Source organism: Pseudarthrobacter cellobiosi, from assembly GCF_023913755.1.
Taxonomy (GTDB): Bacteria; Actinomycetota; Actinomycetes; order Actinomycetales; family Micrococcaceae; genus Arthrobacter; species Arthrobacter cellobiosi.
Genome location: NZ_JAMXBJ010000030.1, coordinates 1 through 56,538, shown reverse-complemented (window position 1 = coordinate 56,538; position 56,538 = coordinate 1). Strand labels below are relative to the sequence as shown.

Sequence of the window (56,538 nt, the reverse complement as noted above, 5' to 3'; positions counted from 1 at the left end):
AACCGCTGACGCCGCGCGGGCTGGGCACTGTTCCCGAGCTGCTGGTGGTGCTGGGCACCGTCCGCGCCCAGGGCTGGTGCCTGCTGGACCAGGAGCTTGAAATCGGGCTGATGTCCGTTGCCGCTCCCGTGTACGACGGGCCAACCAAAGCGGTGGCCGCGGTTAACGTGTCCCTCCAGGCCCAATCGGTGGCGGCCCAGCCGGACCCGGAAGCGTACCTGGCCGCCGTGGCCCGCGAAATCGTGGCTACCGCGAAGCTCGTCTCGGCGGACCTGACCGCGCGGCGCTAAACGCCCGGTGCTGACCGTGGCAGGCAGTCGCGCGAACGGGCAGCAAATGCCCCCAAAACGCGAATCTGAGGGAATTAGCTGCCAGTTCGCGCAAGGGGTCATAGACTCGAGCCAACTACGTCCGTAAGGGAGTTGGCGGTTTGAAACTGGGCATACCGCGGGAACGTCATGAGGGTGAGCGGCGTGTGGCCGCCACGCCGGAAACGGTCAAGCAGCTGGCGGGGCTTGGCCTGAACGTCCTGATCGAGGCAGGAGCAGGGGCCGCCGCCGGCCACTCAGACCACGATTACGCCGACGCCGGCGCCCGCGTCGTCCAAGACCTGGATCCCGGCGAACTGAACGTCCTGGTCCACGTCCGCCCGCTGGAACCCCCGACGGCGGCAGCCCTAAAGAGGGGCGCCGTCACCGTTGGCCTGGCCTCGCCGTCGTCCGAACTCGCCACCGTGCAGGCGCTCGTCGAGGCCGGCGTCACCGCCTTCGCCCTGGAACTGGTGCCCCGCATCTCGCGCGCCCAGTCCATGGACGCGCTCAGCTCCCAGGCCCTGGTGGCCGGTTACCGCTGCGTGCTGGAAGCCGCCATCCGGCTGCCGCGCTTTTTCCCGCTGTACATGACTGCCGCCGGCACTGTCCCGCCTGCCCGTGTGCTGGTGCTAGGCGCCGGGGTTGCCGGGCTGCAGGCCATCGGCACAGCTAAACGGCTGGGGGCCCGGGTCTCTGCCAACGACATCCGGCCCGCCTCCGCTGACGAGGTCGCGTCGATGGGCGGCACGTTCATCAAACTGGATCTGGAAACGGCGGAGGCTTCGGGTGGCTACGCCCGCGAACTCAGTGCCGACCGCGGCGCCCTCCAGCGTGAACTCCTCGCCCCGCACGTCGCCGTGGCGGATGTCCTGATTACGACGGCGGCCGTCCCGGGCAGGCGCGCACCGCTCCTCGTGAGCCGCCAAATGGTGCAGGGCATGCGCCCCGGCTCCGTCGTCGTCGACCTCGCTGCGGAGTCCGGCGGTAACGTCGAGGGCGCTGTTCCCGGCGAGGACATCCTGGTTCCGACCGCCGACGGGCAGGGCCACGTCACGCTGGTGGGGCTGAAGGACGCACCGTCCGCGATGGCGCAGGATGCGTCCCGCCTGTATGCCAAGAACGTGGCCAACCTGCTCGCCCTGATGGTCCGGGACGGCACCGTTGCCCCCGATTTCGACGACGACGTGATCGCCTGCGCGTGCCTCACGCACGACGGCGCGGTGCGGCACCTGCCCACGGCCGAGGCCCTGGCGGCACTTGTCCCCGCCCTGCCCGACCATGCGCCCCGGGTCCCTATCCAGGACGACAGCATCCAGAACGAGGGGGGAATCTGATGGACGGCATGAGCCTGCTGACGGTCACGGTGCTGGCGGTGTTTGTGGGCTTCGAAGTGGTTTCCAAGGTCTCCAGCACCCTGCATACGCCCCTGATGTCCGGAGCCAACGCCATCCACGGCATCATCCTGGTGGGCGCCATCATCGTGGCTGGCCAGGCCGCGGACCCGTGGATTCTGGCCGTGGCGCTGCTGGCCGTGGTCCTGGCCACCGCAAACCTGGTGGGCGGCTTTGTGGTGACGGACCGGATGCTGCACATGTTCCGTGCCCGCAAGGACGTCGTCCGCCAGGAAGCTCCGGCTAAGGAAGCCAGCGGCAGGGAGGAAGCAAAGTGACCCTCCTCGATCCAGTCTGGACCTCGCTCCTCTACCTCGCCGCGGCAGTGTTCTTTATCTTGGCGCTTCGCGGCCTCAGCTCGCCCCGGACCGCCCGGCGGGGGAACCTGATCGGTGCTTTCGGTGCGCTGCTCGCCGTCGTCACGGTCTTCGTTTCCGCCCGGCTCGACAACATCCCCTGGATCATCGGTGCCATCGCGGTGGGGACCGCCGTGGCCGCGCCGGTGGCCCGGCGGGTGCAGATGACCCAGATGCCGCAGCTCGTGGCCCTCTTCAACGGCGTGGGCGGCGGCGCCGCAGCCCTGGTGGCGCTGCTGGAACTCAGCCACACCGCCGACCCCTGGGTCCGCCTCGCCATCGTGTTCACCCTTCTGGTGGGGGCCGTATCCTTCGCCGGATCCGGGGTCACCTTCGCCAAACTCCAGGAACTCATGACCACCCGGCCCATCGTTTTTCCGGGCCTCCCCTTGGTGATGGCCGCGGTGCTGCTCGCCGCCGTGGGCACCGCCGTCGCTGTCGTCCTGACCGGTTCCCTGGCGCTCGCGGTGCTGCTGATGGTGCTGGGCTTGGCCGCGGGTGCACTGCTGGTGCTGCCGGTGGGCGGCGCGGACGTGCCCATCGTCATCTCGCTGCTGAACGCGTTCACCGGTCTGGCCGTGGCGGCGTCCGGCGTGGTGCTGGGCAACGTGCTGCTGGTGGTGGCCGGCACGCTGGTGGGCGCCTCCGGTACCATCCTCACCCGGGCCATGGCCGCCGCGATGGGCCGCAGCGTGGCCGGCATCCTGTTCGGCGCCTTCAAGGGAGGTTCGACGGCGGGATCCACCGCCGTGAGCGAACGCCCCGTCAGGTCCTCCAGCGCGGAGGACGTGGCGGTGCTCCTGGGCTACGCGCAGCGGGTGATCATCGTGCCCGGCTACGGGCTGGCGGTGGCGCAGGGCCAGCACACCGCAGCCGAGCTGGCCCTGGCCCTCGAAGCCCGCGGCATCGAGGTGGACTTCGCCATCCATCCCGTCGCCGGCCGCATGCCCGGGCACATGAACGTGCTCCTGGCCGAGGCGAACGTGCCGTACGAATCGCTCAAGGAGATGGGCGAGATCAACTCCGAGTTCCGCATGGCCGACGTCGCTTTGGTGGTGGGCGCCAACGACGTGGTGAACCCGGCAGCGAAGACGTCCTCCGGCTCGCCGATCTACGGCATGCCCATCCTGGAAGTGGCCGACGCCCGGCAGGTGATCTTCCTGAAGCGCTCCATGCGGCCAGGATTCGCGGGAATTGAGAACGAGCTCCTGTACGAGCCGCAGACCTCGCTGCTCTTCGGCGATGCCAAGGATTCCCTGGCCAAGGTGCTGGGCGCGGTGAAGGCGCTCTAGCGAAGTACGCTGTCCCCAAGGCCCAATTCCCACGTCAGCGAAGGACACCATGACAGCCAACAGCTCCACTTCCCTCAAGCGCCCGGCCATCATCATCAATCCTGCCAAGCCGGTGGACATCGACGTCCGTGCCCTGGCGGCCAAACACTGCTCGGAGAATGGCTGGGGCGAGCCCATCTGGCTGGAGACCACCAAGGAGGATCCCGGCGTCGGCCAGGCGAAGGAGGCACTCAAGCAAGGGGCCGACGTCGTTATTGCGGCCGGCGGCGACGGCACCGTGCGGTGTGTGGCCGAGGTCCTTTCCGGCGGGGACGTGCCCATGGGATTGCTTCCGTTCGGCACGGGAAACCTCTTCGCCCGGAACCTGGGCATGGATGTCACGGACTTTGACGGCGCCATGGCCGGGGCCCTGGCGGGCACCGAGCGGAAGATCGACGTGGTCCGGGCCGCCCGCAATGATCCGGACAAGGAGCAGGTCTTCCTGGTCATGGCCGGAGTGGGCTACGACGCCACCATCATGGCCGACACCAATGAGGACCTCAAGGACAAGGTGGGCTGGCTGGCCTACGTGGACGCCGGTATCCGGAACCTGCCGGGCAAGCCGGTGAAGGCAACCATCGTCCTCGACGGCAAAACAGTAGTGCACCGCGGGGTCCGCAGCGTGATGGTGGGCAACTGCGGCAAGGTCCAGGGCGGACTGGAGATCTTCCCGGACGCCAAGATGGATGACGGCTTGCTGGACGTGGCCGTGCTGGCACCCAGGGGGAAATTCGGGTGGTTCTCCGTAGTGGCCGGCATGATCGGCAAGGGCCGCGGTAAAGACACGTCCGTGGAGTACTACCAAGGCAAGTCCGTGGAAATCACGCTTGAGCACAATGACGATTACCAGCTCGACGGCGACCACGAAGGCGACGGAAAGCACGTCCTGATGACCATTGAGCCCGGCGCGTTGACCATCCGGATATAACCCAACTAGGTAGCGCTATCTGTCGTTTTGAGGCCCTATAACGACAGATAGCGCTACCTACATTGGCTGGGACCTACATGCGGGGTGCTGGCGCCGGCCGGTGGGCCAGGATTTCGGCGAGCTCGGCGAGCCGGTGCGCGCGGGCTGACTCGGCGGGCGTGAAGGGTTCGCCGGGACGGGCGAAGGTGATGGGTCCGTGCCAGGCGGTGGGGATCTTCAGGCGGGTGCCGGCGTCGTCCGCTTCCAGGGTGGCCTCTGCGGGGGTGAGGATGCGGGCACGAAGCAGCTCGGCGACTGCCAGCGGCAGCTCGTCCGGGGCATCGGCGATCCTGGCCGCTAGGCTCAGCGCCTTCGTCTGACCGTCCGCCATGGCCAGCGCGGTGGTGGGCCAGACCCGCGAACTTGAGCCGCCGCCGTCGTGCAGTGCCTCCAGCAGGTGCCGTTCACTGAGGTTCCCCGGCGCCGAGAGCACAAACTCGTCCAGCACGCCGCCGGCAACAGGGTGAACGTGGATGCTGAGGATATTGGTGTCCAGGCGGGCCAGCGCCCGGGTGATCTTCTGCAGCGAACCCGGGTGGTCCTGCAGTACTGTGCGCGCCCGCCACAACGCCGGTGCGCTGCCCAGCTTCCTGTGGTGCCGGAGCGCCGGCGCGTGCAGCCAGCCGCGGAGCATCCGGGCGGCGGAGGGCTCCGCCACCCAGATCACCAGCACGGTGGCCGTGAGCGTGAGGACCAGCACCTTGGCAAGATACGGCAGGTGCGTTCCCACCACGAGGGCGTGGACCAGCAGTTCGATCGGGAGCATAACGGCCACGTTGGCCAAGGTCAGGCGGGCCTTGGTGGGTTCCGGCATCAGGCCGCAGACTTCACAGCTCAAATCAGCCGCGGCAGGGTTCCTTGCGGTGGGCTTCATGCCTCAAGGATCACAGGGTGGTGTTTCGGCGGCGTTGCCCTGCCGTTCCGATTGTGGGAACAGGCTGCGGGGGCAAACTCACGAGCCCAGGCGGCCGCCGGACTCCTCGAGATAGCAGGAGCCGCAGAGGGACTCGTACCAGACGTCCTGGCCGTCGATGGCCACCTGGTCGCCGTCGAACACTACCTCGTTGCCAACGCGACGGGTGTTGAAGATGGCCTTGCGCCCGCACCGGCAAATGGTCTTGAGCTCTTCCAGCGTGTGGGCGACCTCCATAAGCCGGCGCGATCCCGGGAAGGCGCGGGTCAGGAAGTCTGTCCTGATGCCGTAGGCGAGAACCGGCACGTTGTCCAGGACGGCGATGCGGAACAGGTCATCCACCTGGTCCGGGGTGAGGAACTGGGCCTCGTCCACCAGCAGGCAGGCCACCGGCTTCTGGTCCACGTGCTCCAGCAAAGCATCGGGGTCGTCCCCGGCCGCATGGGCGGCGAAGAGCTCGCGCACGGGGGTGGTGGCGGAGATCAGGAAGTCCACGGACCGGGTCATGCCCAGCCGGGACACGATGTCGGTATCGCCTTTGGTGTCCACGTCGGGCTTGGCGAGAAGGACACGCTGGCCCCGCTCCTCGTAGTTGAAAGCGGCCTGCAGGAGCCCGGTGGACTTTCCTGAGTTCATGGCGCCGTAGCGGAAGTAGAGCTTGGCCAAGAGGGTCCTTTCAATGGGTCCGGCTATCGATCCTATGCCGTTCTCCACAGTGACCCATGGCGGTGGCCCATGGCGCCCGGCCGGGCGGCGTAGGGCGCGTCCCGCCGTCGTCAGTCCTGAATGAGGGTTTCCGTCAGGTGATGCGTGGGAATCCGGTCCCGCTCATAGGTGATTTCGGTGTAGCCGTGGGGCTCGGGCTTGCCGGCCGGGCTGAGGTTCACAAAGACGATCTCTTCGATTGTGAGGATGCTTTGGCGGGTGATCATGTTGCGGACTTCGGCGCGCATGGTCAATGACGTCCGGCCGAAGCGCGTCGCCGTCAGACCCATTTCCACCAGGTCTCCCTGCACTGCGGAGCTCACGAAGTTGATCTCCGAGATGTACTTCGTGACCGCGCGGCCGTTGCCAAGCTGGAGGATGGCGTAGATTGCGGCTTCCTCATCGATCCATTTCAGCAGGCTGCCGCCGAAGAGGGTCCCGTTGGCGTTCAGGTCCTCCGGCCGGATCCATTTGCGGGTGCGGAAGGTGATGTCAGTGGATTCCATATGGCGAGGTTAGCGTGCCGCGGCGCAGGTTACGTGGTGGCAGTTGTTGTGTAACGGACCGCCGCCGGATTTGGCTCAGGCCATGGCAGTGTGGGCGGCGCTGTGCGAGTCAATCGACTTGGCGTAGCAGTACGAGTGCTCCACGCCCACGTAAGCGCCAAAGTTGGGGACGGAATCGAAGCCGGAGTTCTCGTAGAAGTTCCGGCCGTCCGGCTGCGCCGAGCCTGCTTCGGCCTTAATGCGTGTGATGCCCTGCTTGTGCGCCTCGGCTTCGAGGGCCGCCAGGATGGAGCTGGCCACGCCAGAGCCGCGCGTATACGGGAGCACGTAGAGCCGCTTGATTTCGGCCGTGGCGCTGTCCAGGAGCCTGAGTCCGCCGCAGCCCACGGGCTGTCCCGAGCCTTTGTCGTACGCCACCAGGAACACGGCACAGTCAGCGCCCGACGGCGGGGTCCCCGGTTCGTGGTCAGGGGTACCGAAGCGGGCGTCCAGTTCCGCCTGCTGGGCCCTGCGCAGGTCGGCGCCCACGGGGTTGGCCCAGGTGACCTGCCTGATGTTGAGCCGTGGGTTGGTCTGCATCGCGAGCCTCTTTCGCCGGAAGGGTGATGCAGATCAAGCCTACGACCCCACCGTTAACGCCGTGTTTCCTGTGCGTAAGGGGATGGAGAATTTGCCTGCTATCCCTGGGTGCCCGTGGGGTCCTCGGCGGTCGGATCCGCGAGAGCGAGGCCGCCCACCGGGCTCCCGTCCCAGTGGATCAGCTTCCAACCGGCGCCGGGGTCCCCTTCCAGGGCCACGATGCCCGTGTTGGACAGGACGTGGCGGGCCGCGAACTCATGGTCGGCGCCGGCGGCGTGGAGCCCGGTCCAGGTGCGGATGGCCGCGCCATGACTCACCACGGCGGCGACGGCGGAGCTCCCGTTGCTGGCCGCGCGCTCGGCAATCCGGTTGATGGCGGCGTCGTACCGCTCGAAAAACTCGTGGCCGTCCGGGCCGGCAGGCATCCGGCGGTCCAGGTCACCGGCTGCCCACGCGAACACCGTGCCCATGTATCGCATGTGCGATTCGTGGTCGGTCAGCTTCTCCAGTGCCCCTGCTTCGATTTCGTGCAGGCCGTCCAGGACTTCAACCTCGAGTCCTTGGAGCCGGGACAATGGCGCGGCCGTGATCTGTGTCCGCAGTAGCGTTGATGCGTACACTGCGCCTATCTGCTCGTTGGCCAGGGACCGAGCCATGGCCTCGGCCTGGCGTTCTCCCAGCTCGGTCAGCCCCGGCCCCGGGTGGGCGGTGTCCAGCTGGCCGAGTACGTTGCCGGGGGTCTGTCCGTGGCGGATGAGGAGCAGCTTCATGACTCCAGTTTCGCATCCGGCGGCGAGATCCGGCGTCTGCCTGCCGGGACGACGTCGGGCGTTCCTGCCCAGTTGCTGGTGCCCGCTTGTGGCAAGCCACGGCGTGTCGCCCGGAAACGCCCGATCCTGATCGAGCAACTGGGCGGGAACAAACAAGCGCCGGGCCCCCTCAGGAGCCCGGCGCCGCCGTCGTACTTCTTGTGCCCGTGCGGACTTGCTTACTTGAGGTGGTCCACCAGCTGGTCAGCGATGCCCGTGTACTTGCCGGGCGTGAGGGCGAGCAGCCGGGACTCGGCGTCGGGGGAGAGGCCCAGGCTCTGGACGAATTCCTGCATGCGGGCGGCGTCCACACGCTGTCCGCGGGTGAGGTCCTTGAGGCGCTCGTACGGGTTTTCCATGCCTTCGACGCCGGCGATCGCTTCGGCACGCATGACCATCTGGATGGCCTCGCCCAGAACTTCCCAGTTGGTGTCCAGGTCCCCGGCGAGCACGTCTTCGGCAACATCGAGGCGGTCAAGGCCCTTGGCCACGTTGGAGATCGCCAGGAGGGAGTGGCCGAACGCCACACCGATGTTGCGCTGGCTGGAGGAGTCGGTGAGGTCGCGCTGCCAGCGGGAGGTCACAAGCGTGGAGCCCAGCACGTCCAGGAGGCCGGAGGAAATTTCCAGGTTCGCTTCGGCGTTCTCGAACCGGATGGGGTTGACCTTGTGCGGCATGGTGGAGGATCCGGTGGCGCCGGCCACGGGGATCTGGGCGAAGTAGCCGATGGAGATGTAGCTCCACATGTCCGTGCAGACGTTGTGCAGGATCCGGTTGAACCGCGCGACGTCGGCGTAGAGCTCGGCCTGCCAGTCGTGGCTTTCGATCTGGGTGGTCAGCGGGTTCCAGGTCAGGCCCAGGCCCTCGACGAAGGACTTGGCCACCTGCTGCCAGTCAGCGCCGGGGACAGAGGCCACGTGGGCTGCGTACGTGCCGGTGGCGCCGTTGATCTTGCCCAGGTAATCGGTCTTCGCGATCCGGTCCAGCTGGCGGGTCAGGCGGTGCGCACTGACTGCCAGTTCCTTGCCCAGGGTGGTGGGCGTGGCCGGCTGGCCGTGCGTGCGGGACAGCATGGGGACTGCGCGGTTGACCTCGGCCATCTTGCTGATTTGGGCAACGAGGGAGCGTGCGGCGGGCAGCCACACGTCCTCCACAGCACCCTTGACGCCCAGGGCGTAGGAGAGGTTGTTGATGTCCTCGGACGTGCAGCCGAAGTGGACCATGGCGGTCAGGTTCTCGATGCCGATGGCGGGCAGCCGGCGGCCGATGTAGTACTCCACAGCCTTCACGTCATGGACGGTGACGGCTTCGATTTCGGCGAGCTCGGACACCGAGGCGGAGTTGAATTCGGTGACGATCGCGCGGAGCTCTTCCTGCTGTTCCGCGGTGAGCTGGCCGGCGCCGGGAAGGACATTGTTGCCGGTCAGGTGGATGAGCCACTCGACTTCCACGGCCACGCGGTCACGGTTCAGGGCTGCCTCGGACAGGTAGTCAACGAGGGGCGCAACGGCGGACTGGTAACGGCCGTCCAGCGGACCCAGGGCGATCTGGTCCGGTGACGCGGCGAGGGCCAGGCGTCCGGAGGGCGTGCGGGTATCAGCTGTGGCGGCAGTTTCAGGCATGTGCTGATTCTTTCATGAACTCCTCACTGCCGCTTAAGCGGTCCGTCGCATGTGAACAGCGGCGTGACTTGTCCACATAGCCGACGGCGGTGCTTCCGTCGAGTGGGCGGCTTTCCGTAGCGTCGGGGTTCAGGAGTTGGCCTTGGCGGACGAGAAGTTCGGGCGGGTATCCGGGAGGGGGGAACGGGCATGGGCAGTGACGTGACGGCAGCCGACATGGCGGCATGCATGTCCCGAGGTTATGAGGTTCAGCAGTTGGCGGCCCGGGTTGACCTTTGCTTGGGCAGGGTGGAAAAGGTCCTCGGCGGCTTTCGCGAGATCCAGCTTTTGGACTGGCAGTCACCTGCCGGGAGGGCGTACAGGAACTCGGTGGCTCTGCAGGAGGTGGCTCTAGGGAGGGCGAGGGTACGGCTCGAGGATGCGCTGGCTTCGGTGAAACGCCACGCGCAGGCGGTGGGAACGTCCGCCGGCAACCCGGCGGGGCGGTACTGATGGCCGAGGTGACGCCATCCGGCAGCGGCGGCCCTATCCAGCTGACAGGGCCTGCCGTGGACGGGGGCATGGAAATCAGGGGCGGCGTTGACGGCATCAGTTTTCAGTTGGAGGAGCTCGTAGGCGGTGCGGAGAAGCTCGACGCTGCTGCGGGGGAGCTGGCTGCCGTGGAAGTGGAGGTTCGCCGCATCTGGGAAGACCTGTGCCTGTACCAGGATGAAGCGCGTTCCACCGGAACGGCGGCCCTGATTGGCGTCGGAGAGGCGCAGTGGAGCGTCCAGGCCGTCCGTGCGGAGCTGCAGGGAATCAGCAGTCAGGTGCGGGACTGCAAAAGGGACTACGAGGCGGCTGAAGCGTGGGCGGGATTCTCGCGCGGAAGTGGCGGCGGACTGACGAGCCCCGAAACCCTTGGCAGGCTGGCGGTAGACCTCGGCTTGGGTCCGGTTCCCAACAGGGAGGTCACGGAACTCGCCGTGGGACCTATTGCCATGGCTGCCTTGCTGGCAGTCTCCCCGGAGCGCTTTTGGGTAGCGCTCGCGGCAGACCTGACGGCGGGCAGGCATATTGCGGCGGCCGTACCTTTGCTCGCCGGTGTGTCCGGGCGTTCAAACCGAATCCTTCAGCCGCGTTCGGTCACGTTGGAAAAGAAGGAAACGCTGCCCATTGAATTCGACGGTTCTCCGGCTGCGTTGTTGGAACGGGCACGGATCATCGATGAACGCGGTGAAGGCTACATCGAAGTCGTCGAAGTGGATAACGGGGGACAGAAGGCCTACGTGGTGGTCATTCCAGGAACGCAGACGGGAGGTGAAATGGGCGGAGTGAATCCCTTCGATGAAGCCGGCATCGTTGAAGGGCTGGGCCACAGCTCCGCAGAAATCAACGCAGCGGTGTTTCAGGCCCTGCAGGCTGCCCGCGCGGAAAAGGGGGCATCCGTAGTGGCCGTGGGTTACAGCCAAGGTGGAATCCATGCAATGAACATGGCGGCCGACGATCTATTCCTTAACGAGTACGACATGAAATATGTCCTCACCGCCGGGTCTCCCGTTGGTGGCATTGTTCCGGACGCCGACGTCACTGCTCTTCACCTGGAGCACAGGCAGGATTGGGTGCCCGGCACTGACGGTACACCGAACCCGGACGCCCGAAACCGGGTTACGGTGACCCTCAACAGCCCAGTAACCACGCCCGAAGGTGGCGAATTCGGTATTGGGCCGGGCCACAATCTCAACAACTACCAGGGAGCCGCGCGGCTCGTCGCAGCAAGCGACGATCCCTCGCTGATGGCGTCAACCGCGGTTCTTGGCGGCGTCCTGGGGGCAGGCGGCACGGCAACGGCCACCCGCTTCGCGCTGTCCCGTTCGAAGCCTCCCGAGACCGCGATTGCCCCTGGGGCGGTGCCAACGCCCATGGCGCAGGCGCCACCTCAGCCGCCGCAACCCTCAGCGCAACCGTCCTCACCCCAGCCGGTGCGACGTGATAGTCCGGTGCCGTCGCCGCAGCCGACACAGCGCTAAATGATGCTGCTACGCAATCCGGCCGAGCAGATCTGGCTCGCCGGTCAGCGCCTGCCGGCGCCGGTCAGCCGCCCGGCAACCAGCGAAATGAGTGTGATGATGATGGCCGCGAGGACGGCCGTCCAGAAGAACGAATCGATGGTGAAGTTCACCGGTGTGTAACTGCTGAGCCAGGACGTCAGATACAGCATGGCGGCGTTGATGACGATGGTGAACAGTCCCAGCGTGAGGATGGTGATGGGCAAGGACAGGAAGCTGACCAGGGGGCGGACAAACGCGTTCACCACGCCGAAGATCAGCCCGATAAACAGGTACGCGAGAACGACGCCGATGGTCTCCGTGCCCTGCGTGACGCCCGTGGTGGCCACCGCCTCGGTAGTGGCGGAAGTTGAGATATCCAGGCCCGGCAGTATCCAGCTGGCAATCCAGAGGGCCAGCCCGTTGATAAGGACTCGAACAATAAAAGAGCGCATAGGCCCATGCTGTCACACTGCCCCTGGGCCCCGCCTGAGCGCCCACCCGGCCCGTGCCGGTCAGGCGAAGTAGGCTAGTTTGCATGACTTCATCAGAGATCCTGCCTGGCGAAATCCGGCCGCGCCCCGTGGTTGGCCGGCTACCCCGGTACGCCGCAGGAAAGCCTCCCGTCGCCGTGGATGGGCTGGCCAGCTACAAGCTGTCCTCCAACGAGAACCCCCTGTTCCCTCTTCCGGCAGTGCTGGAGGCAATTTCCAACCAGACGGACTTCAACCGCTACCCCGATCCCCTCAGCAGCAAGCTTCGGGCGGCGCTCGCCGAGTTCCTGGCAGTGCCGGCCGAGGACGTGGTCACCGGCGCCGGAAGCCTTGGCGCCCTCAACCAGTTGCTGTCCACGTTCGCCGGCCAGAACGACGACGGCAAAGCGGACGAGGTGATCTATGCGTGGCGGTCCTTCGAGGCGTATCCCATCAGCGTGGGCCTTGTGGGTGCGGAGAGCGTCCGCATTCCGCTGACGGCCGAGGGACGCCACGACTTGGATGCCATGGCTGCAGCCGTAACGGTCCGCACCAAAGTCATCCTGCTCTGCACCCCGAACAACCCCACCGGCCCCATCCTGACCACTGCCGAAACGGAGCGGTTCATCCAGGCGGTCCCGTCCGACGTCGTGGTGGTGATTGATGAGGCGTACCAGGAGTTCGTCCGCGCCAACGATGCCGTGGACGGCATCGCGATGTACCGCAAATACCCGAACGTTGTTGTACTCAGGACGTTCTCCAAGGCGCACGGGCTGGCCGGCCTGCGCGTGGGCTACAGCGTCTCGAACCCTGTGCTGACCCAGTACTTGCGCGTGGCGGCCACACCCTTCGCCGTGTCACAGATCGCTGAAAATGCAGCCATTGTGTCGCTGCAGAATTACCCCCTGGTTGTAGAAAGGGTACAAAGCATCGTGGACGAACGAACCCGCGTAACCTCCGGACTGCGCGAACTCGGCTGGTTCGTACCCGAGGCGCAGGGCAACTTCGTCTGGTTGAACCTGGGCGAAAACAGCTCGGAATTTGCCGAACTGGCGGGCACGCAGGCGCTTTCGGTGCGAGCCTTCGGCGGCGAAGGCGTGCGGGTCAGCATCGGCGAGGCAGAGGCCAACAGCCGGTTCCTCGATCTCTGTGCAAACTATACAAAGGCGCCACGACGTTCCTAGCGCTTAACATGCATCAGGAGCGGCACCTACTGAAGATAAAGTAAGGACCAGTAAGCCAATATATATGCCAACACAGGAATGCATTCCTCTAGCGGCATATATCCCAGCGACATTGCAATGCATCCGCATGCGGCAAGCAAGGAGACGGTATGGGCGCCACACATCTGCCCTCCACCGAGTTCGATGAGACAGCGGCAGACGACCAACTCGAGGCTGAGGCCGAGGCCCAACTGGGCAGTCCCGTCGAGCCTATGGTGCAGCTGCTGGCGCCTGACGGGACCCTGGGGACGGATCCGGTCTTCTCCGCGTATGCGGATCGGCTGGACGGTGAAAAGCTGCGTGGCTTCTACGCTGACATGGCCAAGATCCGCCGCTTTGATGTGGAGGCAACCGCACTCCAACGCCAAGGCCAGCTGGCCCTGTGGGTCCCGCTGACCGGCCAGGAGGCCGCGCAGATCGGCTCCGGGCGGGCCAGCCAGCCGCAGGACTACATCTTCCCCACCTACCGCGAGCACGGCGTGGCGCTGACCCGCAATGTGGACCTCGCGGAGCTCCTACGCCAGTTCCGCGGGGTTTCGAACGGCGGCTGGAACCCGAAGGACACCAACTTCCATCTCTACACCCTGGTCCTCGCCGCGCAGACGCCGCATGCCGTCGGCTACGCAATGGGGATCCAGCGGGACCAGAAGGCGGCCGCCGCAGTCGCCGCTGATGGGGCGCAGGACCGGCCGGCCGAGCCCAAGGCCGCGGTGATGGTCTACTTCGGTGACGGGGCCAGTTCCGAGGGCGATGTCCACGAATCCATGGTGTTCGCCGCCTCCTACAACGCGCCGGTGGTGTTCTTCTGCCAGAACAACCACTGGGCCATCTCCGTTCCCAGCTCGGTGCAGACCCGCATTCCGCTGTCCAACCGCGCCAAGGGTTACGGTTTCCCGGGAATCCGGGTGGACGGCAACGATGCGATCGCCGTCCACGCCGTGACCGAGTGGGCGCTCGAACATGCCCGCGAGGGCAAGGGGCCGGTGCTGATCGAGGCGTTCACCTACCGCGTCGGTGCGCACACCACGGCTGATGACCCCACGAAGTACCGGGAATCCGCCGAGGAAACCATATGGCGGGCCAAGGATCCGCTTGACCGCCTGGAAAAGTACCTCCGTGCCCAGGCGCTGGCCGATGACGCGTTCTTTGACCAGGTCAAGGCCGACGGCGACGAACTCGCCGCCTACGTCCGCAAGACCACCTACGACCTCGAGACCCCGGACATCCGGACCGCCTTCGCCAACACCTATGTCGAGGCCCACCCCCTGGTGGCCGAGGAATTGGCCTGGTTTGAGGAGTACAGCGCAGGCTTCGCCGAAACGCCGGAGCACAACAGCGCTGAACCTGGCAGCCCGGACCCGGATGAAGCAGCGACAGGAGTGGCCCGCTGATGACCACCATGACCATAGCCAAGGCCATTAACGAGGGCCTGCGCGCCACCCTGGACAACAACCCGAGGACCCTGCTCATGGGCGAGGATATCGGGGCCCTGGGCGGCGTCTACCGCGTCACCGACGGCCTCCTCGCGGAGTTCGGCGCGGACCGCGTGGTGGACACCCCACTCGCGGAGTCCGGCATCATTGGCACCGCCATCGGCCTTGCCCTGCGTGGCTACCTGCCCGTCTGCGAGATCCAGTTCGACGGGTTTGTGTTCCCCGGCTTCAACCAGATCACCACCCAGCTGGCCAAGATGCACGCCCGCAGCAACGGCAACCTCACCGTTCCCGTCGTTGTGCGGATCCCTTACGGCGGCGGCATCGGCTCCATTGAGCACCATTCGGAATCACCCGAGGCGCTGTTTGCCCACACCGCAGGCCTGCGCATCATTACACCGTCCAACGCCCACGACGCCTACTGGATGATCCGGCAGGCCGTGGAGTGCCAGGACCCCGTGATCGTCTTCGAACCGAAGCGCCGCTACTGGCTCAAGGGCGAGGTTGACACGGAGTCGCCCGGCGCGTCGGCCGATCCCTTCAAAGCTCACGTGCTCCGCGAGGGCACGGACGCCACCGTGGTGGCCTACGGCCCGCTCGTGCCGGTCGCCCTTGCCGCAGCAGACGCCGCGGCCGAGGACGGCCACAGCATCGAAGTCATCGACCTGCGCTCCATTTCGCCGATCGACTTTGACACCGTCACGGCGTCCGCCAAGAAGACAGGCCGGCTCGTGGTGGCGCATGAGGCACCGACCTTCGGCGGCATCGGCGGCGAGATCGCGGCCCGGATCAGCGAACGGGCATTCCTCTCACTGGAGGCGCCCGTGATCCGGGTGGGCGGCTTCCACATGCCGTACCCGGTGGCCAAGGTCGAGGAAGACTACCTCCCCGACATCGACCGCATCCTCGAGGCGCTGGACCGCGCCCTGGCCTACTAGGCGCAGGCACCTTCCCCGCCCACGCATCCCGCTCACGCTTGCCGCGAAAGAGGACATCATGACTCTGAACAAGTTCAATCTGCCCGACGTGGGCGAAGGCCTTACCGAGGCGGAAATCGTCGCCTGGAAGGTCAAGCCGGGGGACACCGTTGCCATCAACGACGTTCTGTGCGAGATCGAGACCGCCAAGTCGCTCGTTGAGCTGCCGTCCCCCTTCGCCGGCACCGTCACCGAGCTGCTGGTTCCCGAGGGCGTGACCATCGACGTCGGGACCGCCATCATCAGCGTCTCAGACGCCGTCTCCGGTGACCCGACGCCGGCCGATGTCCCGGCCCCTGCAACTCCGGTCCAGCCGTTGTACGGCAAGCTTCCCGCGGACGACGACGGCACTTCAGGCAGTGCCCTGGCCGGCGGTCCGCTGGTGGGATCGGGCCCCAAGGCCGACGCCGTCAAGCGCCGTCCCCGGAAGGCGGCACCTGCCGCCGAGGCCCGGTCAGCACCGGTCCCGGCGATTTCGACAAGCTCAATCACCGAAAACCCGGTGGTCGAGCCTGTCGAGACCCAGACGAGCTCAACCACCGGAATGGTCGATGACCGGCCCACTCTCGGCGGAACGATCACGGGCCTCGTGAACCGCGTCCTGGCCAAGCCTCCCGTCCGCAAGATCGCCCGGGATCTGGGGATCGATCTCGCCGATGTGGTGGCCACCGGCTCCCGCGGCGAAGTCACGCGCGAGGACCTGGTCAGCTACCAGTCCCAGCGCGATGCAGAGCTGGACCAGGCCGAGGGCTTCTGGGGCAAGGCAGGCAAGCCGCAGGACCAGCGGATTGAACGGATTCCGGTCAAGGGCGTCCGCAAGGCGACGGCCAAGGCGATGGTGGAGTCGGCTTTCTCCGCGCCGCACGTGAGCATCTTTGTTGATGTTGATGCCAGCCGCACCATGGAATTCGTCAAGCGGCTGAAGGCTTCACGCGACTTTGAGGGAATCAAAGTCTCACCGCTGCTGATCCTTGCCAAGGCCGTCATTTGGGCTGCAGCCAGGAACCCCAGCGTCAACGCCACCTGGGTGGACAACGTGGACGGGACCGATGCCGCGGAGATCCAGGTCAAGCACTACATGAACCTCGGCATCGCCGCAGCCACCCCGCGCGGGCTGATGGTTCCCAACATCAAGGACGCCCAGGACCTGTCGCTCAAGGAACTGGCACTGGCCCTGAACAACCTGGCCACCACAGCCCGGGCGGGCAAGACCCAGCCCGCCGAAATGCAGGGCGGAACGCTCACCATCACCAACATCGGTGCGCTGGGCATTGATACCGGAACGCCGATCATCAACCCGGGTGAAGTGGCCATTGTTGCCTTCGGAACCATCAAGCAGAAGCCCTGGGTCCTGGATGGAGAGGTCATCCCGCGCTGGATCACAACGCTCGGCGGCTCGTTTGACCACCGCGTGGTCGACGGTGACCTGTCCGCCCGCTTTATGGCCGACGTCGCCGCGATCCTTGAGGAGCCAGCGCTCCTGCTGGATTAGGACGCCGGGGCTAAGAACATCAACACTGTGAACCAAGCCGCCATTCGGTCCAGGAACCGCACAGCCAGATGGCTGACCGAGGTGTTCCAACCGCCGGTGGTGGTGACGCTTCAGCTGCTTATCAGCCCTGTGGTCGAGGCCGGATTCCCAGGCACCATCGGCTATGGAGCCTTGGCTGCGCTGTTTGTGTGCATACTGCCGCTCATCGTGCTCCTGGGGCTCGTAAGGCTGGGCAAGGTCACGGACCACCACGTCAGCAACCGCAAACAGCGGGCACCCGTACTGCTCATGGCGCTGGCCTCCGTGGTCGCCGGCCTGATGGTGCTGCAAGCTGCCGGTGCACCGCGAAGCGTGATGGTTATGGTGCTGGCCATCGTCGGCGGCATCATTGTCTTGGCCGCCGTGAGCCCCTTCTGGAAGATCAGCGGTCACGCGGCGGGGGTGTCGTCGGCGGCAGTTATTTCCGTCCTGATGCTCGGTCCGGCCTCGCTGCCGTTACTCCTGTTGGTTCCCGCCGTCGGCTGGTCCCGGGTGGTGCTCCGCGCGCACACCCTGGCGCAGGTGGTGGCCGGTTCGCTGTTCGGCGGGATAGTGATGGCAGTCCTGTGGTGGCTTCTGCGCGGCTGGCTCCTCTAGCGGAAGCCTAGTGTCAGTAGCCGTAGGCGGAGTAGGCGGTCATCATCTCGACCATCTCGGGATTACCCGCCATGGCGCCAGCCAAGGCAGGCAATGTGGCGAACATCAGGCCGCCCAGAACCAAGGCAATGCCTGAGAGGGCCGCGAAGAATTTCCAGTCGCCGCGCAGCACGCTCTCCAGGGTCTCCGGCAGGAGCAGCCCCGGCGCGATGAGGTTGGGGGCGCTGTCCACGGAACCGTCATTCAGCAGCGCAATGACGCGACCGTTGCCAGTTAGTCGGCGTCGTAGGTGTTGGCGATGTAGACGTCGCACGGGGCGTTGTGGGCCACGCTGTTGGCCACGCTTCCCAGGACCCGGCCAATGCCGCGCATCCGCCGGTTGCCCACCACGATCATCTTGGCGTCCAGGCGCTCGGCTTCCTTGATGAGCGCTTCGGCAGGCTTGCCGCGGGCGGCCGAGTAGGTCACCTTGATGGAGCCGGCTAGGGCCTCGGCCACTGTCTTGGCAACATGCTCGGCACCGTCGGCGTCGGAAACGATCCACTGGTCGCTGCCCGTGCCGAAGATCTCGGTGCGGTCGCTGTCGAAGGCTGAGACGACGTGCAGCGAGGCGCCCACGGCGGCGGCGAGATCCCGGGCCGATTCGGCGGCCTTCTTGGCGGTGCCGCTGCCGTCAACCCCGACAACAATAATTCCGCTCATGCTTTGTACTCCTTGTTCGGTATGAATTCTTGGCCACACTCAGTCCGGCCAACGTTACAGCGCTGTAAGGGCCTCGCGCAGTACCGGGGCCAAGCGGCGGACACCTTCCTTGATGGCGTCGGGCGGCACCGCGCTGAACGCCAGCCGCAGCTTATTGGACGGCGCATCTGACGAGGTGAAGGCAGCCCCCGGGATAAAGACGACGCCGGCGTCGATCGCCTTCTGCAGCAGGGGATAGGTGTCCACGCCCTCCGGCAGCGTGACCCAGACGAAGAAGCCGCCCTCCGGGCTGGTCCAGCTGGTGCCCGCAGGCATGTGTTCGTCCAGGGCCGCGAGCATGGCCGTGCACCGTTCGGCGTAAAGCCCGCGGTAGGTCTCGATCTGGCCCCTCCAGTCATAGTCCCGGAGGTAGGCGGATACCAGCATCTGGTTCAGGGTCGGAGGGCACAGTGTGACAGATTCGGACGCCAGATAGTAGCGCCGCTGGAGGTGCTCCGGGACCAGAGCCCAGCCGATGCGCAGACCAGGGGCAAAGATCTTGGAGAAGGACCCCATGTAGATGACATCAGCCGGGTTTGCCGCGCGGAGCGGTGCCAGCGGCTCCCCGTCGAACCGGAGGAGCCCATAGGGGTTATCTTCGAGAACCAGAATATTCGCGTTCCGGCATATATCAACAACCCGCTGGCGGCGTTCCTGCGCCAGCGTGATCCCTGAGGGGTTGTTGAAGTTGGGGATGGTGTAGAGGAACTTAATGTTCTTCCCGGCTGTCTGGAGGGCGGCGATCCGGGCCTCCAACAGCTCAGGCACCAGGCCGTCGTCGTCCATCTCCACGGTGGCCACCTCCACCTGGTAGGCCTCAAAGGTATTGAGGGCGCCCACATAGGTGGGGTTTTCCACCAGCACCACGTCCCCCGGGTTGCAGAAGACCTTGGCGGCCACATCCTGGGCCGACTGGGAGCCTGCGGTGATCACCACATTCTGCGGGAGCGCGTCCAGAATTCCTTCTGCCGCCATCACCTCGCAGATCTGGGTGCGCAGTTCTTCCGTGCCCTGCCCGCCGCCGTACTGCAGGGCCGTGAGCCCTTCGTCGGCGATGATGCTTGCAGCCGTGGCGGCCAGCCGCTCAAGCGGAAGGGATTGCAGGTACGGACTGCCCCCGGCAAGGGACACCAGCCCGGGGCGCATCGAGATGTCAAAAACGTCCCGCACTGCTGACTGCTTAATGTTGGCTGCGCGCTCCGAAAACAGCGCCTCGTGGGGATGGGCGGCGCGGTGGGCGGACGTGGCCGCGCGCTCGATGGCATCAATGGCTTCGGCCGGTAACTGCACTGCGCCGGCATCAAGTGTTTCGTGGGTCACATACTCAGGATACAGCCAGCAGTTGCCGATCAGGCAACATCTGTTGATCAATGGCGCTACTTGAGGCGTAGTGCGTCGGCGAGCCTCACGCCGTTGACGTAGACCTCGGCGCGGATGGCGCCCACCGAGGCGATGGCAGTCTGCGTGAGTTGGGCCTCGATGCGCGGGATGTCGCACACCCCCGCCGGTCGGATCGAGCCGGACAGGTAGACCGTCACGGCCGTGCCGTCGAAGGTGCCGGACAGGAACGTCAGGGTTGAGCTGGACAGGGAGTTGTACAGGCCGGGGGCAGGTTCTGCGGCGCTGTCCAGCAGGGCGCGCATGGCGTTGGCCAACGGTTCCGCGGATCCGGCCACGGTGCGGCGGGCGCCGGCCAGGCTGTCGTTGCAGCCAAAGCGCACACCTCCCGCCCCGCCGTCGTCGAGCAGTACGTAGTAGGCAGTCACCGTCTGGGATCCGCCGGACTGGACAGGGTCCGGCTGGGCTGGGGGCGGCGCCGAGGGCTCGGGGGCCGGCGAGGGGCTTGCTCCGACGGCACCAGTCGTACCGAATGCCGCGCCGACTCCGGGCGAAGCCGTTCCGGACGAGGGGGTGGTGCCGGAGCTCTGCTCGGGTGTTCCGGGCGTCCCGCCGGAGGCGTGGCCCGAGGGCTCGGGGGGCGAAGCGGCGGACGGGCCGGTGGTTTCGGCGGGCACAGCGGTGACCGGCGGGGGTGCCTGCGGCTGGGGAATTGGAACCAAGGGCGGCTGGGCGCGGTCGGAGTGTTCAATGGTGGTTGCGCCGGGCGCGACACTGCTCCCGGCAGACGGGTTGGGGGTGGGGGCGCAGCCTCCCAGCCACAGCGGAAGCGTAAGTGCTGCCGCCGTCGCCATCAGCTTTCCGGCGCTCCGCCTGCCTGACATGTCCGCACCGCGTTCCATCCCCGAATGCTTTCCGTGCATTAACGTTACGGCGGTCTCTCAGCCCTGAAAATGCCCGCGAGGTACCGGTTGGAACAAGACTTGGTCACACGTACGGGCGTGAGCGCCAGTCCGCTCACGGTGCGATAACAAATGCCCCGGCCACCATGCGGTGCCGGGGCATTTGGCTGCTTGGCGCTGCTGCGTGCGGCTGCCTTACGCTGCCGGCTGGGCGGCGGCGAGTGCGTCGAAGACGCCCTTGATCTGCTCCACTACCTCGGCATCGTCCTTCGGGTGCAGCTCGGCAAAGCGGACCATGGAGCCAGGGACGGCGAGCTTGACGTCCTCGAGCACCTGGGCGCCGGCACCGAAGGGGCGGGACAGCCAGTCGATGGCGTTCTTCAGCGATGCGGGCACGGTGCCGTTGTGTTCCGGGGTCACCAGGAGAATGGTGTCGGCGTCGTTGGCGGCTGCGCGGAGGGCGGCGGCAGCGGCAGGAACCTGGCCCTCGACGTCGATGTCCTCGTTGTAGAACGGGATGTTGCCCAGGCTTTCGTGGATGACCACGTCAACCTGGTCGGGAGCGTTCAGCTGGATGGCTTCGGCGAGCTTCTGGTTGGTGGATTCGGCGCGCAGGCTGCCAACAAGGGTAAGGACGGTGCTCTTCGACATACGGACTCCTTTAGTGGGCCGCGGCGGGACCGCTGGCCGGTGGAAGGGTGGAGGCTTGGTGCCTTCATGGATTAAACGGACCGTAGTCCGATTATTATTCCCGGGTCTAGGATATGGACTGTGAGCTTTATCCCGCTGCTGCCCGGTTCGCTCTCCGGCCCGCCCGCTGAGCGCAGTGATGCTGCCCGGAACCGTGAGCGGCTGTTGGGCGCGGCGCGGGAGCTGATTGCCGAGTGTGGCCCGGACGCCCTGACCATGGACAGGCTGGCCGAGCGGGCCGGCGTGGGCAAGGGCACCGTCTTCCGCCGATTCGGCAGCCGCGCCGGGCTGATGATGACTCTGCTGAGCGATTCCGAGGCCGCATTCCAGGCCCGCTTTATGTTCGGCCCGCCGCCCTTGGGGCCGGGCGCCCCGGGCCTGGAGCGGCTGATCGCCTTCGGTGCGGAGCGGATCGCGTATGTGATGGAGCATGGGGACCTGGCGAGGGCGGCCGAGGCTTCGGCCCGTAGCCGCTACGAGGTCCCGGCAGTCAAGCTGTGGCAGCGCCACATCGAGCTCCTCCTCCGGGAGGAGGGCCTGGATGCGGATCCGCTGCTGATGGCCATGTCGCTGACCGCAACACTGGATCCGGACCGGCTCCTCCACGCCGTCCGTGTCCAGGGCCTGGCGCCCGAACGGCTGACTGACTCCTGGCGGGAACTTGTCACGCGGGTGGTCCGCGGGCGGTAGGATACGCCTAAATCCAGTGGCTCGTCCAGTCAAATCAATTCCACTGAATTATTCATAACAATCTGATACGGAGCGCACGGATTCCGCGCAGGCGCCCGCATTTCGGACGCTACTCTGTGGTAGTTTCCTCTGGAATGTGACCCGCAACATAGTCCACCCGGACTTGCTCTGCGCTGGTCGCGGGAGGCCGGCTACACGCTGGTGGGGACCCGGTGGCGGCGAGACCCGTTGCTGGCCGGGAAATCGGAAGGATCTGGAACGTGGATGTAGTGAAGGCAGAAAATCCGTTGCCGGCCCAGGGGCATCCCCTGGAGTGTTCCTCCAGAATCCCGGCGGCAACGATCCTGAAGTAGCTGCCACATGATCAGGTACCTCGCCAAGCGCGGCATCACCTACGTCTTCATGATTTTCCTGACCACGTCAGCCGGCTATTTCCTGGCGGTCAGCTCCCTCAAGCCAGCCCTCCTCGAACAGGAACGGATTCCCCGTCCCACCCCCGAGCAGGTCGCCAATTCCATGCGCCTGAAGGGTCTGGATCCGGACCTCAGCCCATGGGAGCGCTACGTTGAGTGGCTCACCGGGATCGTGACCCGCTGGGACTGGGGACGCAGCCCCAACGGCGCCTTCATCAACGCTGAATTCGGGGATCGTGTGTGGATCTCTACGCGGCTCTTCCTCGCATCCATAATCCTGACGCTGGTCATCGGCGTCGCCCTCGGGGTCTACTCGGCGGCCCGGCAGTACAAGTTCCAGGACCGGGTGATCACGTCCTACAGCTACCTCGCGTACATCGTGCCCGCCCCCATTGCCTACTTCCTGGTTCAACTCGGTGCCATCAACATCAACGAAACCGTCGGGGAGCGCATCTTCTTCGTGACAGGCATCTCCACGCCCGGCATGCAACCCGGGTGGGCGCAGTTTGTGGACATGGTGGCCCACTATGCAGTTCCTACCATCGCCATCACGCTCGTCGGCTGGGGTTCGTACCAGATCGCGCAGCGCCAGTACCTGCTGGACAACGTCAATGCGGACTTCGTCCGGACGGCACGGGCCAAGGGGCTCACCCGGAACCAGGCCATCACCCGGCACGCCCTCCGGGTTTCCTTCATCCCGGTCGCCCAAAGCATCGCCTTCACTATCCCGGCCATCTTCGCCGGCGGCTTCTTCGCCGAGAAGATCTTCGCCTGGCCCGGAGTGGGGTCCTGGAGCATTGACGCCATCTCGCTGCAGGATGTGAATGCGGCCACGGCCACCCTCGCCTACGGCTCGGTCATCTTCGCCCTGGGCGCCATCCTCGCCGACTTCGCCACCACGCTTGTTGACCCGAGAGTGAGGGTGCAGTAGCCATGACCAACCTCAACGCCGTTGATCCGGCAGCCGTGGCGCAGGACGCGCACCTCGAAAATGCCGACGTGGTGATCGCCAAGTCCACCATCATTTTCCGCCGCTTTATGCGGAACAAAACTGCTGTCGCCGGGCTGGCGGTTTTCCTGGGCCTCACCACCTTCTCCTTCGTCGGCGGGTTCTTCACTCCTTGGGACAAGGAGACCATCGACCCGTTCAATATCGGCATGCCGCCTTCCGGCGACCACTTCCTGGGCACGTCGCAGGCCGGGATTGACCTCTACGCCATGACTGTCGAAGGCACCAGGATCTCCATCATGATCGGCCTGATTGTGGGCTTGGTGTCCGTCCTGGTTGCCGCGGTCTACGGCTGCACCATGGCCTATTTCGGTGGCAAAGTGGACAAGGTGATGCTCTTCGTCCTGGAGGCCCTCATCATGATGCCTGCCCTGCTGGTGGTGGCGGTGGCCACCAGCGGCGGAGGGGACGGCCTGAAGAAGAACCTCCCCAGCTGGCTCCTGCTGATTATCGTGCTCCTGGTGTTCAGCTGGATGGGGACCGCGCGGCTTATCCGCTCGATGTCCATGTCGCTGATGCAGCGGGACTTCGTCAAGGCGGCGCAGTACATGGGCGTCCCGCCGCGGCGCATCGTGTGGCGGCACCTGGTCCCCAATATCGGCTCCCTGCTGGTCCTGGACATCACCCGCGGCGTCACCGGGGCCATCCTGGCCGAAGTGGCTTTCTCCTTCATCGGCATCGGGATCAAGGTGCCCGATGTGAGCCTCGGCGTGCTGATTGGCGGCGCCACGTCCCAGGTCCAGACCTTCCCCTGGATGTTCTGGGTCCCGCTCACCGTGATGTTCCTGCTCACGGGGTCCCTGGCCATGATGAACGATGGCCTGCGTGACGCCTTTGACCCGAGCTCCAGCTCGGTTGGCCGGGCCAAGAAGAACAGCGCAGAGAAGAAGAGCAAATGAGCACCTTCCTTGAGCCGGCTGACCCGGCCTCCACAGCCGCCGAGCGGCTCCATATCGCCGGTCTCCACTCGCCGTCGGACGCTGTCCTGTCCGTCCGGGACCTGAACGTCAGCTTCAACTCCGAAAACGGGGCTGTGCATGCTGTTCGGGGCGTCAACTTCGATCTCATGCCCGGCAAGACGCTGGGAATCGTGGGGGAGTCCGGGTCCGGCAAATCGGTAACATCGCTTGCCATCATGGGCCTACTGCCCTCCACTGCCGAGATCTCCGGCTCGGTCAGGCTCAAGGGCAAGGAACTGCTGGGCCTCAGCGACAAAGCCATGTGTGCCTACCGCGGCAACGACATCGCCATGGTGTTCCAGGACCCGCTGTCCTCCCTGACCCCCGTGTACACGGTGGGAACGCAGATCACCGAGGCCCTCACCATCCACAACCCGGGCATGAGCAAGGCGGCGAAGGAAACCCGCGCCGTCGAACTCCTGGCAATGGTGGGCATTCCCAGCCCTCGGAACAGGCTCAGGGCATTTCCCCACGAGTTCTCCGGCGGCATGCGCCAGCGCGTGATGATCGCCATCGCCATCGCCAACAACCCGCGCGTTCTGATCGCGGATGAGCCGACGACGGCCCTGGACGTCACCATCCAGGCCCAGGTGCTTGAGGTGCTGCATAAGGCGCAGGAGGAAACGGGCGCCGCCGTCGTGATGATCACGCACGATCTGGGCGTGGTGGCGGGCATCGCCGACGACATCATGGTGATGTACGCCGGGAAGCCTGTGGAAACCGGCAGCGTGGATGACATCTACTACGATCCCCGGATGCCCTACACGATGGGCCTGCTCGGGGCGGTGCCACGGGTGGACGTCGCGGAGAAATCCTCGCTGGTCCCCATCGACGGCATTCCGCCGAATCTGCTCCACACCCCCACCGGCTGCTCCTTCGCGCCGCGGTGCCCGCTGGTGACCGACGCCTGCCTGGACGGCGAGCCCGCTTTGAGCCCGGTTCCGGGAACTGGCTACCACCAGGCGGCCTGCATCAAATCCGGTTCCCTCGGCGGGGACGTGGATGTCCACGAGATCTTTTCCGCCCCGCCGGTCCCGGTCTCGCGCTTTGACCTCATCCCACGCGGGGAGCGCTCAACCGTGCTGGAACTCAGGGATGTCCGTAAGCACTTTCCGCTGACCAAGGGTGCCCTGCTCAAGCGGAGCATCGGCACGGTGAAGGCCGTGGACGGCCTGAGCTTCGACATCCGCGAAGGTGAGTGCTTCTCCATCGTGGGCGAGTCCGGTTCGGGCAAGACCACCACCCTGCTGGAAATCATGGAGTTCCATAAAGACCAGGACGGCGAGGTGATCATCGGCGGCATCAGCAACAAGCAAGCCGCCGACGCCAAGACCAAAAGCGCCATGCGCAGGGAAATGCAGATGGTTTTCCAGGATCCCACCGGCGCCCTTGACCCCCGCTTCACCGTCTACGAGGTCCTGGCCGAGCCGCTCCAGAACGCCGGCATGGATAAGCGGGCCATCAAGAAACGCATCATGGAACTGATGAATCTGGTGGGCCTGCAGCCGGACCACGTCAACCGGTTCCCCAATCAGTTCTCCGGCGGCCAGCGGCAACGCGTGGGCATCGCTCGGGCACTGGCCGTAAACCCCAAACTGGTGGTCCTGGACGAGCCCGTGTCCGCGCTGGATGTCTCGGTCCAGGCCGGCGTCATCAACCTCTTGGACAAGCTCCGCGCGGAGCTGGGCCTCAGCTACCTCATGGTGGCCCACGATCTGTCCGTGGTCCGCCACATCTCCAACCGGGTGGCTGTGATGTACCTGGGCAAGATTGTGGAGATCGGGGAGGTGGACCGGGTTTTCGACAACCCACGCCACCCGTATACCCGCGCGCTGCTGTCCGCGATCCCTGTCCCGGATCCGCAGTTCGAGCGCACGCGGGAGCGGATCATCCTACAAGGGGACCTGCCGTCTCCGCTGGATGCCCCGAAGGGCTGCAACTTCGCCACACGCTGCCCCGTCTTCGCGGCGCTTCCCGCTGCCAAGCAGGAGAAATGCCTGACCCTGGAGCCCCCGCTCGAGGCCGTGCAGCCTTCCGCTGCCGTGCAGATTTTGGAAGCCGGCCCGGCGCCTACACCGGATCAGCAGTTCGCCTGCTTCTTCCCGGATGGTGAACTGGACGAGCACATGCTGGTGGTCCACGAAACGGCGGAACCCCATGCACCCTAGATTTTTTCGACCCATCACAAGCACCACCCGCACCTATGAAGGGAAAACCATGAGGAATCTGACCAAGATCGGCGGCGCAGCGGCCATTGCCGCAGCCCTGACGCTGACGGCCTGCGGCGGTGGAGGAACACCCACCGGACCGGAAACCGCCAAGGGGCAGGGAACGGGCAGTGACCTGGCCAAGCTCATCAGCATCAACGAGAAGCCAGCCGCTGATCTTGAGCCTGGTGGCAAGGTCACCCTGCCGCTGGGCAGCATCGGGCCGGATTTCAACGGGTTCTCCAACAACGGCAACAGCTCGGACAACTCCGCGATGATGGCCCCGATCAACCCGGTGGCCGTGAACAGTGGCGGCATCGGCGGTTGCTGGAAGGTCGACTTCGTCGGAAAGGCAACGCCGAACAAGGACTTCTGCGAGTCCGTGGAGAGCAAGGTGGTGGACGGCAAGCAGACCGTCACCATCAAGGTCAACGACAAGGCCACGTACAACGACGGCACCCCGATCGACATCAAGGCCTTCCAGAACACCTGGAACATCCTGAAGAGCCCGGATGCCGGCTACGACATTGTGAGTTCGGGGGCCTATGAATTCGTTGAGTCCGTCGAGGCTGGCAGCAGCGACAAAGAAATCATCGTCAAGACCACCCAGCCGGTTTACCCCGTGGATTCGCTCTTCTTCGGTCTGATCCACCCGGCCGTGAACACGCCTGCCATCTTCAACGAAGGCTTCGTGGGCGAAATTCACCCGGAATGGATGGCCGGCCCCTTCAAGCTGGACCAGTACGATGCCGCAGCCAAGACCGTGACCATGGTTCCCAACGAGAAGTGGTGGGGCACCAAGCCGGTCCTGGAAAGCGTCGTCTTCCGCCAGCTGGAAACCAGCGCACAGATCGCTGCTTTCAAGAATGGCGAGATCGATGCCATGTCTGCCAACACCATCGCCCTGTACAAGCAGCTTGAGGGCACCAAGGACTCCGAGGTCCGCCGTGGCCAGCGCCTCTTCGCCGGTGGCATGAACATCAATGCCCAGAAGATCACCGACGTCGCCGTCCGCGAGGCCATCTTCGCCGCAGTTGACCGCGAGGCCCTCCGCAAGGTCCGCTTCAATGGCCTGAACTGGGAAGAGCCCAGCTCCGGTTCCATGATGGTCCTGCCGTTCTCGGACTACTACCAGGACAACTACCCTGTGAAGGAAACCGGCGCGGACGTCGCCAAGAAGGTCCTGACCGACGCCGGTTACGCGCCGAACGCCGCCGGAATCATGGAGAAGGACGGCAAGCCCGCCGCCTTCAAGATCAGCAACTTCGGTGACGACCCCACCACCCTTGCCTTCACGCAGACCCTGCAGAAGCAGCTCCAGGCCGGCGGCATGGATGTTGGCATTGACCAGCGTGCCTCGGCGGACTTCGGCAAGGTCATCGGCGGCCGCGACTTCGACATGAGCGTCTCCGGCTACACCGTTGGCCCGGATTCCACCGATGCCGTCAAGCAGTACTACGACTCCAAGGTCAACGAAAACGGTCTTGGCGACGCCGAACTGGACAAGAAGATCGCCGATCTCGCGTCCATCGAGGACAACGCCGAGCGCAACAAGGCAGCCATGGAGGTTGAAAAGGAGCACATGGCCAAGTACTTCTCCATGGGTGTTGTGATGAACGGCCCGCAGATCTCCTTCGTCCGCACCGGCCTGGCCAACTACGGCCCGTCCCTGTTCCAGAGCCTCTCCCAGGTTCCGGACTGGTCCACCCTGGGCTGGATCAAAAAGTAACACCCTCCCTGCAACGCTCTCTCACTTAACGCAGGGTTTTAGCCAACGCTCTCTCACTTCCGGCAGGTCATCCGCGGGGAAGTGAAAGAGCGTTTGGCTTTAACCCAGATTAACTGCGAGAGCGTTGGGGTACGGTTTTGCCTATGACCGCGACTGAAGCTGAACGCACTATCCGCACCGCCGTCGTCGGCTATGGACTCTCAGGGAGCGTTTTCCACGCGCCGCTCATCGCAGCGGATCCCCGCTACTCGGTGGACGTCATCGCCACGTCCGACGCCGGCAGGCAGGCTGCCGCGACGCAGCGGTACCCGGGGGTCAATACAGTGCCCGACGGCGACGCTGTCCTTGCGCTGGCCGGGGACCTTGACCTTGTGGTGCTGGGGACCCCGCCGGCCACCCACTTTCCGCTGGCGAAGGCTGCCCTGGAGGCGGGGCTCGACGTTGTGGTGGACAAGCCTTTCGCCGTCAGCAGTGGCGAGGGGCAGGAACTGATCGCCCTCGCGGAGCGGCTGGGCCGCGTTCTCACCGTGTTCCAGAACCGGCGCTGGGACGGCGATTTCCTCACGGCCCGGAAGCTGCTGGCCGGCGAATCGCTGGGCAGCGTGACCCGCTTTGAATCCAGTTTCGAACGCTGGTCCCCGGACATCTCCAAGGCATGGAAAGCCAGCGCCACGGCAGCGGATGGCGGTGGCGTGCTGTTCGACCTCGGAACGCACCTCATCGACCAGGCGCTGTTGCTGTTCGGACCGGCCGCCGTGGCCCACGCGGAACTGCAGGCGCGGCGTCCGCACGAGAAGGTGGACGATGACGTTTTCCTGGTGCTCAACCACGAGTCCGGGGTGACCAGCCACCTGAGCATGAACATGCTCTGCGCCCAGCAGGGCCCGCGGTTCCGCATCCTCGGATCCACAGGCGCCTTCACCAAGCACGGGATCGACCCGCAGGAGCCCTACATCGTTGCCGGCGGCAGCCCTCTGGACGCGGAATACGGTGTGGAGGCGCCGAAATGGGCCGGATCCCTGGGCCGCGACGGCCATCTCGATGCCCTGCCCACGGAGCGCGGTGCCTACCCTGAGTTCTACACGCTGCTGGCGGACAAGATCCTCGACGGCGGAACCGCCTCTGCGCTGCCCCTCCCGGTGGACCCGGCAGACGCAGTCGAGGTGCTGAAGATTATCGAATCAGCCCGAAAGTTGGTTTAAGTTCAATCGACTGCTCCACAAGCGCCGTTTTGAGTCCCCATAAGGGCGCTTGTGGAGCAATCGATGGGGGTTCTAGGCACAAACCAGTTCGTGCCAGTCCGAAACGAGGGGCAGGTTGTGCGCCTCGGAGACCGAGCGGTGAGCAACCTTGCCACCGGCGATGTTCAGGCCTGCGGCGAGGGACGGGTCGCGGTCGAATGCGGCCTTGACGCCCAGGTTGGCCAGGGCCACGGCGTAGCGCAGGGTGACGTTGGTCAGCGCGTAGGTGGAGGTGTTCGGGACGGCGCCCGGCATGTTGGCAACGCAGTAGAAGATCGTGTTGTGGACCTTGTACGTCGGTTCCTGGTGTGTGGTGGGGTGCGTGTCCTCGAAGCAGCCGCCCTGGTCCACCGCGATGTCCACGAGCACGGAGCCGGGCTTCATCCGGGAGACGAGCTCGTTGGTGACCAGCTTGGGTGCCTTGGCGCCCGGGATCAGCACGGAGCCGATGACGAGGTCGGCGTCGACGACGGACTTCTCGATCTCGTAGGAGTTGGAGGCAACCGTCTTGAGTCGGCCCTGGTACTGGGCATCCAGTTCGCGCAGGCGGTTGATGTTGATGTCCAGGATGGTCACGTCGGCACCGAGGCCCAGGGCCATCGCTGCGGCGTTGGTGCCGGCAACACCGGCGCCCAGGACAACCACCTTGGCGGGGCGGACGCCCGGTACACCGCCGAGCAACACGCCCTTGCCGCCGGCCGGAGCCATCAGCGAGGTGGCGCCCACCTGCACGGACAGTCGCCCGGCAACCTCGGACATGGGGGCCAGCAGCGGCAGCGTTCGGCCTTCCTGCACGGTCTCGTACGCGATGGCGGTGACGCCGGAGTTGATGAGCGCCTGCGTCAGTTCCGGCTCGGCGGCGAGGTGGAGGTAGGTGAAGAGGATCAGGCCCTTGCGGAAGCGGTGGTACTCGGCCTTGATGGGTTCCTTGACCTTCATGACCATGTCGGCGCGGGCCCAGACGTCATCGGCCTCGGTAACGATTTCGGCGCCGGCGATCGCGTATTCCTCGTCCGTGATCCCTGAGCCCAAGCCTGCGCCGCGTTCCACCAGGACCGTGTGGCCGTGGGTGCGGAACTCGTGAACGCCAGCAGCGGTGATGGCGACGCGGAATTCGTTGTTCTTGATCTCTTTGGGGACACCGATGATCATTTGTGGCTCCATATTCTCAGGCCAGGTAGGCCCGAAATTGCGGGGGAAGTTGTGATTCCAGAATAAATCCGGTTGTGACCCAACTGACAGGAAAGCAGGGTCCGGGGCGTGCGAGATCCGCGTCATTCCGGTAATTTTTGCTTCCATGGGTCGACAAATGTTCAGCGTGAAGGCGTCAGGTGTCGCCTGCTGTTCGTTCGCCCGGATGCCTGCCGGAGCAGTAGGGTTACCCCATGCAGCAGGACGTGGAACAACTGGTGGAGCAGGTGGCGCAGAAGCTTGGGCGGGGACTGTCGCTGGAGGACCTGGACGGCCTGCTGCTCGCTTATAGTTCCAACCAGTCCCATGCGGACCGGGTCCGGGTGAACTTCCTGTTGAGCAAGCGGGTCCCGGCCGATGTCAGCGCCTGGCAGCTTTCCCACGGCATCGCTACGGCCGTCCGCCCGGTAGCGATTCCGGCCAACCAGGAGCTGGGGATGCTGGGCCGGGTGTGTGTTCCCCTGATGGTGCGCGGTTTCCGCGTCGGCTACCTCTGGGTGCAGCAGGACTCGGCAGAGGAAAGCCCGACGGCGATCCTCTCCCAGTTGCCGGACGTGACCCCTGAGATCGAGCTGCTTTCCGCCCTGCTGCTGGACTCCAACACTGCCGAGTCCGAGTTCCGGCGGGGCCGCGAACGCGAGTTCCTGGCCGCCTGTTCCGGCGAGGCCAACGCAGTGGCCGCTGTGGCAGGCTGGAAGGAAATCCAAGGCAAAGGGCCGTGGCAGATGGTCACGGTGCTCGACGCTGATGGCTGGGCCGGCGGGCCGGACCCCATCGCCTCCACGTTGATCCACCGGTCGGCCGCCCTGCAGGCCACCGTGGGAGTGGACGTGGCGCTGTTCAGCGCCGGCACGGATACCCATTCGGTGGTGCTGTTCCGTGAGTCTGTGGGCCGGGCCAACCATGCCCAGGTGCTGGTCCACTACCAGCTGGAGCTGGCCAAACGCTCGGGCCGGCCCGTGCACCGCATCATCCTGGGCATCAGCGAGGGTTTTGCCAAGCCACGCGAGCTTGCCGAGGCCTACCGGCAGTCCAGGATGGCGGCGCAGGCGGCAGCTGTGGACCCCCAGCTCGGCGAACTGGTGGACTGCCGTGCCACCGGGGTGTACCAACTGCTCGCATCGGCGGGCGGTGGAGCCGGCGCCTGGGCTGACTCCGGGTCCGTTTTTGTGCGGATGCTGGAGGACCACGACCGCAATGATGAGCTTCTCCCCGTACTTGAGCTCATTTATGACAACGACGGCTCAGTCCAGGACGTGGCCACCAAACTCCACCTGCACCGCAGCAGCGTCTACAACCGGCTGGGCCGCATCCGGCAGCTCCTGGGCGTGGACCCGCTGAAGGGGATGCCCCGGCTGGAACTCCATGCGGCACTGAAAATGCGGCGCTGGGCGGCGCGCCCGCGGATCTAGCTCGCGCGCCGGGACCCAACGCCCGGGGACCCAACGCCCGGGACCCGCCCACGTCTGAGCCAGCTCACGCCGGAGCTAGGCCTGCTCTGGCTGCTCTTGCTGTTCAAGCTTCTTCTGCCGGTCCAGCCAGGCCATGATGGCCGCCAGCCTGATCCGGCGGTGCGTGCCACGGTATTCCACGGGGATCTCGCCGCGATCGGTCATGTTGCGCAGGTACGTGTGGGAAATCCCGGCGAGTTCGGCAGCCTGTGAGGTGGTGAGCATTTCCTCAACGCTGCTGACGGTCACCGCTTCGCCGCGGCTCAGCCGAGCGAGCAGGTCCACGACGGCGTCCCTCGCTTCACCCGGGAGGCGGTGGACGGTGCCGTCCACAAAGACCGTAATGTCGTTGCTGTCCCGGAGGGAACGCGCGAGGTTCAGGGCGTCGTCGGCGGGCAGGCCAGCCGTGACGCGTGGAGCTATGAGTGCCATGCCAGAAGCCTAACCCGAGCACCTCCTGGCTTGATCCGATCCGATCCGGGCCTCGCCTAGCCCAGACCCCCGCCCACGCCCGCGCTTCCGGAGGATTCTGCTCAATCATTCCGATCCACGCGAAGGCAGGCCCCGGAATGGCGCGGCCGCTTCTCCGGAACGCGCGAATGATGGAGCAGAATCCGACGCCCGCGCCGCACTCCAGCCACGGCAGGCACTTTCAGGAGTGAGGTCTCGGCGGGCTTTCGGGCTTTCGAAAAGCCTAGATCTCACGTTTTGAGTCCGCGGCGGAGCTCGTCTGCATTCGCCAACTCAGCTGCAAGCGCCTGCCGCGCCTCGGCGTCGAGTTCCAGGGCGCCGACGCTGTCCAGCACAGACGGGGCCAGCGAGTGGTTGCCGGTCCGCTCATGCAGCTCGGCGAGGTACACCAGCAGCGGCAGCTTCTCGGCGTCCGTCGCCTCCGGATGCCGCTGGAGCCCAGCCTCGATCACGGAGATTGCGGTCGCCTCGCTGCCATGCGCGTCGCCCTGCCGCGCCGCGTTCAACAGGACCCGGTCGAGCCGCTCCGCCGGAGCGGACACCGACCCGGAAGCCCCAGCCGACCCGGAGGCATCAGGGGCATTCTCGGAATCACCGAGTGCGCTCACCCGCAGCCAGTTGCCGCCCGGATCCACCACCGAAAAGCCGGCCGTGGTGCCCTGCTTGCGGCGCGGGCGGGTGATCCGCGGAATTCAAGAGATCGGCAACTTTCCGTAGGCGGCCCGCAGCCCCGCGGCGAACTCGTCGAAGAGCAGGCCGGTGTCCGGCACCAGCAGGATCACGCTGCCCAGCGAATTTTCGGGCTCGAAGCTTTCCACCCCGAAAAAGTGCAGGTCGATACCGCCACGCGTGAAGCACATGTAGGGATTCGGCCGTTCCTGCCGGACGTGACCTGGAAGCCGAGCGCTTCGTAGAACGGCGCCACGTCGTCCAGGCGGCGGCACGGCAGGATGGGGACGGCACGCTCGTTCATACCCTGAACCTACTCTCGGGGGAGCCCTGGGCGTCGCCCGTTTCAACGGTTCCCTGCCCACCAGTTGTTTGCGAGCGTCGATCCGGCAGGGAACCATCGAAACGGCGAAGCAGAAGCTATTCGGCGTCGAGGTCCGTTTCCAGGAGCTTGACCAGCGAATCCAGTGCCGCGTCGGCGCCGTCACCTTCAGCGCGGAGCACTACAACATCGCCCTTGGCGGCGCCCAGGGTCATCAGCGACAGGATGCTCGAAGCGTCCAGCGCGTCGTCCTCCGGGTCGCCCTGCATGGCAATGGTGACCTCCACTCCCACGTCTCCGGCGGCTTCCGCAAACAGTGCGGCGGGGCGCGCGTGCAGGCCGGAGCGGCTGGCGATGGTGGCGATGCGTTCGGGCATTGTTCCTCCTGGTGGGTGCTTCTTGGTGTCTGGCTAGAGCGGCGGGCGGTTAGTCAGAGGCGTGTGCTCAGAGGCCGAGTTCTTCGAGGACGGGCAGTTTTTCCCGCACCCAGGCCTTGGCTTCGGTGGCGCTGGGCGCGGACAGGGCCAGCTTGGCCAGCTGCTGCGCCTCAGCCAGCGTGACGGTCTTCAGCACCGCGGCCACGGCGGCAAGGGACCGCGCGGTCATGGACAGGGTGGTGACGCCAAGCCCGGTAAGTACGACGGCGAGGGCCGGGTCAGCGGCCGCCTCACCGCAGACCCCCACGGGTTTGTTGTGGCCTTCCGCGCGGGAACCTTCCACCGTCAATCCCACCAGGCGCAGCACGGCAGGCTGCCACGGGGTGTTCAGGTTGGCGAGCGGGCCCAGCTGGCGGTCCGCCGCCATGGCGTACTGGGTGAGGTCGTTGGTGCCCAGACTGGCGAAGCCCACCTCGCGCAGGATGGATTCTGCGGTCAGGGCTGCGGACGGCACCTCCACCATGACGCCCGGGTTGGTGATCCCGGCAGCGGTGCACATCGAGGCGAAATGGGCGGCCTCCTCCGCGGTGGAAATCATCGGGGCCATGACCCAGACGTCAGCCTCCGAGTCCTTCTCCGCGAGGGCGATCGCCTGCAGCTGGCGCTCCAGAACACCCGGCGTGGTGAAGTCGGTGCGGTAGCCCCGGACGCCGAGGGCCGGGTTGGGCTCGGTGGCGTCGGTGAGGAACGGCAGCGGCTTGTCGGCACCGGCATCGAGCGTGCGCAGGACAACCTTCTTGCCGGGGAAGGCGTCAAACACGCTCTTGTACGCTGCTGCCTGCTCTTCCACAGACGGTTCGGTATCGCGCTCCAGGAAGCAGAATTCCGTGCGGAAGAGCCCCACGCCCTGCGCGTTGAGGCCGGCAGCGGCCACGGCATCCTTGCCGCCGCCCACATTGGCGAGGAGTGGCACCAGGTGCCCATCCGCCGTCGTGCCGTTGCCTTCAAACACGGCCAGCAGGGACGCGTTGGTTGCCCAGGCCTCGGCTGCGGCGCGCTGGGCGTCATCCGGGTCCACGGTGATGGAGCCTGCCGCGCCGTCCACAAACACCTCGGTGCTGTCGGCCAGTTCGTCCACGCCTGCGGCGGCGACGACGGCGGGCAGGCCGAGGGAGCGGGCAATGATGGCGGTGTGGGACTGCGGTCCGCCGCCGGCTGTGACGAGGGCCAGCACCTTTTCGGGGTCCAGCGTGGCTGTGTCCGCGGGTGCCAGGTCCTCTGCCACGAGGATGAACGGCGTGGAGGAGGAAGGGATGCCCGGGGCGGGCACGCCCCGAAGCTCAGCCACGATGCGGGCACGGACGTCCAGGACGTCCGTGGCGCGTTCGGCCATGTAGCCACCGAGGTTGTGCAGCATTTCGGAGACCGAGGCGCCGGCCTCCCAGATGGCGCGCTGCGCCGAGGTGCCGCGGGCGATCAGCTTGGCGGCGTTCTTCAGGAGCATGGTGTCCTTGGCCATCAACGCCGTGGCCTCCAGGACGGCCTTACCGTCTCCACTGGCGGTTTCCGCGCGGGCTTTGAGCTCGTCATGGACGGCGGCCGCTGCCGCCTTGAGCCCGGCGATGGCTTCTTCGGCTGACGTGCCGCCGGCCAGCTGCTCGCCTGCGGGGGGTTCGCTGATCGGTTTGGGCATCTGCCGGACGGTTCCGATGATGCGGCCGGGGCTGACGCCAACTCCTGGGAAGGTCTGCACTGAAGGTCCTCGTTCTCTGCCGGTAGCCAGGCCCGCCTAGGTTTATCCCGGCGCCATGCCGGGGCCGCCGCGACCACTGTGTGCGAGGGCGGAAACGTGCCTGAAAAAATTGTATGTGATTCAGTTCATATAGCAATGCTATAGGTGATAGGGTAGCGGCTATGAGTTTGGATGGCCAGCTTCCCCCCAAAATGCGTCTGCTGCGTGCAGCGGCCGAGTTGCTGGCAAAATCCGCGGGAGCATCCGTGTCCACCCGCCAGATCACGCAGCTGGCAGGGGTTACGGCGCCCACCCTGTACCACCACTTCGGTGACAAGGAAGGTCTTTTCGACGCCGTCGTCGCCGCAGGTTTTGAGGAGTACGTTGCGGGCGAGAGGGACTTCGCCCCGTCCGGAAACCCGCTGGAGGATATCCGGCGGATGTGGGATAACCATGTCCAGTTCGGGCTCAAGCAGCCGGAACTGTACCTGGTGATGTTCGGCAATATCCGCCCGGAAAGCCGCCCCGCCATCGTTGCCGATGCCGAGGCGCTGATGGAGGAGATGCTGAACAAGGCAGCGGCCGCGAGCCAGCTGGACGTCCAGCCGCGCGAAGCAGCCAGGTCCATCCTGGCCGCCAACGTGGGTGTGACCCTGATGCTGATTGCGGAACCCGCCGCCGAACGGAACCTTGAACTGTCCATCATGACCCGGGACGCCATGATCTTTGCGGTGTCTGCGGCACAAGCCGAAGGGGCCGCGCCGGAAGACTCCGGAAAGTCCTCGGTGGTGGTGGCAGCGATTGCCCTGAATGCCGCGCTTCAGGCATCGCACTCAGACCAGCTCTCAACCTCGGAACTCAAACTGTTCCTCGAATGGCTTCACCGAATCTCGAGCAGCACGTCGTCGTAAGTATCGGACCCATCCTGCGCTGCAGCAGGAATGACGGTTAGGAAAGCACATGGCAACAGAGACAGTTGCGAAACCCCGCACCAGCCTGCGGGTCGGCGTCCAGAAGTTCGGGACGTTCCTGTCCGGCATGATCATGCCCAACATTGGCGCGTTCATCGCGTGGGGGCTCATCACCGCCCTCTTCATTGAGAAGGGCTGGATCCCGGTCCCGGCCTTGGGCGGCTTCGGCACCAACGCCGAAGGAGCACCCAATGTGGGCCTGGTTGGCCCCATGATCACCTACCTGCTGCCGCTCCTGATCGCCTACACCGGCGGCCGGATGGTCTACGACGTCCGCGGCGGCGTGGTGGGAGCCATTGGCACCATGGGCGTCATTGTGGGCGCCGGCATCCCGATGTTCATCGGCGCCATGATCATGGGCCCCTTGGGCGGCTGGACCATGAAGAAGATCGACCTCCTGTGGGAGGGCAAGATCCGCCCGGGCTTCGAGATGCTGGTCAACAACTTCTCGGCCGGTATCTGGGGCGCGCTGCTGGCGATGCTGGGCTTCTACGGCATCTCGCCGCTGGTTCAGGCCTTCAGCACCGGAGCCGGCAACGTGGTCCAGTTCCTGGTCAACAACGGCCTGCTGCCGCTCACCAGCATTTTCATCGAGCCCGCCAAGGTGCTGTTCCTGAACAACGCCATCAACCACGGCGTGCTGACCCCGCTGGGCATCCAGCAGTCGCTGGAGCAGGGCAAGTCGATCCTGTTCCTGCTCGAAGCCAACCCCGGTCCCGGCATGGGGATCCTGCTGGCCTACATGTTCTTCGGGAAGGGCCTTGCCAAGGGTTCGGCCTCCGGCGCAGCGATCATCCACTTCCTCGGCGGCATCCACGAAATCTACTTCCCGTACGTCCTGATGCGCCCGCTGCTGATCCTGGCCGCGATCGCCGGCGGCATGACCGGCATTGCCACCCTGGCCATCACCAACTCCGGACTCGTCGCTCCGGCGGCGCCTGGCTCGATCATTGCCGTGTTCGCCCAGACCTCCCGTGACAGCTACGTCGGAGTGATCCTCGCGGTGGTGCTCGCCACCACGGTATCGTTCCTGGTGGCCTCGGTGATCCTGAAAACCACCAAGCACAGCGACGAGGTGGACCTGAACGACGCCACGTCCAAGATGGAAGCGATGAAGGGCAAAAAGAGCTCCGTCTCCTCAGTGCTGACCGGCGCCGGTGCAGGCGTGGGCACAGCTGTCCTCGCCGGCCCCATCAAGAACATCGTGTTCGCCTGCGACGCCGGCATGGGCTCCAGTGCCATGGGCGCCTCGGTGCTGCGGAACAAGATCAAGGCTGCCGGCTTCCCAGACGTCAAGGTCACCAATGCGGCGATCGCCAACCTCAGTGACACCTACGATGTTGTGATCACCCACCAGGACCTGACCGAACGCGCCAAGCCCGTCACGTCCAGCGCCGCGCACTTCTCGGTGGATAACTTCATGAACAGCCCGCGGTACGACGAGATTGTGGAGCTGGTCAAGGAGCACAATACTGAAGGCGCAACGCCCGACGCCGGTGCTACAGCCGGTACCGCCGGCGCCGCAACTGCCGCCGGCCACGGCGCGCACGTTGCCAGTACCCCGGTGGATTCGGCACCCGCCGCCGGCAGCGGTACGGCACCAGCCGAGGCTGCGGAGACGGCGGCGCCGTCGGACATCCTCGTGGCCGACAGCGTCATCCTCAACGGCACCGCCACCACCCGCGATGCCGCCATCGACGAAGCCGGCCAGCTCCTCCTGGCCCGCGGCGCCGTGGACGAGGGCTACCTCGCGGCCATGCACGAGCGCGAGGAATCCGTGTCCACCTACATGGGCAGCTTCCTGGCCATCCCGCACGGCACCAACGCCGCCAAGGACCACATCCTGAAGTCCGCGGTGTCCGTGATCCGCTACCCGGACGGCATCGACTGGAACGGCAAGCAGGTCAAGTTCGTGGTGGGCGTGGCCGGCATCAATAACGAACACCTGCACATCCTGTCCTCCATCGCGAAGGTCTTCACCAACAAGGCCCAGGTGGCCCAGCTGGAAGCGGCGACGTCCGTTGAGGAAGTCCTGGAGCTGTTCGGAAAGGTGAACGCATAGTGAAAGCGGTACATTTCGGAGCGGGGAACATCGGCCGAGGCTTTGTTGGGCTGCTGCTGCACCAGGCCGGTTATGAGGTGGTCTTCGCGGATGTCGCGGAGGCGCTCATCGACCAGTTGGCGGCAGCAGACAGCTACAACGTCCACGAGGTAGGGGAGAGCCCCACCGTCCGGACGGTGGACAACTTCCGGGCGCTGAACTCCGGCACGCAGGAAGCTGAGCTGGTGCGGGAAATCGCGACGGCGGATATCGTCACCACCGCCGTGGGGCCGCACATCCTGAAGTTCGTGGCGCCCGCCATCACCAAGGGCATCGCGGCGCGGGCCGCCGGGCTGGCGCCGCTGCAGGTGATGGCTTGCGAGAACGCCATCAACGCCACGGACATCCTGCGGGCCGAAGTCGCCGCGCTCTGGGACGAAGCCGCCGGCTCCCTGGACGACGCCGCGGTGTTTGCGAACACCGCCGTGGACCGGATCGTGCCCAACCAGGCGCCGGGCCAGGGCCTGGACGTCACCGTGGAGACGTTCTACGAGTGGGTCATCGATCGGACGGCATTTGGCGATGCTGCGCCGGTCATCCCGGGCGCAACGTTTGTGGACGAGCTCTCGCCCTACATCGAGCGGAAGCTCTTCACCGTGAATACCGGGCACGCCTCCGCTGCGTACTTCGGGTTCGAGGCCGGCCTGGAGAAGATCTCCGATGCCATGGCCGACCAGGACGTCGCGGAAGACGTCCGCGCGGTCCTGGAGGAAACCAAGCAGCTTCTCGTGGCCAAGCACGGCTTCAACAACGACGAGCAGGAAGCCTACGTCCAGAAGATCCTGGTCCGGTTCTCCAACCCGCACCTGCCGGACACCGTGAACCGGGTGGGCCGCGCCCCGATGCGCAAGCTCAGCCGGCATGAACGGTTCATCGGCCCCGCGGCTGAACTGGCCGAACGCGGGATCGTGCCCGAGGCGCTCCTGGGTGCCATCGCCGCGGCCCTGCGCTTCACCGACCCCGCCGACGCCGAGTCCACCGAGCTCGCGCAGATCCTGGCGTCCTCATCGGCGGCAGACGCCACGGCCAGGATCACGGGGCTCGCTCCGGAGCACCCGCTGTTCGCGGCCGTGTCCACGCTGGTGGAGGAGCGCCAGGCGGAAGGTGCGAAGGCCCCGGCCTGACCCCCTCTCACTTCCTGCGGGTTTTTGGCCAACTCTCTCTCACATGGATGAGAGAGCGTTGGCGTTTAAGGCACCGAAAGTGAGAGAGCGTCTGAACGATAGGCGCGCTGGCCCTGTGGAATGCTGGGGAGATGACCACGAACCCCGGCGCCCCGACCCCCCTGCTGACCGCCGACGTCGACGGCGGGACCTTCCGCCTCAGGCACGCCGTGTCCGCGGACCTGCCCGCCATCGTGGCGCTGCTGGCCGACGATTCCCTGGGCGCCAGCCGCGAAATGGGCCACGAGATGGCGCCGTACGAGCGGGCTTTCGAAGCGATCGACGCCGACCCGTCCCATTTGCTCGTGGTGGGGGAGTACGCGCCGGCTGGGGCAGCTGACTGCACCGTGGTGGCTACCTTCCAGCTGAGTTTCCTGCCCGGCATTTCGCGGCAGGGCTCATGGCGCTCGCAGATTGAGGCGGTCCGCGTGGCGGGCAGCCTTCGCGGCCAAGGCATGGGAAACCTGCTGGTGCAGTGGGCGATTGACGAGTCCAGGCGCCGCGGCTGCACGCTGATGCAGCTGACCACGCACAAGTCACGCACGGCGGCCCACAGGTTTTACGAGCGGCTGGGCTTTAACGCGAGCCACGAGGGCATGAAGCTCACGCTCTGACAGCCCGGCCCGGGAGCATCAGCCCTTGGCGGATCCCTTGGGCACAAACAGCGTCTCCGCCTGCTCCAGGGACATGCCGTTGGTCTCCGGCACCTTGAACATCACAAAGAAGAACGACGCCGCGGCGAACAGCGCGTACATGGCGTAGGTCAGGGGCAGGGAAGCTGCGGCCATCACCGGGAAGCTGAGCGTGATGGCAAAGTTGGCCACCCACTGTGCGGCTGCGGCCAGGCCCAGGGCTCGGGCGCGGATCCGGGACGGGAAGATCTCGCCCAGGAGGACCCAGACCAGCGGTCCCCAGGACGCGCCGAAGCTGACCACAAAGATGTTTGCCGCCACGAGGGCCACCGGACCCCAGGCGCCGGGCAGGGAGATCCCGGAGCCTGATCCCGCTGCGGCGGAGAACGCCAGCGCCATGGTGCCCAGTGATACCGCCATGCCGATGGAGCCGGCCAGGAGGATGGGGCGGCGGCCGATCCGGTCCACCAGCGCGATGGCCACCAGCGTCACCAGGATGTTGGTGATGGATGTTGCCACGGAGATGGTGAGCGAGTCCTTCTCCTGGAACCCGACGGCCTTCCACAGAGTGGTGGAGTAGTAGAAGATCACGTTGATGCCCACGAACTGCTGCAGGACGGAGAGGATGATGCCCACCCAGACCACCGCCTGCAGGCCGAACGTCTTGCCGCGGAGCGAGCCTTTCTGGCCGGACAGCTTGTCCTCTTCGATGGCGTCCTGGATCTCGCGGATGTGCCGGTCGGTGTCCTCGGACGCGGCGATGGAGTCGAACACCTTGCGGGCTTCGTCTTCCTTGCCCTGGAACACCAGGAACCGCGGGGATTCCGGGAGGGTGTAGGCGATCCAGCCGTAAACCACGGCGGGAACCGCTGCGGCGAGGAACATCCAGCGCCAGGCTTCCAGTCCGAGCCAGAAGGCCTGGTCCGCGCCGCCGGCGGTGGTGGCGAAGAGCGCGTCGGACAGGAGTGCGGCAAAGATACCGGTGGTGATGGCCAGTTGCTGCAGCGACGCCAGCCGGCCACGGACCTGCCGCGGGGAAATCTCGGAAATGTAGGCTGGTGCGATCACCGAGGCCAGGCCGATGCCCAGGCCGCCCACCAGGCGCCAGAAGATCAGGTCCCAGACGCCGAAGGCGAAGCCGGTTCCGATGGCGCTGACCAGGAACAGCAACGCGCCGAGCTTCATGGCGGGGATGCGGCCGTAGCGGTCGGCGACTTTGCCGGCGAGGAACGCGCCGGCCGCGCAGCCCAGCAGGGCGATGGCCACGGCGAAGCCGGTCACGGCCTCGGAGAGCGCGAACTCGTCCTTGATGGCATCCACTGCACCGTTCACCACGGAGGAGTCGAAGCCGAACAGGAATCCGCCCACCGCGCCTGCGAGTGCCAGCCAGATCACCCGCTGCGGGATCTTGGCGGTGGTCTGCTCCTTGGCGGTGGGCATGATGCTCCCTGGGTTTGGGGGTGGGGTGGATGCGGGTGCGGACGTCGTCGGCTGCGGTACCGGCTTATGGCCGGCGCACACGCGCTAAACAGTGTGGCACGTCACCGCCCGCCGTTCCACTTGCGACTTGTTCCCTCCGAAACAGGAAGCCGACGACGGCGGGGTGTGCCGCCGTCGTCGTCGTCCACCTCCGTAGGGGGCCGGTGCACCCGCGCGTCACGCAGGGCACTCTTTTAGCCCGGCCGGCACGGAAAAAGCCCGGATATCCGCGGAACAACAACGGCAGGCAGCCCAAAAGACTGCCTGCCGTGACAGTACTCCGCTCAGCGCGCGGAACCCGGAAGAGCTAGTGGGCCGCCACCGCAGCTGTGTCTCCCCGCGGGGCGACCTTCGGATCCGTCAGCTTCTTGTTCGGCAGGGCGAAGCTGATCAGGAACGCGATCCCGGTGAGGACGGCTGCGGTGATCATCACGGTGTCGATCGCGTACGCGAAGCCCTCCGTAATGGGGCGGGTGAGCACGCTGTTGGCGGAGTGGAGCCAGCTGGTGTCATTGAGCGATTCGTTCGATGCCCCGTTCTGGAAGAACTCGTACAGCTTGGCGTTGGCCGGGTCCGCTGCCACGGCCGGGTCGCGCAGGACGGCCAGGTAGTCGGCGCTGGACATGGCTGACTTCATCGTGTCGGCGATCCGGCTCGCAGCCAGGCTGAACAGCATGGAGATGAACACGGCCGTGCCCACCGCGCCGCCCATGGACCGGAAGAACGCCGCGGAGGAGGTGCCCACACCCATGTCCTTTGGGGGCACGGAGACCTGCATGGCCAGGGTGAGCGGCTGCATGCAGAAACCCAGGCCCATGCCAAAGAACACGGCGATCACGCCGGGAACCCAGAGGCCGGTGTCCACGCCCAGGGACAGTCCCATAACCAGCGCGGCGGCGGTGAGGATGCCCGTACCCACGATGGGGAAGATCCGGTACGTGCCCGACGCCGAAATGGTGCGGCCCGCGGTGATGGAACCGGTCAGGATGCCGAGGGTGAAGGTGATCATCATCAGGCCGGCTTCGGTGGGTGTGAGCCCCTTGACCAGCTGCAGGTACATGGGCAGCATGGCGATGGCGCCGAACATGCCGATGCCGATGATGAAGTTCAGCAGCGAGGACAGGCCAAAAGTAGCGTTCCGGAAGAGCCGGAGCGGGATCAGGGCGTAATCTCCGGCGCGTTTTTCGGCCAGCAGGAACCAGATGATGCCCACCGCGCCCAGGCCGTAGCAAAGGAAGGAGTTCAGCGACGTAAAGCCCCAGCTGCGGCCCTGTTCCGCCACCAGGAGGAGCGGGACGATGGCGAGAGTGATGGCGGCTGCGCCGAAGTAGTCGATCTTCTGCTTCACGTGCTTGGCCGGCAGGTGCAGGAACATAAACACCACGGCCAGGGCCGCCAGGCCGATGGGCAGGTTGATGAAGAACACCCCGCGCCAGCCGTCAAAGCCCAGGATGTTGGCCGAACCTGCGAACGCGCCGCCCACCACCGGGCCGAGCACGGAGGAGATGCCGAACACCGACATAAAGTAGCCCTGGTATATGGCCCGGTCCTTCAGCGACACAATGTCGCCGATGATGGTCAGCGCGAGGGCCAGCAGGCCTCCGGCGCCCAGGCCCTGGACGCCGCGGGCGATGGCCAGTTCGGTCATGGAATGCACTGAGCCGGCGTAGAGCGAGCCGACCAGGAATATGACGATCGCGATCAGGTACAGCGGACGCCGGCCGAAAATATCGCTCAGCTTGCCGTACAGCGGCGTGCTGACCGTGGACGTGATGAGGTAGGCGGTGGTGGCCCACGCCTGGAGCGACAGCCCGTCGAGGTCGTTGGCGATGGTGTAGATGGAGGTGGACACGATGGTCTGGTCCAGCGATGCCAGGAACATGCCCAGCATGAGCCCCACCATCACGGTGACGATCTGACGCTGTGTCAGGGTTTCGCCGGCGGCACGCTCAGCGGTAGTTTTGGGCACGGCTTCTCCAGGAAAGAATAAGGGATCACGCTCGATAGTTGCTTTCAGTAACTATGTTAGTTCCCGTTTCATTCCCGCTGCCAGAGATTCTTGCGGAAGCGGAGCGCCGCCCGGGCCCCCGCCCAAGCTGGAGGACCCGATCAGCGCTCCACGAGGATGCCGTCCGGATCGCACCAGACGGTGACGCCGGGACGGAAGGTCACGCCGTCGAGCACTACATCCACGTCAACTTCACCGGCGCCGGCCTTGGCGCTCTTACGCGGGTTACTGCCCAGCGCCTTGACGCCCAGGTCCAGTTGGGCGATCGCCTCGCGGTCGCGGATGGCGCCGTTAATCACGACGCCGGCCCAACCGTTCGCCACGGCGCTCTCGGCGATCATGTCCCCCATCAGGGCTGTGCCCAGCGAACCGCCGCCGTCCACCACCAGCACGGCGCCATTGCCGGAGGTGGCCAGGGTGGACTTGACCAGGGCGTTGTCCTGGAAGCAGCGGATGGTCCGCACCGGGCCGCTGAAGTGTGACCGGCCGCCGAGGGACTGGAACTGGAGTGATACGGACGCCAGTTCCTCGCCGCGCTCATCGTACAGATCGGCGGTGTTGGGGCTGTTGGTGTTGCCAGCAGATGCGGTCATTGGATCTCCAGGTGTTCAGTGTCGTGGGGCTGCGCGCTGTCCATAGCCACACAAGGCAAGCGCCGTATGACAAGCGGGGCGATGCAGCCCACGATAGTCTGATTTTCAGAATCACCAACCGTTCCAGGGGGAACCAGCATGAGCCTGTCCGACACACCCGCAGCACCGGATCCCAGCGCTGCGTCGGCTCCCGGAGCGGGATCGGAAAGCTCGACGGCGGCGCTCGCCGAGCCGACGCAGAAGGTCACCGCGCGCTGGGTGACCGGGCTGGTGCTGGTCAATGTGGGCATTAACGCCGCCTTCTTCGGCCCCATCAATGTGTTCATCGGCCAGCAAGCCATCAGCATTGACGCCCTCAACAAGGAAGCCATCCTGTCCCTGGTGACGGGCTGTGGCGCCGCTGTCTCACTGGTGGCCAACCCGCTCTTTGGGGCCCTGTCCGACCGGACGGTCTCTGGTTTTGGCCGGCGTGCCCCGTGGGTCCTGGCCGGCGCCATCCTGGCCACGGCTGCGTTGCTGGCGATGTCCGGAGCCAGCACCGTGGCCCTGATGGTCCTCTTCTGGAGCCTGGTCCAGCTGGGCGCCAACGCAGCCTACGCGGCCATCACCGCTGCCGTGCCGGACCGCGTGCCGGTCCTGCAGCGCGGCGGAGTGGGCGGGCTGGCAGCCATGGGCCAGACCCTGGGAATCCTGCTCGGCGCAGTTTTCGGCGCGGTGGTCTCCGGAAACTTCATGGTGGGGTACACCATGTGTGCGGCCGCCCTGCTGTTCTCCGTGCTGCCGTATCTCTTCCACCGGAACGATCCGCCGCTCCCGCGGGAGGCCCGGCCGCCGTTCACCTGGACCGGGTTCCTGCGCGGTTTCTGGATCAGCCCTGCCCGCCACCCCGACTTCGCCTGGGCCTGGCTCACCCGCTTCCTGGTCAACGTGGGCAACCAGCTCACTATCGTCTACCTTCTCTTTTTCCTCCGGGACGTCATCAAGCATGAGGACCCGGCCCTGGGTGTCCTGATGCTCACGGGCATCTACGCGGTGATGGTCATGATCACCGCAGTGCTGGCCGGACCGTGGAGTGACCGTGTGGGCAAACGCAAGCCGTTTGTGATCGGCTCCTCCGCCACAATCGCCTTGGCGGGGCTGATCATGGCCTTTTTCCCGGTGTGGCCGGGGGCCCTGGTGGGGGCCGGTGTGCTGGGCATCGGCTTCGGCGCCTACCTCGCAGTGGACTTCGCGCTGCTGACCCAGGTGCTCCCGAAGGCTGCTGACCGGGGCAAGGACATGGGGGTCATCAACGTGGCCAACTCGCTGCCGCAGGTGTTCGCCCCGCTGATCGCCTTCCTCTCCCTGCAGTTCCTGGGAGGGTACGTCACGCTGTTCACCACGGCCGCCGTCATCGGCCTGCTGGGCGCTGTGTTCGTGGTCAAGATCCGAGGGGTCGACTGATTCCGGCTTTTGCCTGTGCCGCGTATAGTTGAGGCGGACTGCAGGCACACGGGATGGGGACTCTCCCTGCCGCTGCACCATAAGAACACAACCCCGGAATCCTGATGCCCGAGACCCTTTCAGCCCATCCGTCCATGGCCGCCCGGCCCTCCACGCCGCGTCAGCGGCTGCGCTACACGCGCGTCCTTGAGTCTGCCGCAGGGTTTGCCCGCAAAGGGCTGGAGTCGGTGGACCTCGCGGAAATTTCGGAAAAGTCCGGTGTGCCGTTGGGCACCGTCTACCGCTATTTCCCCACGGCCAACCACCTGATGCTGTCCCTCTACCGCCAGCAGCTGGACGAGCTTCAGGGCAGGGCCCGCACGTCGGCGGCCAGCTTCGGTGGCCGCGCCCTCACTGGCGTGGTGATGGAGATCTTCCATATGCGGGTGATGCAGCCGGCAGTCGAACAGTGCCTGAGCCGCTGCGTGTACCTCAAGGACAAGGACACCACGGCGCTCCTGCATGAAATCGATGCCCTGAGCGAAACGGCTGTAGCCACCGCCTCTGACGACGCCGTAGCAGCCCGGGTGCTCCTGCTGACCGTCACTGGTCTGGTCCAGTCCGTCCGTAACCGCCGGCTCTCGCTGTTTGAGGCCGAAGAGGACCTCAAAATGGCCTGCACCTTGCTTGCTCCGGTGGCTGCCGGGGCCCGGGCTGCCCACCGATCGGCGTAACTGGTCTAGACCAGTCGGCCAATAAATACGTCTTTATGCCGTGATGTGGCTCACAAAATTGCCTGACAAAACGATTTGTCACACTCCCGGAGCCTCGAATGCACTTTCTGGAGCGTGAGCGCTGTTTATTATGGCAGGACCGGAGTGGCTGGCAACCCGCATCTGCAAGGGCTTCACCCCGGGCCCGCCACCTCTGGGCCCAAGAAGCAACGAATTCCACCTTGAGCCTCCCTGCGCTTGAGCCTTTCTGCGCCGTGCGCCCACGGCTAGCCCCAGGAGACAACGACGTGTCCATTGACGTAATCGCACCTACCGACAATTCAGCAGCCACCGCCCTGACCGAGGCCGAGATCTTCGACGCCCACCAGGGCGGGAAGCTCTCGGTGACCAGCACGGTCCCGCTGTCCAACAAGCGCGACCTGTCCATCGCCTACACCCCCGGTGTGGCCGAGGTCAGCCGCGCCATCCACAACAACCCGGAACTCGCCAAGACCCTCACCTGGGCGCAGCGCCTGGTGGTTGTGGTCAGCGACGGCACCGCGGTGCTGGGCCTGGGCAACATCGGCGCCGCCGCCTCACTGCCCGTGATGGAGGGCAAGTCCGCCCTGTTCAAGACCTTCGGCGAGCTGGATTCCATTCCCCTGGTCCTGAACACCACGGACGTTGACGAGATCGTGGAAACCCTGGTCCGCCTTCGCCCCAGCTTCGGCGCGGTCAACCTCGAGGACATCTCGGCCCCCCGTTGCTTCGAACTCGAAGAGAAGCTCATCGAAGCCCTGGACTGCCCCGTCATGCACGATGACCAGCACGGCACCGCCGTGGTGGCCCTCGCCGCCCTGACGAACGCCGCCAAGGTCACCGGCCGCGGACTCGCAGACCTCCGCGTAGTGGTTTCCGGCGCCGGAGCCGCCGGCATCGCCGTCGCCGAAATCCTGCTCGCCGCCGGCATCACGGATGTTGTCCTGCTCGATTCCAAGGGCGTCATCAACCGGGAGCGGGCCGACATCGCCGCAGACCCGCAGAGCAAGAAGTCCCAGATGGCAGGGCGCAGCAACCCCCGCAGTGTAACGGGCGGCCCCGGCGAAGCGCTGCTTGGCGCTGACGTGTTCATCGGGGTTTCCTCCTCGAAGCTGGACGAGGCGCACCTGAAGCTGATGAACGCCGACTCCATCGTGTTCGCCCTCTCCAACCCGGACCCCGAAGTCCTGCCCGAGGTGGCCGCCAAGTACGCCGCCGTGGTGGCCACCGGCCGCAGTGACTTCCCCAACCAGATCAACAACGTGCTGGCCTTCCCCGGAATCTTCCGCGGCGCGCTGGACGCCGGTGCCCGCCGGATCACGCCCGCCATGAAGCTTGCCGCGGCCCGCGCCATCGCCGAACTCGCGGAAGCTGACCTTTCGGTGGACTACATCGTGCCCAGCCCGCTGGATCCGCGCGTTGCCCCGGCCGTGACGGCCGCGGTCGCCGCAGCCGTGGAAGCCGAGTAACCACCGCAGCCACGCACTGACACAACGCCCGACGGCGGTGCCTCTCCGCGCAGGGGACGCACCGCCGTCGGGCGTTAAGCGGCGAAGCTGACCGCAGTGCCGCCCTAAACTGGGGCTCATGAACTCCGAAACCGTGGTGAGCATCCTGTGCGGCCTGGCCATCCTGGTGGGCGTGGCGGGCACCATCATCCCCATACTGCCCGGCAGCTTCCTGATCGGGCTCAGCCTGCTGGCGTGGGCCATCTGGGGCGGCGCCGGAACCACAGGCTGGGTGGTCTTCGCGGTGGGGATGGTATTTGTGCTGGCCGGCATGGCCGCCAGCGCCGTGCTGACCGGCCGGAAGCTCAGGCAGCACAGCATCCCCAACCGCAGCGTGGTGATCGGCCTGGCGGCGGGCGTGGCCGGCATGTTCATCATCCCGGTGGTGGGGCTTTTTGTGGGCTTTGCCGTGGGCCTGCTGCTCAGCGAATTCCTCCGCACCCGGAACTTCGGCACGGCAACTTCCACCAGCTGGGCAGCCCTCAAAGCCACCGGGCTGGGCATGCTGGTGGAGTTCGGACTGGCGTGCCTGGCGGCCAGCACCTGGGTGATCGGGCTCTGGGTCGCCGCGGCCACGTAGGGCGTGCCCATCGGTCCGCCACGTAGCATGGAGAGATGACCGTGGGGGATGCCAGAGGACCGATCTACCGGGACATGCGTGACCTGACGCCGTTCGGGAACGTCCACATGCAGACCCCCGTCCGGGAGCTCGCCGGCAGCGTAGGCGGGCTGATCCACGGAGTGCTGGGCGGCCGGGATGCCGCGCTGATTGCCGTGGACGGCGACGTTCCCAGGCTCAAGCGGATGCCCGGAAAAGCGGCCAAAGCCGTGCATGATGCCATCTTCACCAGTAAGGAACCGGAGCGGCTCATCGCCCTGGGCCGCGCCTATCCGGGCTGGGCCGGGCTCTGCTCCGTTATGGCCGGCCTCCTGGCGTACCAGCACGGCGGCTACCTGCGCGCGTCCGAACTCCTCCAGCGCGGCCTGTCCATCAGAAACGACGACGACGCCAACCAGTATGCGGCCACGTACCTCGCGCGTGTGGTCACCCGGGTAGAGGTTGCCGAGCGTATCGAAGTCCCCGTGCTGTTCAGCCAGGAATCGGTTTTCCTGGCACTGTCGCACTCCTTGAGGGAGACGGGCCAGCTGGAAGCCGCGCTGCAGACGGTGGCCGGGTTGCCGCCGTCGTTGCCCTCAGCCTTGGCTCGCTGCGCACTGGCGTTCGCGCTGGGACGCGACAAGGAAGTGGTGATCTGTACGGAGGGGCTGCTGAACTCCGACGACCTCTCGGCGGCCCTCCTGCTGCTCCGCGGGCGGGCGCTCCGGCGGCTCGGCGCCCACGCAAAGGCGCACGACGCCCTGAAGGAGGTGCTCCGCCGTCGGAAAACCGACGTGGTGCTCCGCAACGACGCCCTCACCGACCGTGCCCTGCTGGTGCTCGACAACGGCCGCAAATCCCTCAACCCGCGGGACTGGCTCCGCGGCAGGCCGGCGGAGCTGGAAACGTTCGAAGTCATCCGCAAGGACATTGACGAGCGCCGGCTGTGGGAGCAGGAGTGGGAAAACCTGGACGGGAAATAGACTCCGGTTGCGGGCGGCCTTACGGACCTGCCTAGTGGACCTGCCTTGTGGCCCAGGCCGCCCCGGAGTACAACGGAGGCATGAGCGACGCAGCCCGGTCCTGGATGGAAAAGTACATCGCGGCGTGGACCACCAACAACCCGGAGGACATCGGGTCTCTGTTCACCGAAGAAGCCGTCTACGCCACCCGCCCGCATGATGTCGATGCCTGGCGGGGCCGCGAGCAGATCGTGGACCGCTGGCTGGAGGCGCGGGACGAACCCGGGGATTGGACGTTTGACTGGACGCTGTTGGGGACGGATAGCGGGCTGGGGACCGACGGCGGGCTGGCCTTTGTGCAGGGTTTCACGGACTACCTTGGTGATAGTCCCAGCTACGACAACTTGTGGGTCATCCGCCTTGAACCGGACGGTCGGGCGTCCGAGTTCACGGAATGGTTCATGGAGCGCAAGGCCTAGGTTTGCTGCTGAGCTCGCCCGAAACGCTGTGCCCGAAGGTGGCGTCAGACCTGCCCGGTGAGCCCGGCAACCAGCGGAACCAGCTGCTCGGAGAGGAGCGCCACGCCGAGGGCAACCATGATGATGCCGCTGGCCAGGGTGACTGTCCGCGCGGCGCCGGGCCGGGACTGCAGGAGTTTGCGGGCCAGCAGCGCCACACAGGTGTAAACGGTTCCGGCCAGCAGGACAAAGGTCAGGCCCAGCAGGCCGGACTGGACGGGGACCGGGAGGGAGGCCTCCGGGCTGACGAACTGCGGCACAAGCGCCACATAGAACAGCAGCCCCTTGGGGTTGATGCCGCTGGTGCCCATGCCCTGAAGGAAGGTGCGGAGCTGGTTGGCGGGCTTCCCGACGGCGTCTGCCGCACTGAAGGAGGCTCCGCGCCAGGAGCGGAGGGTGCTGATGCCCAACCATAGTAGGTAGCCCGCGCCCGCTACCGTAAGCCAGCCCAGGACACCCGGCAGGCCGGACAGCAGGGCTGCGAGACCTGCCACCATCAGCAGCGTGTGCAGGACGTAGCCGCCGCAAAGTCCGGCCACGGCCGGGACAAAGCTGCGCTGCCGCAAACCGGCCGTGATGGAGTACGCCCAGTCCACGCCGGGGGTGCAGGCAAGGGCGACTGCCACCACCACAAAGGCGAAAAACAGCTGGGGATTCATGGTGGGCTCCTGTCCGATAGGTACAGGACAAACCTTATGAAGTTTCCGGCCATAAGTGCTTACCCTTTTCGCCGAGCAGAAGCCGCAATTGGTAAGATATTTGCGTGATTGACCATATTGACAGAAACATTTTGCGCCACCTCAAAGAAGATGGCCGGATGACCGCCACGGCGCTGGCCGCGAAGGTCGGGCTCACGGTGGCGCCATGCCACCGGAGGCTTCGGGACCTGGAGACGTCAGGCGTGATCCGCGGCTACAAGGCGGACATCGACCCGGCCGCCGTCGGGCTCGGTTTCGAGGCCATTGTGTTTGTGACTTTGCGCCAGGTGGACCGCTCCACGATGGAGATCTTTGAGAACCGGGTGGCAGACAACCCCAACATCGTGGAGGCGCAGCGGCTCTTCGGCTCCCCGGACTACCTGCTGAAGGTCATCGCCGAAGACCTGCCTGGCTACCAGCGCTTCTACGACGCCGAGCTCACGTCACTGCCCGGGGTTGAGCGGCTGACGTCCACGCTGGTGATGAAGAACCTGAAGTCCAACGCGGGGCCGCCGGTGTAGCGCGAGGGCGTTTGTTCTGCGTTGCGTTGCGTCAGTCCGTGGGGCGGACGTGGACGATGATCACCTGGGTGTCCTTGCCGCCGTCGTACCGGAGGTCGTAGTTCACGTCCAGGCCCGTGGAGGTGCCGGAGGTGACGGAGAAATCGGTCTTTCGTTCCGGGTCCCGCTGGGCACCGGCGATCCAGCGTTCGGCGGAGTCGGCGTCGATCCCGTACCGCGCCACACCGTCCCGGATGAGCTCAAAATACTCGTCGGGCGAGTCGGCGGTGAGGAAGTAGGTGACCTCGCTGAAGTCCGGCCGCTTGTTCGTGGTGTTCAACCGGATACGGTCCGTTTCGCCACTGATCTCGCCGCTCGGAGCAACGATGGTGAGCTTGATCTTTCCCGAGTCCTTGGTATTGATCTCGGGCCCATAGCTGTCTTCCGTGACCCGGACAGCAGCCTTTTCCAGCCTTCCCGAGCTCATGTCCAGCCGCGCGGTCTTGGATTCGCGGATCTGGTCCACGCCGGCAGCGTCGAGGGTGGAAAATTCCGAGGTGCTCATGGTGCTCCCTTGAGAGGTCGGTTCGTTCGTGGTGCCACTGATCTGGCAGCCCGTCAGGGCAAGGCAAGCGGAAAGGGCAAGAAGTACGACGGCGGGCCGCCGCCGCTGGCGCCGAGGTGCGGTTGGGCATGTGGTCTTCACTGGTGGACCTCCGCGCCGAAGCCATTTACAAAGCGGTCCATGATGCCGGGGATGTTGTTGGTGGGGCGGTGCTGCTCCACGCGGTCGTTGAAGTCCGAACCGATAATTTGTTCTGCACGTGCGGGATCCGTCGCCAGGAGGTTCTGGTAGGCCGGGAGGGTGTCCTGCCGGATGAGCTCCCACCGCTGGTCCGCGTTGGAGACGTTCCCGTCGGGGAACCCTGTGGTGAAGTCGGTGCGGAACTGGGTGGGGTTGTCCCAATTTGTGAAGGGCACGTTTTCCGGGCCGGGACTCTCCACGCTGAAGGTGTAGGGAAAGACTTCCGGGTAGCTTTTTGCGCCCGGGATGGACGGCTCGCCGGCCAACGTGACCATGTACGTTATGGCCTCTCCGCCAGGGTGGATCCGCATTTGGTCGTAATCGTCCGCGATGATCTCGTTCTGCTCGCGGTACAGGAGGGCGGTGTTGCCTTCCTGGATCAGATCCGGGTCGCCGGAATCGATCTTGGCCCACTCCTCGGCGGTACCGGTGTCGATGGCGCCCGAGTCCCGCAATCTGTTGATTTCCTCGATTCCGCCGTTCATGTAGGCCTCATGTTGGCGGGCTTGGTCCAGGAAGATCTCCTTGTTCATATCCAGCATGCTGGTCTCGTAATAACGGATCTCCTGGTCGGTCATGCCTGCGAGCTGTTCGATCTGGTCAAGGATGGGGAGCGGGATGTCCGAAGCCGGATTGTCCGCGATCTGCTGGGCGAGGTCCCGCAGCATGGCCATGTCCTTGAAGCCGCCTGCGAAGGACGGGCCGATCATGTTGGCCATGCCGGCCCACTGCAGGTCCGGGTTGGAGAGGTACGCCCGGCCGTAGAAGTCGTAGACCTTCTTGATGGTCTCCCAGTTGTGTTCGGTGCCTTTGGAGGTGTCCCAGCTGGCGGGGTCGATGCCCATGTCCAGCATTGCCTGGTTGTTCCAGTAGTCGCTGAGGAAATCCGCGTCTTCCTCGGAGCTTTTGTCGATCAGCCCAGAATCGGCGGCAGCATCCATGGCGGCCTTTGCAGCCTCGGGGTTTTCAAGCGCCCAGTGCCTGAATTCCTCGCTGCCGAGGTAGGCCTGGCGTTCTTCGGGGGTTATGCCGTTCAGCCGGTCCGTCAGGTCCTGGGCAGCGCCGTCCCCGGAACCGCTGCCACCACTCCCGGAGCCGCCACCTGAACCGGCCCCGTCGCTGGCCTTCTCCTGCTCGTCGGCGTTGGCGAGCAGCGTCTTGGATGCCGACTCCAGCCCGGCCGTTGCGGACTTCAGCAGCAACAAGCACGATGACGTCCAGTCGCTGCGGAAGCGCTCGGCGTCGTGCCCTTTCCAGACGCCTGTGCCGATGACGCTGCTGAGCTGCTGGCCGAGCAGGCTCAACCTGGTGGCGCCGCCTGCCAGGTCCTTGGCGAGCTGCCGCAACTGGGCAACGTCGCCGCCGTAAAAGTTCCCCGCCATGTTTCCCCCTGAATGGATTCCCGTGCCAGCCTAGCTGCGATGCGTCCGCGAGGGCGATGGGGAGAGCTTCCCGTGCGGCCTGAAAGTCGGGCAATAATTCAGTCCCGCAGCAGTCCGGTGGTGCGGTACGGGATGACTTCACGCAGGAACATGCTGGTGGACGTCCGGACAATGCCGGGGCAGAGCCGGATCTCCTCGGACACGCGGTAGAGGTCGTCCGGGCTGGTGGCCACCACGCGGATCAGCAGGTCGGTGTCGCCGGCAGGCGCATGGCATTCCAGGACCTCGGGGATTTCTCGCAGGGCCGCGATGGCTTCGTTGAGGTGGCTCTGGTCCAGTTCGGCGCTGACGGCCGCCGCCACACCCCTGCCCAGGGCGGAGGGGAGCACTCGGCTGCTGTTGGGACGGAGAGCGCCCGACGCCGTCATCCGCTCCAGGCGCGACTGGACGGTCCCTCGCGCCAGGCCCAGCCGCTGGGCCAGCACCATGATGGGGACGCGCGGGTCCTCGTCCAGGGCATTGAGGATGCGCTTGTCCGTGGCGTCCAATTGCTGCAATCTGATCAGTTCCTGTCGGAGCTCGTGGTCTCTATTGGTCAGACTGACCAACGAAATGCTTGCCAGTTGTGCCAACTGTATGGCGTCTGCTCAAATTGTGGCAACAAGGGCTGAGGCTACCGCCGAATCCCGCAGGCTACAGGAACTCCGGCACACCACCCGGCAACTGGACACCGCCTCCCGCAAGGAGGACGCCGCTGATTGACACTTGTTCACACCACGGTCATTCTGCACACACGGCAAGAGCCCCTGAGCCACCGACGTCGGATCCTCGAAGTCATCGGTAGCTGAGGGGCTCTTGCTGCCCGGACTAGGGTTGATCCATGACCCCTGCCGGCCGCTTTGCCCCCAGCCCCTCCGGTGAACTGCATATAGGAAACCTCCGCACCGCGATGCTCGCCTGGCTGTTCGCCCGGTCCACCGGCCGCGACTTCCTGCTGCGCGTCGAGGACCTTGACCGGGCGCGGGCCGGCGCAGAGGCGGAGCAGCTCCGCGATCTGGAGGCCGTGGGCTTGACGTGGGACGGCGCCGTCGTGCGCCAGACGGACCGCGGCGCCGTCTACGCTGAAGCGATCGGGCGGCTGGCTGCCGCAGGCCTCACCTACGAATGCTTCTGCACGCGCCGCGAAATCCAGGAGGCGCCGTCAGCGCCGCACGCGCCGCAGGGTGCCTATCCGGGCACCTGCCGTGAGCTCGACCCTGCCGAGCTGGAGTTCAAACGCTCCACCCGGCCTGCGGCCATCCGGCTCCGCGCCGAGGTAGCGGAGTACGCCGTGCGGGATGTGCTGCACGGCGACTTCACCGGCCTGGTGGACGATTTTGTCCTTCGCCGCAACGACGGCGTCACCGCCTACAACCTGGCCGTCGTGGTGGACGACGCCGCACAGGGCATCGACCAGGTGGTGCGGGGCGATGACCTGCTACCGTCCACGCCCAGGCAGGCGTATCTTGCGTCGTTGTTGAACATTCCCATTCCGGAATATGCACACGTGCCGCTGGTGGTGAACTCCGACGGCGCCCGGTTGGCAAAGCGCGACGGCGCCGTGACGCTGTCCGACCTCTCCCTCGCGGGCGTTTCCTCCGCTGACGTGCGGAACCTCATCCTGCAGTCCCTGGGGCTGCCGGCCGGGACGCTGGAACACGCACTCGCGGCGTTCCGGCCGGCGGACCTCCCGCGGGAACCGTGGGTCTGGACCGGCCCTAAGTAGCGCGCGAGCGGACACTTGCGGCCCCGCGGACGTGAGGCCACTTGCTGCCCTACGCGTAGGCTGGAGCTATGTCGGCACCCGAATTCACTGAAGCACAAATCCCTCAACCGCGATTCACTGTCGAGACGGCGCGAGTCCTGGCCGAGGTGGCCCACAACCGGCAGAAGGACAAGCTCAAGCGGCCCTACCGTGACCATGTGATCGCGGTAGGTGACGCCTTGGCAGATTTCGACGACGATATCCGGATCGCCGGTTACCTTCATGACATTGCCGAGGACACTCCCATCACGCGGCAAGCGCTGCTGGACATGGGCGTTTCCGAGCGGGCAGCGGACATCATCGAGCGGGTCACCAACCGGCTGCACGAGAATCCCGATGACTATCAGGCCGGCATGAACTTCATTGCCGAGGACCACGACGCAGCGTTGGTGAAGATCGCGGACAACGCCCACAATTCCCTGCCCGAACGCGTCAGGGCTCTCGCCGCGAAGTGGCCGGACAAGCCGCCCGTCACCAAGTACCGGGATGCCCGTCCGGTGCTGTACGCCGCCGTCGACGTCGAGGAAGTCCGCAAGATCCTTGCACGGATTAATCCCTGGCTGCTGAAGGAACTGGACGACAGGCTCGACGACGAAGACGACACGGACTACGAGAACCTATCCTACGAGGAGGCTCCCGTCGCTGAGTCGGTCCCGGTGGTCGAGCCTGTCAGTAATGATTGATGTGGGGGTCGGGTTGGTCTGACTCAGAGCCTGTCTGACGCTTTGGCTGTCTTTATTTCGATGCGTCGGCCGGCCT

The 56,538-nt window shown here is 65.8% G+C and carries 55 protein-coding genes and 1 pseudogene (1 of these 56 only partly in view); 32 read left to right on the top strand and 24 right to left on the bottom strand.

All coding sequences use genetic code 11. From position 1 onward, the window contains the following. From NG696_RS03480 to NG696_RS03460, 5 genes are all read left to right on the top strand, one after another. Positions 1-290, top strand: the final stretch of a protein-coding gene (locus NG696_RS03480; RefSeq protein WP_252564569.1) for an IclR family transcriptional regulator domain-containing protein. It extends 523 nt beyond the left edge of the window; only the last 290 of its 813 coding nucleotides appear in the window; the start codon falls outside the window, past its left edge; the stop codon is at positions 288-290. 140 nt (positions 291-430) lie between these two features. Then, the gene (locus NG696_RS03475; RefSeq protein ID WP_252564567.1) at positions 431-1,645 is read left to right on the top strand and encodes a Re/Si-specific NAD(P)(+) transhydrogenase subunit alpha; all 1,215 of its coding nucleotides are present in this window, start codon (positions 431-433) and stop codon (positions 1,643-1,645) included. Continuing rightward, a complete protein-coding gene (locus NG696_RS03470; protein WP_252564565.1) occupies positions 1,645-1,980 on the top strand; it encodes an NAD(P) transhydrogenase subunit alpha part 2 in 336 nt (111 codons plus the stop codon). The genes NG696_RS03475 and NG696_RS03470 overlap by 1 nt, the downstream gene beginning before the upstream one ends. Next, positions 1,977-3,350, top strand: coding sequence for an NAD(P)(+) transhydrogenase (Re/Si-specific) subunit beta (locus tag NG696_RS03465; RefSeq protein WP_252564563.1), 1,374 nt, complete (start codon positions 1,977-1,979; stop codon positions 3,348-3,350). The genes NG696_RS03470 and NG696_RS03465 overlap by 4 nt, the downstream gene beginning before the upstream one ends. Before the next feature lie 49 nt (positions 3,351-3,399). Further along, entirely contained in the window at positions 3,400-4,317 is a 918-nt protein-coding gene (locus NG696_RS03460; RefSeq protein ID WP_252564561.1) for a diacylglycerol/lipid kinase family protein, read from the top strand. Positions 4,318-4,390: 73 nt separating this feature from the next. On the opposite strand, the gene NG696_RS03455 is transcribed toward NG696_RS03460, so the two are convergent. The 6 genes from NG696_RS03455 to purB form a co-directional block, all read right to left on the bottom strand. Further along, on the bottom strand, positions 4,391-5,230 hold the full coding sequence (locus tag NG696_RS03455) for an ACT domain-containing protein (protein ID WP_252574049.1): 840 nt from the start codon (positions 5,228-5,230) through the stop codon (positions 4,391-4,393). 78 nt (positions 5,231-5,308) lie between these two features. Then, the gene (locus NG696_RS03450) at positions 5,309-5,935 is read right to left on the bottom strand and encodes a thymidine kinase (RefSeq protein WP_141138805.1); all 627 of its coding nucleotides are present in this window, start codon (positions 5,933-5,935) and stop codon (positions 5,309-5,311) included. Between the two features lie 110 nt (positions 5,936-6,045). After that, positions 6,046-6,480 carry an acyl-CoA thioesterase gene (locus NG696_RS03445; protein WP_082575848.1) on the bottom strand — a complete coding sequence of 145 codons (435 nt, stop codon included), beginning with the start codon at positions 6,478-6,480 and terminating at the stop codon, positions 6,046-6,048. Between the two features lie 75 nt (positions 6,481-6,555). After that, positions 6,556-7,059 carry a GNAT family N-acetyltransferase gene (locus NG696_RS03440; RefSeq protein ID WP_056341852.1) on the bottom strand — a complete coding sequence of 168 codons (504 nt, stop codon included), beginning with the start codon at positions 7,057-7,059 and terminating at the stop codon, positions 6,556-6,558. 98 nt (positions 7,060-7,157) lie between these two features. After that, complete coding sequence (locus NG696_RS03435; protein WP_252574047.1) at positions 7,158-7,829, bottom strand: histidine phosphatase family protein; 672 nt, start codon at positions 7,827-7,829, stop codon at positions 7,158-7,160. A 218-nt stretch (positions 7,830-8,047) separates the two neighbouring features. Beyond that, a complete protein-coding gene (purB, locus tag NG696_RS03430) occupies positions 8,048-9,490 on the bottom strand; it encodes an adenylosuccinate lyase (protein WP_252574045.1) in 1,443 nt (480 codons plus the stop codon). A 189-nt stretch (positions 9,491-9,679) separates the two neighbouring features. Between purB and NG696_RS03425 the strand changes: the two genes are divergently transcribed. Continuing rightward, positions 9,680-9,982 (top strand): hypothetical protein, encoded by a 303-nt coding sequence (locus NG696_RS03425; protein ID WP_058930722.1) that lies wholly within the window; start codon positions 9,680-9,682, stop codon positions 9,980-9,982. Beyond that, positions 9,982-11,499, top strand: a complete 1,518-nt coding sequence (locus tag NG696_RS03420; protein WP_252574043.1) for a hypothetical protein — start codon at positions 9,982-9,984, stop codon at positions 11,497-11,499. The genes NG696_RS03425 and NG696_RS03420 overlap by 1 nt, the downstream gene beginning before the upstream one ends. A gap of 44 nt (positions 11,500-11,543) precedes the next feature. On the opposite strand, the gene NG696_RS03415 is transcribed toward NG696_RS03420, so the two are convergent. Further along, positions 11,544-11,972 (bottom strand): phage holin family protein, encoded by a 429-nt coding sequence (locus NG696_RS03415; protein WP_104062888.1) that lies wholly within the window; start codon positions 11,970-11,972, stop codon positions 11,544-11,546. Between the two features lie 83 nt (positions 11,973-12,055). Between NG696_RS03415 and NG696_RS03410 the strand changes: the two genes are divergently transcribed. The 5 genes from NG696_RS03410 to NG696_RS03390 all read left to right on the top strand — a co-directional run bounded on the left by NG696_RS03410 (position 12,056) and on the right by NG696_RS03390 (position 17,751). Beyond that, a complete protein-coding gene (locus NG696_RS03410) occupies positions 12,056-13,174 on the top strand; it encodes a histidinol-phosphate transaminase (protein WP_252574041.1) in 1,119 nt (372 codons plus the stop codon). A 149-nt stretch (positions 13,175-13,323) separates the two neighbouring features. Beyond that, the gene (locus NG696_RS03405) at positions 13,324-14,604 is read left to right on the top strand and encodes a thiamine pyrophosphate-dependent dehydrogenase E1 component subunit alpha (RefSeq protein ID WP_252564541.1); all 1,281 of its coding nucleotides are present in this window, start codon (positions 13,324-13,326) and stop codon (positions 14,602-14,604) included. Continuing rightward, positions 14,604-15,584, top strand: coding sequence for an alpha-ketoacid dehydrogenase subunit beta (locus NG696_RS03400; RefSeq protein ID WP_252574040.1), 981 nt, complete (start codon positions 14,604-14,606; stop codon positions 15,582-15,584). Before NG696_RS03405 ends, NG696_RS03400 begins: the two co-directional genes overlap by 1 nt. Before the next feature lie 58 nt (positions 15,585-15,642). Then, positions 15,643-17,115, top strand: coding sequence for a dihydrolipoamide acetyltransferase family protein (locus tag NG696_RS03395; protein WP_252564537.1), 1,473 nt, complete (start codon positions 15,643-15,645; stop codon positions 17,113-17,115). Between the two features lie 27 nt (positions 17,116-17,142). Then, positions 17,143-17,751 (top strand): phosphatidic acid phosphatase, encoded by a 609-nt coding sequence (locus NG696_RS03390; protein ID WP_252574039.1) that lies wholly within the window; start codon positions 17,143-17,145, stop codon positions 17,749-17,751. Between the two features lie 13 nt (positions 17,752-17,764). Here NG696_RS03390 and NG696_RS03385 read toward each other — a convergent pair whose 3' ends face one another. The 5 genes from NG696_RS03385 to NG696_RS03365 form a co-directional block, all read right to left on the bottom strand. Next, positions 17,765-17,983, bottom strand: a complete 219-nt coding sequence (locus tag NG696_RS03385) for a hypothetical protein (RefSeq protein ID WP_252564534.1) — start codon at positions 17,981-17,983, stop codon at positions 17,765-17,767. 41 nt (positions 17,984-18,024) lie between these two features. Beyond that, on the bottom strand, positions 18,025-18,453 hold the full coding sequence (locus tag NG696_RS03380; protein ID WP_252564531.1) for a universal stress protein: 429 nt from the start codon (positions 18,451-18,453) through the stop codon (positions 18,025-18,027). Between the two features lie 54 nt (positions 18,454-18,507). Beyond that, positions 18,508-19,812 (bottom strand): aminotransferase-like domain-containing protein, encoded by a 1,305-nt coding sequence (locus tag NG696_RS03375; RefSeq protein WP_252574038.1) that lies wholly within the window; start codon positions 19,810-19,812, stop codon positions 18,508-18,510. A 56-nt stretch (positions 19,813-19,868) separates the two neighbouring features. Continuing rightward, the gene (locus NG696_RS03370; protein ID WP_252574036.1) at positions 19,869-20,732 is read right to left on the bottom strand and encodes a hypothetical protein; all 864 of its coding nucleotides are present in this window, start codon (positions 20,730-20,732) and stop codon (positions 19,869-19,871) included. Positions 20,733-20,927: 195 nt separating this feature from the next. Next, positions 20,928-21,383: an NAD(P)H-dependent oxidoreductase gene (locus NG696_RS03365; protein ID WP_252574034.1), complete on the bottom strand. Its 456-nt coding sequence runs from the start codon at positions 21,381-21,383 to the stop codon at positions 20,928-20,930. Between the two features lie 120 nt (positions 21,384-21,503). Here NG696_RS03365 and NG696_RS03360 point away from each other — a divergent pair, with 120 nt between their 5' ends. The 6 genes from NG696_RS03360 (at position 21,504) to NG696_RS03335 (ending at position 29,631) form a co-directional block, all read left to right on the top strand. Then, a complete protein-coding gene (locus NG696_RS03360; protein ID WP_252564524.1) occupies positions 21,504-22,112 on the top strand; it encodes a TetR/AcrR family transcriptional regulator in 609 nt (202 codons plus the stop codon). Positions 22,113-22,472: 360 nt separating this feature from the next. Then, a complete protein-coding gene (locus NG696_RS03355) occupies positions 22,473-23,456 on the top strand; it encodes an ABC transporter permease (RefSeq protein WP_252564522.1) in 984 nt (327 codons plus the stop codon). A gap of 2 nt (positions 23,457-23,458) precedes the next feature. Beyond that, entirely contained in the window at positions 23,459-24,433 is a 975-nt protein-coding gene (locus NG696_RS03350; protein WP_252564520.1) for an ABC transporter permease, read from the top strand. Then, the gene (locus tag NG696_RS03345) at positions 24,430-26,661 is read left to right on the top strand and encodes an ABC transporter ATP-binding protein (protein WP_252574032.1); all 2,232 of its coding nucleotides are present in this window, start codon (positions 24,430-24,432) and stop codon (positions 26,659-26,661) included. The genes NG696_RS03350 and NG696_RS03345 overlap by 4 nt, the downstream gene beginning before the upstream one ends. Before the next feature lie 49 nt (positions 26,662-26,710). Further along, positions 26,711-28,429 carry an ABC transporter family substrate-binding protein gene (locus NG696_RS03340; protein ID WP_252564517.1) on the top strand — a complete coding sequence of 573 codons (1,719 nt, stop codon included), beginning with the start codon at positions 26,711-26,713 and terminating at the stop codon, positions 28,427-28,429. 143 nt (positions 28,430-28,572) lie between these two features. Then, a complete protein-coding gene (locus NG696_RS03335; RefSeq protein ID WP_252574030.1) occupies positions 28,573-29,631 on the top strand; it encodes a Gfo/Idh/MocA family protein in 1,059 nt (352 codons plus the stop codon). Positions 29,632-29,703: 72 nt separating this feature from the next. Here the strand turns inward: NG696_RS03335 and ald are convergent, their stop codons facing one another. Next, positions 29,704-30,822, bottom strand: coding sequence for an alanine dehydrogenase (gene ald / locus NG696_RS03330; RefSeq protein WP_252574028.1), 1,119 nt, complete (start codon positions 30,820-30,822; stop codon positions 29,704-29,706). A gap of 233 nt (positions 30,823-31,055) precedes the next feature. Here ald and NG696_RS03325 point away from each other — a divergent pair, with 233 nt between their 5' ends. Beyond that, on the top strand, positions 31,056-32,273 hold the full coding sequence (locus NG696_RS03325) for a PucR family transcriptional regulator (RefSeq protein ID WP_252564511.1): 1,218 nt from the start codon (positions 31,056-31,058) through the stop codon (positions 32,271-32,273). 75 nt (positions 32,274-32,348) lie between these two features. Here NG696_RS03325 and NG696_RS03320 read toward each other — a convergent pair whose 3' ends face one another. From NG696_RS03320 to ptsP, 4 genes and pseudogenes are all read right to left on the bottom strand, one after another. Beyond that, a complete protein-coding gene (locus NG696_RS03320) occupies positions 32,349-32,744 on the bottom strand; it encodes a helix-turn-helix domain-containing protein (protein WP_252574025.1) in 396 nt (131 codons plus the stop codon). Positions 32,745-33,013: 269 nt separating this feature from the next. Further along, positions 33,014-33,756: pseudogene (locus NG696_RS21215) on the bottom strand (DUF8817 family protein). 116 nt (positions 33,757-33,872) lie between these two features. Then, complete coding sequence (locus NG696_RS03305) at positions 33,873-34,151, bottom strand: HPr family phosphocarrier protein (protein ID WP_056341927.1); 279 nt, start codon at positions 34,149-34,151, stop codon at positions 33,873-33,875. A gap of 67 nt (positions 34,152-34,218) precedes the next feature. Continuing rightward, positions 34,219-35,904 (bottom strand): phosphoenolpyruvate--protein phosphotransferase, encoded by a 1,686-nt coding sequence (ptsP, locus tag NG696_RS03300; RefSeq protein WP_252574017.1) that lies wholly within the window; start codon positions 35,902-35,904, stop codon positions 34,219-34,221. Between the two features lie 161 nt (positions 35,905-36,065). On the opposite strand from ptsP, the gene NG696_RS03295 reads away from it, so the two are divergent. The 4 genes from NG696_RS03295 (at position 36,066) to NG696_RS03280 (ending at position 40,732) form a co-directional block, all read left to right on the top strand. Then, a complete protein-coding gene (locus NG696_RS03295; RefSeq protein ID WP_252574015.1) occupies positions 36,066-36,794 on the top strand; it encodes a TetR/AcrR family transcriptional regulator in 729 nt (242 codons plus the stop codon). A 49-nt stretch (positions 36,795-36,843) separates the two neighbouring features. Then, positions 36,844-38,916, top strand: coding sequence for a PTS mannitol transporter subunit IICBA (locus tag NG696_RS03290; RefSeq protein WP_252564499.1), 2,073 nt, complete (start codon positions 36,844-36,846; stop codon positions 38,914-38,916). Beyond that, positions 38,916-40,079: a mannitol-1-phosphate 5-dehydrogenase gene (locus tag NG696_RS03285; RefSeq protein ID WP_252574013.1), complete on the top strand. Its 1,164-nt coding sequence runs from the start codon at positions 38,916-38,918 to the stop codon at positions 40,077-40,079. Before NG696_RS03290 ends, NG696_RS03285 begins: the two co-directional genes overlap by 1 nt. A 131-nt stretch (positions 40,080-40,210) precedes the next feature. Continuing rightward, positions 40,211-40,732, top strand: a complete 522-nt coding sequence (locus tag NG696_RS03280) for a GNAT family N-acetyltransferase (protein ID WP_252564496.1) — start codon at positions 40,211-40,213, stop codon at positions 40,730-40,732. Between the two features lie 18 nt (positions 40,733-40,750). Here the strand turns inward: NG696_RS03280 and NG696_RS03275 are convergent, their stop codons facing one another. The 3 genes from NG696_RS03275 to rraA all read right to left on the bottom strand — a co-directional run bounded on the left by NG696_RS03275 (position 40,751) and on the right by rraA (position 44,830). Continuing rightward, the gene (locus NG696_RS03275; protein WP_252574012.1) at positions 40,751-42,190 is read right to left on the bottom strand and encodes a sugar porter family MFS transporter; all 1,440 of its coding nucleotides are present in this window, start codon (positions 42,188-42,190) and stop codon (positions 40,751-40,753) included. A gap of 346 nt (positions 42,191-42,536) precedes the next feature. Further along, on the bottom strand, positions 42,537-44,198 hold the full coding sequence (locus tag NG696_RS03270) for an MDR family MFS transporter (protein WP_252574011.1): 1,662 nt from the start codon (positions 44,196-44,198) through the stop codon (positions 42,537-42,539). A gap of 140 nt (positions 44,199-44,338) precedes the next feature. Then, complete coding sequence (rraA, locus tag NG696_RS03265) at positions 44,339-44,830, bottom strand: ribonuclease E activity regulator RraA (protein ID WP_252574010.1); 492 nt, start codon at positions 44,828-44,830, stop codon at positions 44,339-44,341. A gap of 138 nt (positions 44,831-44,968) precedes the next feature. Between rraA and NG696_RS03260 the strand changes: the two genes are divergently transcribed. The 6 genes from NG696_RS03260 to NG696_RS03235 all read left to right on the top strand — a co-directional run bounded on the left by NG696_RS03260 (position 44,969) and on the right by NG696_RS03235 (position 50,551). Next, positions 44,969-46,273: an MFS transporter gene (locus tag NG696_RS03260; protein WP_252574009.1), complete on the top strand. Its 1,305-nt coding sequence runs from the start codon at positions 44,969-44,971 to the stop codon at positions 46,271-46,273. Between the two features lie 104 nt (positions 46,274-46,377). After that, entirely contained in the window at positions 46,378-46,986 is a 609-nt protein-coding gene (locus NG696_RS03255; RefSeq protein WP_252574007.1) for a TetR/AcrR family transcriptional regulator, read from the top strand. Between the two features lie 287 nt (positions 46,987-47,273). After that, positions 47,274-48,473 carry an NAD(P)-dependent malic enzyme gene (locus NG696_RS03250; protein ID WP_252574005.1) on the top strand — a complete coding sequence of 400 codons (1,200 nt, stop codon included), beginning with the start codon at positions 47,274-47,276 and terminating at the stop codon, positions 48,471-48,473. 118 nt (positions 48,474-48,591) lie between these two features. Then, the gene (locus NG696_RS03245; protein ID WP_252564482.1) at positions 48,592-49,092 is read left to right on the top strand and encodes a DUF456 domain-containing protein; all 501 of its coding nucleotides are present in this window, start codon (positions 48,592-48,594) and stop codon (positions 49,090-49,092) included. 35 nt (positions 49,093-49,127) lie between these two features. Then, the gene (locus NG696_RS03240) at positions 49,128-50,093 is read left to right on the top strand and encodes a hypothetical protein (protein ID WP_252564480.1); all 966 of its coding nucleotides are present in this window, start codon (positions 49,128-49,130) and stop codon (positions 50,091-50,093) included. Between the two features lie 80 nt (positions 50,094-50,173). After that, positions 50,174-50,551 (top strand): nuclear transport factor 2 family protein, encoded by a 378-nt coding sequence (locus NG696_RS03235; protein WP_252564478.1) that lies wholly within the window; start codon positions 50,174-50,176, stop codon positions 50,549-50,551. 44 nt (positions 50,552-50,595) lie between these two features. Here NG696_RS03235 and NG696_RS03230 read toward each other — a convergent pair whose 3' ends face one another. Further along, on the bottom strand, positions 50,596-51,249 hold the full coding sequence (locus NG696_RS03230; protein ID WP_252564476.1) for a LysE family translocator: 654 nt from the start codon (positions 51,247-51,249) through the stop codon (positions 50,596-50,598). 104 nt (positions 51,250-51,353) lie between these two features. Here NG696_RS03230 and NG696_RS03225 point away from each other — a divergent pair, with 104 nt between their 5' ends. Then, positions 51,354-51,809, top strand: a complete 456-nt coding sequence (locus tag NG696_RS03225) for an Lrp/AsnC family transcriptional regulator (protein ID WP_082575850.1) — start codon at positions 51,354-51,356, stop codon at positions 51,807-51,809. Positions 51,810-51,840: 31 nt separating this feature from the next. Here the strand turns inward: NG696_RS03225 and NG696_RS03220 are convergent, their stop codons facing one another. The 3 genes from NG696_RS03220 to NG696_RS03210 form a co-directional block, all read right to left on the bottom strand. Next, the gene (locus NG696_RS03220; protein WP_308291937.1) at positions 51,841-52,353 is read right to left on the bottom strand and encodes a hypothetical protein; all 513 of its coding nucleotides are present in this window, start codon (positions 52,351-52,353) and stop codon (positions 51,841-51,843) included. A 137-nt stretch (positions 52,354-52,490) separates the two neighbouring features. After that, the gene (locus NG696_RS03215; protein WP_252574003.1) at positions 52,491-53,975 is read right to left on the bottom strand and encodes a WXG100 family type VII secretion target; all 1,485 of its coding nucleotides are present in this window, start codon (positions 53,973-53,975) and stop codon (positions 52,491-52,493) included. 98 nt (positions 53,976-54,073) lie between these two features. Beyond that, a complete protein-coding gene (locus NG696_RS03210) occupies positions 54,074-54,532 on the bottom strand; it encodes an Lrp/AsnC family transcriptional regulator (RefSeq protein ID WP_252564471.1) in 459 nt (152 codons plus the stop codon). A gap of 323 nt (positions 54,533-54,855) precedes the next feature. On the opposite strand from NG696_RS03210, the gene gluQRS reads away from it, so the two are divergent. Both gluQRS and NG696_RS03200 read left to right on the top strand, forming a co-directional pair. Continuing rightward, on the top strand, positions 54,856-55,740 hold the full coding sequence (gluQRS, locus tag NG696_RS03205; protein ID WP_252574000.1) for a tRNA glutamyl-Q(34) synthetase GluQRS: 885 nt from the start codon (positions 54,856-54,858) through the stop codon (positions 55,738-55,740). A 68-nt stretch (positions 55,741-55,808) separates the two neighbouring features. After that, positions 55,809-56,462: a phosphohydrolase gene (locus tag NG696_RS03200; protein ID WP_252573997.1), complete on the top strand. Its 654-nt coding sequence runs from the start codon at positions 55,809-55,811 to the stop codon at positions 56,460-56,462. Positions 56,463-56,538 lie beyond the last annotated feature (76 nt).

Coding starts and splice junctions, on each gene's coding strand:
- NG696_RS03425 (WP_058930722.1), top strand. CDS start 9,680: ATGGGCAGTGACGTGACGGCAGCCGACATGGCGGCATGCATGTCCCGA.
- NG696_RS03415 (WP_104062888.1), bottom strand. CDS start 11,972: ATGCGCTCTTTTATTGTTCGAGTCCTTATCAACGGGCTGGCCCTCTGG.
- ald (WP_252574028.1), bottom strand. CDS start 30,822: ATGATCATCGGTGTCCCCAAAGAGATCAAGAACAACGAATTCCGCGTC.
- NG696_RS03305 (WP_056341927.1), bottom strand. CDS start 34,151: ATGCCCGAACGCATCGCCACCATCGCCAGCCGCTCCGGCCTGCACGCG.
- NG696_RS03395 (WP_252564537.1), top strand. CDS start 15,643: ATGACTCTGAACAAGTTCAATCTGCCCGACGTGGGCGAAGGCCTTACC.
- NG696_RS03240 (WP_252564480.1), top strand. CDS start 49,128: ATGACCGTGGGGGATGCCAGAGGACCGATCTACCGGGACATGCGTGAC.
- NG696_RS03275 (WP_252574012.1), bottom strand. CDS start 42,190: ATGCCCACCGCCAAGGAGCAGACCACCGCCAAGATCCCGCAGCGGGTG.
- NG696_RS03260 (WP_252574009.1), top strand. CDS start 44,969: ATGAGCCTGTCCGACACACCCGCAGCACCGGATCCCAGCGCTGCGTCG.
- NG696_RS03220 (WP_308291937.1), bottom strand. CDS start 52,353: ATGAGCACCTCGGAATTTTCCACCCTCGACGCTGCCGGCGTGGACCAG.
- NG696_RS03200 (WP_252573997.1), top strand. CDS start 55,809: ATGTCGGCACCCGAATTCACTGAAGCACAAATCCCTCAACCGCGATTC.
- NG696_RS03350 (WP_252564520.1), top strand. CDS start 23,459: ATGACCAACCTCAACGCCGTTGATCCGGCAGCCGTGGCGCAGGACGCG.
- NG696_RS03460 (WP_252564561.1), top strand. CDS start 3,400: ATGACAGCCAACAGCTCCACTTCCCTCAAGCGCCCGGCCATCATCATC.
- NG696_RS03445 (WP_082575848.1), bottom strand. CDS start 6,480: ATGGAATCCACTGACATCACCTTCCGCACCCGCAAATGGATCCGGCCG.
- NG696_RS03255 (WP_252574007.1), top strand. CDS start 46,378: ATGCCCGAGACCCTTTCAGCCCATCCGTCCATGGCCGCCCGGCCCTCC.
- purB (WP_252574045.1), bottom strand. CDS start 9,490: ATGCCTGAAACTGCCGCCACAGCTGATACCCGCACGCCCTCCGGACGC.
- NG696_RS03335 (WP_252574030.1), top strand. CDS start 28,573: ATGACCGCGACTGAAGCTGAACGCACTATCCGCACCGCCGTCGTCGGC.
- NG696_RS03245 (WP_252564482.1), top strand. CDS start 48,592: ATGAACTCCGAAACCGTGGTGAGCATCCTGTGCGGCCTGGCCATCCTG.
- NG696_RS03290 (WP_252564499.1), top strand. CDS start 36,844: ATGGCAACAGAGACAGTTGCGAAACCCCGCACCAGCCTGCGGGTCGGC.
- NG696_RS03345 (WP_252574032.1), top strand. CDS start 24,430: ATGAGCACCTTCCTTGAGCCGGCTGACCCGGCCTCCACAGCCGCCGAG.
- NG696_RS03325 (WP_252564511.1), top strand. CDS start 31,056: ATGCAGCAGGACGTGGAACAACTGGTGGAGCAGGTGGCGCAGAAGCTT.
- NG696_RS03340 (WP_252564517.1), top strand. CDS start 26,711: ATGAGGAATCTGACCAAGATCGGCGGCGCAGCGGCCATTGCCGCAGCC.
- NG696_RS03400 (WP_252574040.1), top strand. CDS start 14,604: ATGACCACCATGACCATAGCCAAGGCCATTAACGAGGGCCTGCGCGCC.
- NG696_RS03420 (WP_252574043.1), top strand. CDS start 9,982: ATGGCCGAGGTGACGCCATCCGGCAGCGGCGGCCCTATCCAGCTGACA.
- NG696_RS03365 (WP_252574034.1), bottom strand. CDS start 21,383: ATGTCGAAGAGCACCGTCCTTACCCTTGTTGGCAGCCTGCGCGCCGAA.
- NG696_RS03215 (WP_252574003.1), bottom strand. CDS start 53,975: ATGGCGGGGAACTTTTACGGCGGCGACGTTGCCCAGTTGCGGCAGCTC.
- NG696_RS03405 (WP_252564541.1), top strand. CDS start 13,324: ATGGGCGCCACACATCTGCCCTCCACCGAGTTCGATGAGACAGCGGCA.
- NG696_RS03440 (WP_056341852.1), bottom strand. CDS start 7,059: ATGCAGACCAACCCACGGCTCAACATCAGGCAGGTCACCTGGGCCAAC.
- NG696_RS03230 (WP_252564476.1), bottom strand. CDS start 51,249: ATGAATCCCCAGCTGTTTTTCGCCTTTGTGGTGGTGGCAGTCGCCCTT.
- NG696_RS03410 (WP_252574041.1), top strand. CDS start 12,056: ATGACTTCATCAGAGATCCTGCCTGGCGAAATCCGGCCGCGCCCCGTG.
- NG696_RS03320 (WP_252574025.1), bottom strand. CDS start 32,744: ATGGCACTCATAGCTCCACGCGTCACGGCTGGCCTGCCCGCCGACGAC.
- NG696_RS03280 (WP_252564496.1), top strand. CDS start 40,211: ATGACCACGAACCCCGGCGCCCCGACCCCCCTGCTGACCGCCGACGTC.
- NG696_RS03295 (WP_252574015.1), top strand. CDS start 36,066: ATGAGTTTGGATGGCCAGCTTCCCCCCAAAATGCGTCTGCTGCGTGCA.
- NG696_RS03470 (WP_252564565.1), top strand. CDS start 1,645: ATGGACGGCATGAGCCTGCTGACGGTCACGGTGCTGGCGGTGTTTGTG.
- gluQRS (WP_252574000.1), top strand. CDS start 54,856: ATGACCCCTGCCGGCCGCTTTGCCCCCAGCCCCTCCGGTGAACTGCAT.
- NG696_RS03235 (WP_252564478.1), top strand. CDS start 50,174: ATGAGCGACGCAGCCCGGTCCTGGATGGAAAAGTACATCGCGGCGTGG.
- NG696_RS03455 (WP_252574049.1), bottom strand. CDS start 5,230: ATGAAGCCCACCGCAAGGAACCCTGCCGCGGCTGATTTGAGCTGTGAA.
- NG696_RS03370 (WP_252574036.1), bottom strand. CDS start 20,732: ATGGAACGCGGTGCGGACATGTCAGGCAGGCGGAGCGCCGGAAAGCTG.
- NG696_RS03355 (WP_252564522.1), top strand. CDS start 22,473: ATGATCAGGTACCTCGCCAAGCGCGGCATCACCTACGTCTTCATGATT.
- NG696_RS03435 (WP_252574047.1), bottom strand. CDS start 7,829: ATGAAGCTGCTCCTCATCCGCCACGGACAGACCCCCGGCAACGTACTC.
- NG696_RS03380 (WP_252564531.1), bottom strand. CDS start 18,453: ATGAGCGGAATTATTGTTGTCGGGGTTGACGGCAGCGGCACCGCCAAG.
- rraA (WP_252574010.1), bottom strand. CDS start 44,830: ATGACCGCATCTGCTGGCAACACCAACAGCCCCAACACCGCCGATCTG.